Here is a 46,833-nt window from a genome sequence, read left to right as displayed (position 1 = left end):
GCGGGCGCGCGCCAGCGACGCCATTCCGGGCGGCCGTCCGCCCAAACACGAAGACAAGCCGGACGCCGCCAAGGCCGCCGAAACCAGTTGCACGGGGATCAAATGACCAAAGCACAAGCCGAAAAATTTCTCACGCCGATGCCTCGCGTATCGAAGAGTCCCGCGATCATCCTGCCTGCCCTGGCCGGCGCCCTGATATGCGGACTTGCCGCCGTCTGGTCCATGGAGGCTCGCGCCCAGGCCAGCGACAAGGGCGCACTCGAACTTGTCGACCCCGACGTCTTTCGCGCCTGTGGCGATCCGCGCAATCTGCCGTTCTCCAACGAAAAGGGCGAGGGATTCGAAAACAAGCTTGCCGAACTCTTTGCCGCCAAGCTTGGCAAGAAGCTCAGTTACACCTACTTCCCGCAGGCAACCGGTTTCGTCCGGATGACGCTGGGCTCGTTCCGATGCGATATCATCATGGGATTTCCCCAAGGCGACGACCAGGCGCAGGTCACTGTCCCCTACTACCGGACGACCTATGCGCTGGTCGTCAAGCCAGGCAGCGGTCTCGAAGATGTGACCGCGATCAGCGATCCCAAACTCAAGGACAAGCGGATCGGCATTGTTGCGAGGACTCCTCCCAGCACCAACATGGCGATGAACGGCCTTCTGGCCCGCGCCAAATCCTACCCGCTGTTCATCGATACCCGCGCGGATTCCTCGGCGCAGGCCATGATGGACGACCTCGCCCACGGCGATATCGATTGCGGCATATTATGGGGACCGATGGCGGGCTATTACGCAAAGCAGGCCAACCCGCCCATGACCGTCGTGCCATTGACCAAGGAAACGACGGGTCCGCAAATGACCTATCGGATCGGCATGGCGGTCCGCGCAACGGACCAGGAGTGGAAACGCACGCTCAATCGCCTCATCATGGAAAACCAGCCTGAGATCAACAAGCTGCTGATCAGCTATAATATCCCCATATTGGACGAGACCAATATGCCCATCACGCCAGAGACACTCTCCAAGCGGCCATGATCAAGGCCGCCGCCCGTCTCGCGCTGATCGCGTTGCTGTTTGCCGCCGTGGAGGCCGCAGCCGCCGAGGTAACCGAGCCGGAGGGTTATCGCCTCCAGGATTATCGCTCGCCGACGCCGGCTACTTTGCGTGGCGCCAGGGTCATCGGCACTGACGAGGCGGAAACGATCTGGCGCAGCCATTCGGCTGCCTTTGTCGATGTGCTGCCAAGGCCGCCGCGACCGCGGAACCTGCCCGAGGGAACGCTGTGGCGCGACCAGCCGCGGCCCAATATTCCGGGCAGCATCTGGTTGCCTGACACCGGCTACGGCGAACTCGCGCCCAGTATGGCCGACTATTTCCTAAAGGGCCTGGAGAAAGCGACAAACGGCGATCACGCCAGAGCGGTGGTCTTATATTGTCTCGCCGATTGCTGGATGTCGTGGAACGCGGCCAGGCGCGCGCTGTTGCTCGGCTATTCCGAGGTGGTGTGGTATCCCGAGGGCACCGACGGGTGGCGCGTGGCCGGCCTTCCGCTGCAGGATGCCACGCCAGAACCGCGTCCGGGCGAGTAAACCGGTCTAAGAGCCTCCGCTCCGATTGAACCGAAACGGAGGCTCTAGCTTTTTGATTTGACGCGTTTTCCTTACGCGAACCGGCACCCACCTCCGGATCAAGTCCGAGAGCATGCTTCGCTGGAAAACGCTCTTTCCGGAAATTCCCTAATTCGCCGGCGCGTCGGCTTGCAGGCCGTCCTGGACCGCCCTGCCCAGATCAAACAACCGCTTTTCGATCAGCACGGGCACATCGCACACATACGAAGCCGATTTTCGTCGGTCTTCAAAAATCCGCGTCTGCCAGGACAACTGACTGGCGAGGTCATCGCTCTGGGCTTGATCGGCGTTTTGCGCATCCTGGATCCGGCGCATCCTCTGGGCCTTTTCGCGGATGTCCTCCGCCATGGCCTTCTGCTTGCGTGAAAAGCGCTCGATCCCGTTCATCACCTGATCGCGTTGCGCATTGAGCGTCGAATACAATGCGGCAAACAGTGGCTTCGCCTTTTCCTGCTTTTGCTCGGGGGTACCGACGATATAGTCCGCGATCAGTTTCCGCGCATCCTCGATGGAGGTGCGGCGAGCAGCGAGACGCGCGACAAGTTCTGCCTGCTTCGGGTCCGAAGAGATGGCCTTGTCGGTTGGATCAATCGGGGGGCCGTTCCAGACATTGGCGATCGCAATTCCCGGCACCTTCAATTGCTGGCACGGCCAGTCCGGATAACGCGGGTCGAGCGCGGAGGCCGGCCGCATCCAGCAGGTGGCCATCGCCACCAGGGCGCAGCAAAAAAACCCACGCGTCAAAACAGCCACGACGTGCCTCCCTGAGAGCCACCAACCGCCTTCTTGCTTTACGGCCCGCCGGCGCCTGCCGGGCCGGATTCGCCGCTGCCCCGCGGACGACCAAGCGTGGAGGAAATATATTCGAACTGCCTGGGCCTGTCGTAAGCTAAATTCAGGCAAATTGGGAATGTTCCTTGCCTTCAACTGGACGATACGGAGCGAGCCGCTCCGCCGGCGTATCGCCGGAAACAAGCGAGCATCGCCGCGTGCGCCATGGTATCGGCGCGGGGCTGTGCGGCTTGCTGGCATCCGCCCTGCTGCTCGCGCAGGCCGGTGCGGGAACCCCGACCGACGCACCGTCCGTCACCCCTTCGAGCCTGGCTCGCATCGGCACGATCAGCGAGCGCTTCCAGTCCTATAACATCGAGATGATCGAAGTCACCGGCGGAAAATTCTGGCGCCCTTATCGATCGAAACTGGAGGTGCCGCCCACACAGCCGCCGCGATCCGGATCGGACACACCGCCGGGAATGGATTCCAACCTGTATCAATACCGGCCGCCGATTGATCTGGCCAATGCCCGGTTGCGAAAGCTCGCGGCGGCGCTGGCGCCCGCCTATCTGCGCGTCAGCGGCACCTGGGCCAACAGCACCTACTTTGCGGATTCGGACGACGCGCCGTCGGCACCTGCAACGGGATTCAACGGCGTTTTGACCCGGCGGCAATGGCGCGGCGTGGTCGATTTCTCGCGTTCGGTGGACGCGCCGATTATGACGTCGTTCGCCGTAAGCCCGGGCGCCCGCGACGCCGTCGGCGTCTGGAAGCCGGACCAGGCCGACCGCCTCATCGGCTTCACCCGCTCGATCGGGGGCAGCATCGCCGCCGCCGAATTCATGAACGAACCCAACCTCGCCGAGATGGGCGGCGCACCCGCAGGTTACGACGCCACCGCCTATCGGCGGGACTTCAGCTTGTTCCGCGCGTTCATGCGGCGGGCGGCGCCCGAGACGATGATCGCCGGCCCCGGCACGATCGGCGAGCCTGCAATGGCATCCGACCTGCTCGCCGCTTCCGGCGTCGATGTCGTTTCCTACCACTACTATGGGACGTTGTCGGAACGATGCAGCGGCGGAAGCAAGCCGGAAGCGGCGCTTTCCGAAGACTGGCTTTCGCGCACCGGGCAGACCCTGGCCTTCTATCAGGCGCTTCGCGGCAGCCTCGCACCCGGCAAGCCGATCTGGCTCACCGAAACCGCGGAGGCTGCCTGCGGCGGAAACCCCTGGGCCTCGAGTTTCCTGGATACGTTCCGGTATCTCGATCAGCTCGGCCGACTGGCGAGAGCGGGCGTTCAAATCGTCATGCACAACACGCTCGCGGCAAGCGATTATGGCTTGCTTGATGAAACAACGCTGGCGCCGCGGCCGAATTACTGGGGCGCATTATTATGGCGGCAATTGATGGGCACCGTCGTGCTCGAGGCCGGCCTGCCGGTCCCATCCGGACTTCACGTCTACGCCCATTGTCAAAGAGGCAAGCCCGGCGGCGTGGCGCTTCTGGTGATCAACAACGACCGCGACGCGCCGCACACGCTCAGGCTTGCGGCGGCGTCGCTACGCTACACGCTCGACGCCGCGAACCTGCTCGACCAACGCGTCCGGCTGAACGGCAACCCGCTGGCACTTTCCGCCGGCGATGAACTGCCGGCCATCGAAGGCGTTCCAACCACCGCCGCCACCGTGACGTTCGCACCAGCCACGATCACCTTTCTGGCGATTCCGGAAGCCGGAAACAATGCATGCCGATAACGGGCATTCAACCGGCGGCGAGCTGCGTTGCCGTGGCGCGATACGGAATCCATTTTTCCGTCTGAAATCCTGCCGCTTCTTGGCATCGGCGGGCGGCCGTGCCACCCTGATGGTTTCGGTCGCCATGCAAAGGAAACAAACTTGCCCCCGGGAAAGGCCGCTGTGTATCGCCATCTCGTTGCATGGTGCCTGGTCGTCACCGGCGCGATGGTCGCCGCTTCAGCCGCGCGCGCCGCGGAGCCCGAGCGCTGCCAGGGGCTCTCCCGCCGATTTGAGATTGCCAAACCGCAGATTACCGCGATGGAAGTGTCGTTGACGCTGTTTTCCGCGGTCGACGCCAATTGCATCGACCTGGCGACGAAACTGCTCGACCAGGGCGCGTCGGTCGACGCGCGTGACCGGCTTGGTGCCCGACCGCTTAGTCACGCCGCGAAGTCCGGCCATCCCAGGATGGTCGATCTTCTGCTGGCGCACGGCGCACCGATCGATGCCCGCAATCTCGCCGGGGCCACCGCGTTATATTTTGCCGCCGAAGGCAGTCATATCTCGATCGCGCAACGGCTGATCGAGCGCGGAGCCGACGTCAAACTCACCGGACGCAGCGGGATCTCCCCGATCGCCGCGGCCGCCTTTGCCGGCAACGACGTGATCGTCGAAGCATTGCTGGCCCACGGAGCCGACGATTGCGCGCCCGACGAAACCGGCAAGCCGCCGATCGTCTATGCGGCAGCCGGCGCGCGGCTCGACATCGTGAAGCGGTTGCTGGCGCGAAATATCGATATCAACGCCCGCTACCCGAATGACCTGACCTTGCTGATGTGGGCGTCGGGCCCGGATGAACACGCCCCGGAAGCGCAAGCGGTCGAGGTCGTCGGCTTTCTCCTGGACCATGGCGCGCCTATCGACGACAGGGATGACCGCGGCCGGACCGCCCTGATGATTGCCGCCGAAGGCGGTTACGCGGAAATCGCCAATCTGTTGCTGGCACGCGGCGCCGATCCGGAGCTGAAGGACAAGGCCGGGAAACGCGCCGCGGACCTGACCGTGCTGTCTTCGCTGCGCGAACGCCTGACCCCGCGCTGATACGACGGGTCTGATTTGGCTGGACTGCATCGGGCCGCTACAGACCCGACAGATATTCCTCCAGCGCCGCAAGGTCGTCGGGCGCGGTGGCGAGCATCAAATCCGTCATGCCCGGATTGTTGCCGCGGGCGCGGCTGCGGAAGTCGGCGATGGTCTTTGTGAGGTATTCCCTGCTCTGGCCCGCCAGCCTGGGAATCGTTCCGTCGCCCTGAAACTGATCGAGATGGCAGCCGGTGCAGCCAATCGAGCGGTTGGCGTTCGAAGCGCGGTCCGCAACGTCCTTTGACGCGCGCGGCTGGCCCAGATCGGGCCACGGCTTTTGCGCGAGATATTCGGCGATCGCCTGCATCTCGTCGCGCTCCATCGATGAAGCGATCGGTTGCATGATGTCGCTCTTGCGGTCACCCCGCTTGAAATCGCGCAGCTGGATATAGAGGTAGCCAGCCTGCTGTCCCCAAATGACGGGAATCGTCTTGTCGGCCGGTTTGCCATCCGCGCCGTGGCAGGCGGCGCAGACCTGGGTCTTTTGTTCGATGCTTTGGGCGCTTTGAGCGCGCAGCGGCGTGATGCAGGCGATCGATAGGGCAGCGAGGGCAGCGATGCCGCAAACGCCGAAACTGAATTTCCCGCGCATTGATCCGATCCGGTGGAGGGCATGACGACACTAATCGAAAAGAGCGGGACCGCAAGCGGCCCCGCTCCATCGTTCGAGGATCGCCTGTTCGCTCAGTTGAGCGAGAAGGCGATGATGTTGTTGCCGCGGTGAAAGTCGACCTGGGTGTTGCCGCCCGCGCCGACCACGATGTATTGCTTGCCGCCCACCATGTAGGACGAGGGCGGCGCATTGACGCCCGCACCGGCGCGGAAATTCCACAATTCCTTGCCGTTGGACGAATTGTAGGCCGCGAACTTGCCGTTGCCTTCACCGGTGAAAACAAGACCGCCAGCGGTGGCGAGAATGCCGCCGATCATCGGCTCCGGCGTCTTGACCTGCCATTTGATCTTGCCGGTGTTGTAATCAACCGCGGTGATGTTGCCCGCCTGCGCCTCGCCCGGGATCGCCTTGAAGGCGCCACCAAGCCACAACTTGCCGTTCGGGTACGGCGAGTTCTCGACCTGGTAGGTCATCGGCTGGTGCAGGTTGATGGCATAGGCAAGCCCCTGCCCCGGGTCGGTGGCGATCGGCGACCATTCGACGCCGCCATTGGCGCCCGGCAGCATGCGCGCGCCTTCCTTGGTCGGCAGCACCCACATGTTCTCCTGCGGCACCATCGCCTCGGAGAAGCGGATCAGGCTGCAATCCTTGCGGTCATGAACGTAGATGTGACCGGTCTTGCCGGCATGAAGCACGCCGGGGATGGTCTTGCCATCCTTGCCCTTGACGTCCACCAGCACCGTCGGGCTAACGGCATCGAGATCCCACACGTCGTGGGCGATGTATTGAAGGTGGCAGACATATTTTCCGGTATCGAGATCGAGCGACACCAGCGAGTTCGTATAGAGATTGTCGCCTGGCCGAACCGAACCGTCGAGATCGGGCGACGGATTGCCGACCACGAAATAGATCCGGTTGGTCGCCAGATCGATCGCCGGATTCTGCCATACGCCGCCGCCCAGCTTCTGGTAGGGATCGCCGGTCTTGGCGAGCTGGTCCTTTTCAGCCTGGATATTGCGGTGCATGTCGCGGCCGGTCGCGTCCTTGGTCGCCCAGACGCCGACGCTATTCTCCGGTATCGTATTGAACGTCCAGATCAATTTTCCGGTCTTCGCATCGTAGGCCTTGACGAAGCCGCGGATGCCGTATTCGCCGCCATTGGTTCCGATCAGAACCTTGTCCTTGATGACGGTCGGAGCCATGGTCTCGCTGTAACCGAGCTCGGGATCGGCGATATCGGTCTTCCAGACGACATCGCCTGTCTTGGCATTCAGCGCCACCAGCTTGGCATCGAGCGTGGCCAGGTAGACGAGGTCGCCGAGAACCTGGACGCCGCGATTGTTCGGACCGCAGCAGTAGGTCGTTACCAGGCCCATCTTGTGATTATAGTGCCAGAGCTGCACGCCGGTTTTGGCGTCGAGCGCATAGACATGGCTGAACGACGTGGTGACGTACATGACGCCATCGACGACGATCGGCGAGGTTTCCAGCGATTCCTTGACGTCGGTCTGGAATATCCATGCGACGTGCAGGTTCTTGACGTTATCGCGGTCGATTTGCTTGGCCGGATAAAAGCGCGTCTGGGCATAGTTGCCATTGGTCAGCAGAAAGTTGGTGGTGCTCTTGTCGGCTGCATTGAGCTGAGCTTGAGTAACCGGCGAAACTTTCGCCTGCCCCGATGTCGACTTGGCCTCCTGTTTGACTTCCTGCTGCGCAAAACTTGGCCCAGCCAGCAAGCCGGTCGCGCCGAGCAATGCGGCGCACGCAATCGAAAATTTATTCATGTTTCCGCCCCAAATTATTCTTGTTGACTTCGACCGGCGTATTTGAAGCCACGCCGATACCGCTCAATCTGGCCCGATCGGACTGGCTTTGACAAGGAAAAAACGAGAAAGCGCACGAGCGCCGTCGCTTGCGCTTTCTTCCACACGCCCGGCTGATGCCGCATGCATGGCCGCCATGCGGGTCTGCCCACTCCGCTGCGCGCTCCCGTTCGACGGCGGCGCTCGTGGGCCTTCGCGCCGCAACACGCGCTTCATGAGTCACCGCCCGCAGTCAATTGCGGCCGGTCACAATCGCCGCGCGCGAGACGCAAGTCGATTGCAATGGGAATGCTATGTAAGGATGGCTGACCAAACCCAACGGCGTTCCGAACGGGGCCCAGCTTTCGCCAAATAAATTTGCCAACAATGCGTCTCAGAAAAAGGCAATGACCGCCGACACAGATTATCTGCGGCTTCTCGGCAAGGCTCGTTTTACGCGACAGGATGCCAGCAAAAGCAACGGCGTTGAGCGGTTTTGGGAAACATGTTCTGGCTCACGCCGAAAACATCATCAGCTTATGAAGAGCGAGGATTGATCATGATCAAGTTGAAAATCAACGGCCAGGAACGAAACTGGGACGGCGACCCGGACCTTCCATTACTCTGGTTTCTACGTGACGAAATCGGACTGACGGGCACGAAATATGGCTGCGGTCAGGCTCTCTGTGGTTCATGCACCGTCATCGTGGACAAGGAGGCGGTGCGGTCCTGCATCACCTCGGTCTCCGACGTCGTCAACCGCGAGGTCACGACGATCGAAGGCCTTCACCCCACGGGCGACCACGCGGTTCAGAAAGCCTGGCGCCAGGTCAACGTGCCGCAATGCGGCTATTGCCAGGCCGGGCAGATCATGCAGGCGGCGGCCCTGCTTTTGGACAATTCAAAGCCAACCCACGATCAGATACGCGAAGCCATGTCGGGCAATATCTGCCGCTGCGGCTGTTATCAGCGTATCGAAAACGCGGTCCATCTCGCTTCGACGGGGGTCTGACCATGAACATCATCACACGCCCGCATAAACTTCGCGGCATCGAGGGCCGCATCGGAATCGAAAAAATCTCCCGTCGCAGCGTTCTCACGGGCCTCGGCATCGCCGGCGGCCTGGTACTGGCCGCGCCTGTGACTTCACGCCAGGCTTTTGCCGCTTATGAGACCGGTGCCGGAAAGATGCCACACGGCACGGTGGTCGACCCGCGCGTCTTCGTTGCGATCGCATCCGATGGGACGGTTACGATCGTTGCGCACCGTTCCGAAATGGGAACGGGTGTGCGCACCAGCCTGCCGCTGGTTGTCGCCGAGGAAATGGAAGCCGACTGGTCGCGCGTCAAGGTCGCGCAGGCGCATGGCGACGAGGTCAAATTCGGCAATCAGGATACCGATGGATCGCGTAGCACACGGCACTATCTGATGCCGATGCGCGAGATCGGCGCGTCGGCACGCGTCATGCTCGAGGCTGCGGCCGCCAAACGCCTTGGCGTGCCGGTGACCGAGGTCAAGGCGGTAAACCATGAGGTGGTTCATTCCGCCAGCGGCCGCCGTCTCGGATTCGGCGAGCTGGCTGCCGATGCCGCCAAGGAACCGGTGCCGAGCATCGGGAGCCTGAAGTTAAAGGACCCGAAGGACTTTCGGTATCTCGGCAAGGGTCAGGTCAGCATCGTCGACCTTCGCGATATTACCGTCGGCACGGCGCAATATGGCAGCGATACCCGCCTGCCCGGCATGAAGTATGCCGTGATCGCGCGGCCGCCCGTCACGGGCGGCAAGCTGGTATCGTTCGATGCAACCGATGCGATGAAGGTCTCCGGCGTCGAGAAGGTCATGGAGGTGCAGGGTTGGCCGTGGCCGTCCAAGTTCCAGCCGCTCGGCGGCGTCGCGGTGATCGCGCGCAATACCGGCGCGGCCATCAAGGGACGCGACGCGCTGAAGATCGTCTGGGACGACGGAGCCAACGGCAAGTACGACTCGGTGGCCTATCGGAGCGAACTCGAGCAAGCCGCGCGCAAGCCGGGCCTGGTGGTGCGCAAGGAGGGCGACGTCGACGGCGCGCTGAAGGGCGCCGACAAGGTGATCGTCGGCGAATACTACCTGCCGCATTTGGCGCATGTGAGCATGGAAACCCCGGTCGCGGTCGCCAATGTCAGGGACGGCAAGGCCGAGATCTGGGCGCCCGTGCAGAGTCCCGGCGGAACACGGGAAGACGCCGCAAAAACCCTGGGAATCCCCGAGGATAACGTGACCGTCAATGTCACGCTGCTGGGAGGCGGTTTCGGGCGCAAATCGAAGTGCGACTTTGCGCTCGAGGCAGCCTTGATTTCAAAGGCGATCGGCGCGCCGGTGAAGGTGCAGTGGACGCGCGAGGATGACCTTCGCCACGACTTCCTGCACACGGTTTCGGTGGAACGCATCGAGGCCGGTCTCGACAAGAGCGGCAAGGTGATCGCCTGGCGGCACCGCAGCGTCGCGCCGACCATTGCCTCGACTTTCGCAGCCAATGCGGTGCACGCGGCTCCCTTCGAACTCGGCATGGGGCTCATCGACATGCCGTTCGAGATTGCCAATATTCAATGCGAAAATCCCGAAGCCGCCGCGCATGCCCGCATCGGCTGGTTCCGCTCGGTGTCGAACATCCCGCGCGCTTTTGCGGTCCAGTCCATGGTGGGCGAACTTGCCCACGCCACCAATCGCGACCAAAAGGACATGCTGCTCGAGCTCATCGGCTCTCCGCGTCTGGTCAAGCTCGATTCCGTCAAGGACCCGTGGAACTATGGCGAGCCGTTCGATAGCTATCCGATCGATACCGGGCGTCTGCGCCGTGTCGTTGAGCTCGTCGCGGACAAGGGCGGCTGGGGACGATCGGTACCGAAGGGACACGGCCTCGGGATTGCCGTCCATCGCAGCTTCGTCAGCTACATCGCGACCATCGTCGAAGTAGCCGTCGACGACAAGGGCAAGCTCAGCATCCCCCGGGTCGATACCGCCATCGACTGCGGCACGTTCGTCAACCCCGAACGAATCCAGTCGCAAATCGAGGGCGCCGCGATCATGGGGCTCAGTCTCGCCAAATACGGCGAGATCACCTTCAAGGACGGCAAGGTGCAACAGGGCAATTTCGACAATTTCCCGGTGGTCCGGATGGACGAGGCTCCCCTCATCACCAACGTGCATATCGTTCCCGTCGCCGCCGACACGCCGCCAAGCGGGGTCGGGGAACCGGGCGTGCCGCCGTTTGCTCCAGCGCTGGTCAACGCCATCTTCGCGGCGACCGGCAAACGCATCCGGGCGTTGCCAATCGGCAAGCAGCTTGAAACCTGAGAGGGGGGTTGCGCGTTCAAGTGGTTTGACGAGGAAGCCATGATGCACAGCAAGGTGACAGCGTTGGCGGTGTTGGTCCCGGGCCTGCTTCTTTCAGGCCTCCAGCAAGCGGCTGCCCAGGCAGGTCAGCCGCCCGACACCACGGCCACGCGACCCGCGAAAACGCCGCCGGGGCAATCGTCGGTGCCCAACGACAGTCCGGCGGCCACGCGGACCGAGACCACCGGCGCGACCAACCAGGACGCCGGCGTCAAGAAGATGAACGAAGACGAGAAACAGAAGGTCGATACCAAGGGCAAGTAGTTCGCCTGAACGATCGGCGGACCAGAGGAAAGGGCGGCGGACATCGGTCCGCCGCCCTTTCCCGAAGCTTGAACTACCTATCCGCCGATCACTTCTTGACGGCGAACACCCAGACGACGCCGCCCTGCGGCACGTTATTCTCGACACCGACATTATTGCCGGTCGCCAAGGCGTCCTGGATGCGCTGCGCGTCGACGCCCCAGCCCGACTGGACGGCGATGTATTCCGTCCCGTCGACTTCATAGGCGATCGGCATGCCCATGATGCCGGAGTTGGTCTTTTGCTGCCAAAGCAGTTCGCCGGTCTTCGCATCGAAGGCGCGGAACATGCGGTCATTGGTCCCCCCCACCAGCACGAGATCGCCGGCGGTCGCCGTCACCGAGCCAAACAGCTGCGATTTCGGGAAGTTATGCGACCAGACCTTCTTTCCGGTGGCGGGATCCCATGCCTGCAGTTCACCGAAATGATCGGCCCCGGGACGAGCCTTCAGGCCGATATCTTCGGGCTTGGTCCCGAGCCAGAGCTGACCGGGAACCAGCGGCACCTTCTCGCCGGTAAAGCCGCCGCAGAAATTCTCGTTGGCCGGAACGTAGACGAAGTGGGTCCTCTGACTATACGCCGCCGACGGCCAATCCTTGCCGCCCCACAATGACGGACAGAACTCGACCCGCTTGCCGACGACCGGCTTGTGATCCGGGTCGACAATCGGCCTGCCGGTCTCGGCCTCGATGCCTTTCCAGACATCGGTCTGAACAAAGGGCCAGCCGGCTACATAGTTGATCTTGTTCGGTTGGCGCTCGAGTATCCAGAAGATCGCGTCGCGCCCGGGATGGATCAGGCTCTTGAACGAGCGACCCTCCCTTTGCAGGTCGATCAGCATCGGAGCATCGACCTCGTCCCAATCCCAGGAATCGTTTTGATGGTACTGGTGGAACGCCTTGATCTTGCCGCTGTCGGGATCGAGCCCGAGCACTGAGCTGGTGTAGAGATTGTCGCCGGGGTGAGTGGCGCCCGGCCAGGGCGCCGCGTTGCCGATGCCCCAATAGATCGTCTTGGTGTCGACGTCGTAGTTGCCTGTCATCCAGGCCGATCCGCCGCCCGATTTCCAGTCGTCGCCACTCCAGGTCTCGTGACCCGGCTCACCCTCACCCGGGATGGTGAACGTCCGCCACAATTCCTTGCCACTATTGCCGTCGAACGCGACGATGTAACCACGCACGCCGAATTCACCGCCGGAGCCGCCGACGATCACCTTTCCATCGACGACCAGCGGCATCAGGGTCAGATACTGGCCCTTCTTGTAGTCCTGAACCTTGGTATCCCAGACCACTTTGCCGGTTTTGGCATCGAGCGCGACCACATGGTCGTCGGTGGTGGCCAGATAGAGCTTGTCCTGCCACAAGCCGACGCCACGGCTGGTCGGATGCAATTGAAAGAGATCGTCGGGAAGCTGGCGTTTATATCGCCAGTACTCATCGCCGGTCTTGGCGTTGAGGGCGATCACCTGCCCCATCGGCGTTGCCACGAACATCACCCCGTTGTTGATGATCGGCGGCGCCTCGTGCCCCTCAACAACACCGGTCGAGAAGGTCCACACCGGCGTCAGGCTTTTCACGTTGGAGGTGTTGATTTGATCGAGCGGGCTATAGCCCTGCCCATCATAGGTACGGCGATAGAGCATCCAGTTGCCGGGTTCGGGATTGTTCAGGCGGTCGGCGGTCACCGGGCTGTAATTCTCGATCGGGCCGGCGCCGGCACTGATTGAGATTAGGCACGTGGACGCGACCAGGCCCGACAATAGCCATTGCTTCTTGGTCATAGACGTTACCTCCCTGTTTGTTTTTTGCAGCCGATTATGGTTATGCGGAATCCGATGCGGGCCGGCTTCACCCTGCTTGCTGTGCGCCCACCTTTCCAACGAATGTTCCAGCTACCGTGAGCGAACCGCCGGCGGTCGCCAGCGGAAGCGCCGCCAGACGCCGCGGCGCCGGTCCGAACACGACTTGAGCACCCTGCCGGGGGTCGTATTCGGAATTATGGCAAACGCATTTGCAGACGTCCTTGTCGCCCGCTGTCTCCTTCACCCAGGCCGTCACCGGACAGCCAGCGTGGGTACATATGGCCGAATAGGCCACGAAGCCGTCCGCGAAACGCGCGCGCGTCTCGTCGTCAAGTTCGGCTGGATCGAGTTTGACGACCAGTATCTCGTTCAACCGTGAACCCTTGCGGATCACCGAGGTTGTCGGATCCTTAGGCCACGCCCGCACCGGCGGCCCGCCCAGCCTTAGATCCTGCGGCTTGATGACTTCACCTGTATGCTCACCTTCGGAGAAGACGAGAACGTCACCCTTTTGAGGGCGCTCGTCGCTGCCCGGCTGATCGTCGTCGGCGGCGGCAGGCGTCGACGCCGCGACGCCCGTCGCCAGAGCTGCCAGGATGAGCGTGCGCCGCGTTTGATCTGAAGACGATGACATGGTCGTCTCGGGTTTGATACGGTGACTGATTCAGATACGGCGCATACTGAACGGCGGAACTCGGCCGAAAAAGAGGCAACAGATAATCTTTATCATGCGCCCTCCTCCATTTTTCACCCAGACAGGGATCCGCGCTCCCAAAGGGTCATCGTTTGATCTGAACACAGCTATAGAAAAACATGTCATGCGCATTTCGCATGTCAGCTCAAACGGCTTCGAGTTTGTGCAGCGCGTTATGGAAAGGCCTTGAAGCTTCCGGACCGGCGGCGCCTCACCTTCACGCCAACAGTTCGATATCGGTTGCAACCGATTCGAGAGCAGCCTCTCATCGCATTCTCGACTTCAACTTGATCGTCGTGCCATCCACCGCGAACTTGCCGTAACCGTGATGGTGAATGGTCTTCAGATTGCGTTGCCTGGGATCGGTCCAGGCCTGCACCACTTCGAGAACGAACAGATTGTACTTGTTCACCAGATGGCCATCGACCACCTTGCATTCCAAATTGGCGAAGCACTCGGCGACCAAAGGCGCCGCCACGCGCCTGGCCTTCAGCGGCGTCAGGCCGAACTTTTCGAACTTCGCCACTTCGCGGCCCGAGCAATTTCCGACGTCCACGACTTTTTGTGCAAGGTGCGCCGCCGGAATGGCGATGACGCATTCTTTTGTCGCCCGCAGCGCCGCGAAGCTGTAATCGGCGTTGCTGACCACGCAGGCCACCAGCGGCGGCTCAAACTCGACCATCATGTGCCAGGACATCGTCATGACGTTGGCGCGGCCACGGCGGGCGGTCGTCAGCAGAACGACAGGGCCCGGCTCAAGCAACTGATAGACCTTCGCCAAAGCCAGTTCTTTCATCAGTGCATCCTCTCGGGCAAGCGTTATGAAACGGCGATGTCCGCGTTGCTTTCAATGGCGAAATCTTGCCAAATGTGACGGAGAGTGCTCAAAGAAGGCCACGCCTAGCTTGATCTCTGTCAACTGCTTCCTCCCTTAACCGGCGGATGCTGCAAGCCAATAAACTGCCTACGGGGAAACATCATGACCGCGCCAGCCCGGGCCAAGCCCGGTTCGCAACCTTTCGATTCACCGCGCGGCATGGCGCTATTGCGCGACCCGCTGCTCAACAAGGGGACGGCTTTCACGGAAGCCGAGCGCGACGCGCTGGGATTGCGCGGCTTCCTGCCCGCGCACGTGCTCTCGATGGAGGAACAGGTCGCGCGTGTTCTGGTCAATCTGCGCAGCCTGCCCAATGATCTGGAAAAATACATCGCGCTCAACTCGCTGCACGATCGCAACGAGGCGCTGTTCTTCCGCGTCGTGTGCGACAACATCGATGAAATCCAGCCGCTGATCTACACCCCGACGGTGGGCCTCGCCTGCCAGCGTTTCGGCCTGATCTTCCAGCGGCCGCGCGGCATGTTCATCAGCGCCAACGACCGCGGGCGGATCGCGGAGCTCTTGGCCAACTGGCCGTATCCGGCCAGGCTGATCGTCGTCACCGATGGAGAACGTATCCTGGGCCTCGGCGATCTCGGCGCTCACGGCATGGGCATTCCGGTCGGCAAGCTCTCGCTCTATTCGGCCTGCGCCGGCATCCACCCGGAGCATTGCCTGCCGGTGATGCTGGACGTCGGCACCAACAACGAGGAGTTCCTCAACGATCCCTATTACATCGGCCTGCGCCGCAAGCGCCTGACCGGCGCCGCCTACGACGAATTCGTCGATGAATTCATCAACGCTGCGCGCGCCGCCTTCCCCGGGGTGCTGATCCAGTTCGAGGATTTCGCCAATCATTCGGCGTTTCGGCTTCTGCACAAATACCGCGACAAGATAAATGTCTTCAACGACGACATCCAGGGAACGGCCGCGGTGGCGCTGGCGGGCCTGTTTTCGGCGTTGCGCGTGACCGGCGGCAAACTGACCGAGCAGAGAGTGCTGTTCCTTGGCGCAGGCGAAGCAGCGACCGGCATCGCCGACCTCGTGGTCTCCGCCATGATGGCGGAGGGTGCATCCGAGGCCGAGGCTCTGAAGCGGACCTGGCTCGTGGATTCGCGCGGCCTGGTCGTGAAGAATCGCGCGGGCCTCACCGATCACAAGCTGCGCTACGCCCACGATCATCCGCCGATCGGCGACTTCCTGACCGCGATCCGGACCCTCGGGCCCACCGCGATCATCGGCGTTGCCGCCGTCGGCGGCGCCTTTACCCCCGACGTGCTGAAGACCATGGCCGAGATCAACGATCGGCCGATTATATTTGCGCTCTCCAATCCGACATCGAAGGCGGAATGCTCCGCCGAGGAAGCCTATCGCCATACCGGGGGGCGCGCGCTGTTCGCGTGTGGCAGCCCCTACGATCCGGTGAACCTCGGCGGCAAGACGTTCGTGCCGCGCCAGGGCAATAATTCCTACATCTTCCCGGGCGTCGGTCTCGGCGCGATCGCCAGCGGATCAAGGCTGGTGACCGACGAGATGTTCATGGCGGCGGCGCACACGCTGGCCTATCTCGTCAACCCCGACGACATCGAGCAGGGCAGCCTCTATCCGGCGCTGCCGCGGATCCGTGAGGTCTCGGCGCACATCGCGATGGCGGTGGCCGAAGTCGCCTACAGGCGCGGACTTGCGACCGCGCCGGCGCCGAACAACCTGATGGCGTTCATTGAGTCGCAAATGTACCACCCCCGCTATTGAGCGCACATTCGACCTGATTTTGTGGGCTTGGTGACGAGCGCTCGCGCGATCACGATCCGCCGGTGCTGTCTGGCGACAGCCGCGCTCCGCGCTCGCCGACGGCGGCATCGCATCCGTCCGGCGGCCAGGGATGAACTCGTGGGCGCCGTTCGGCCGCGGCGATCACCCGCCCGGCCAGCCGAAGCCCGCGCCTTTCCGGTCGGCCATTCACCAAAAGCAAACAGGCCCTGGAAAAGGGCCTGTTACTATCACACCGCGTCCTTGGCCGCCTTGACCGGGCGTGCTCTGACAATTTTGCGCGCCGGTTTGGCCTTGAACATCATGGGCTCGCCGGTAAACGGGTTGGTACCCTTGCGCGCCTTGGTGGCCGGCTTCTTGACGACCACAAATTTCGCAAATCCCGGAACCAGAAACACACCAGATTTCTTGAGTTCTTTGTAGCCAACCGTCGCCAGCGTCTCCAGAACGCCCTTTACGTCCTTCTTTGCAACTTCGTTCTCCGCAGCGATCTTCTCGATCAGTTGCGACTTTGTCATCTGTACTGCCATTTTGACTCCCACATGTTGATTCGCGTCCCGAACACTATTTCGGAATCCGCCTGAAAAGCAGGGCATTTCGCGATCTGCACAGCTTTGTTGAAGGGCCCAGTCGGCTCAAACACCTTCCCGGCCAGCAGCAAACGCCACTTCCCGGCCTCTATATTGACTGGCGATCTTGCTGGCCAGTCCCAGACTGACCGGTTTTGTGTCAATTAATGACTCCCTCCGCGATTGTGTCGTACCCTTAGGCAAGGCCCCCCAGCCCCCCAACAGGGGTGGCCGCCAATGGCTGCGCTGAGGAGATTTTCGATGGGTTTCACGCGTCTGGAGATCAATCGCCGTACCGCGCTGATGACGTCGGCTGCGATTGCCGCTGATATCATCAACCCCATGCGGGCCTTTGCACAGGAGACGCCGCGCAAAGGCGGTGTGTTCAACGTTCACTATGGCGCCGAACAGCGCCAGCTCAACCCCAGTATTCAAGCCTCCACCGGAGTCTACATTATAGGCGGAAAAATCCAGGAAAATCTGGTCGATCTGGACGGCAACGGCCAGCCCGTCGGCGTTCTCGCGGAGAGCTGGGAGGCTTCGCCCGATGGCAAGACCGTCACCTTCAGGCTTCGCAAGGGCATCACCTGGCACGATGGCAAGCCTTTCACATCGGCGGACGTCGAATTTACCGCCATGGCGATGTGGAAGAAGATCCTGAACTACGGCTCGACGCTGCAGCTTTTTCTGACCGGCGTTGACACACCCGATCCGCTGACAGCGATCTTCCGTTACGAGCGGCCGATGCCGCTCAGCCTGTTGCTGCGTGCGTTGCCGGACCTCGGCTATATCTCGGCAAAGCACCTATATGAAACCGGCGACATCAGGCAGAACCCGACCAATCTCGCCCCCGTCGGCACGGGTCCGTTCAAGTTCGTCAAATACGAACGCGGCCAGTACATCATCGCCGACCGCAATGCGGATTACTGGCGCCCAAACGCACCCTATCTCGATCGCATCGTCTGGCGCGTCATTACCGATCGCGCGGCGGCGGCGGCGCAGATGGAAGCCGGCGAATTGCACTACAGTCCGTTCTCGGGCCTGACGATTGCCGACATGGCGCGACTTGGCAACGACAAGCGCTTCATCGTCTCGACCAAAGGCAACGAGGGCAATGCCCGGACCAACACCATCGAATTCAATTTCCGCCGCAAGGAGCTGTCGGATATCCGCGTTCGCCGCGCCATTGCGCACGCCATCAACGTGCCGTTCTTCATCGACAATTTTCTCGGCAATTTCGCCAAACTCGGAACCGGGCCGATTCCATCAACCTCGACGAATTTCTATCCGGGCCCGAACACGCCGCAATATCCCTACGACAAGGCAAAGGCGGTCGCCCTTCTTGATGAAGCCGGCTTCAAACCCGGCGCCGGAGGCACCCGCTTCTCGTTGCGCCTGCTTCCGGCGCCATGGGGGGAGGACATCTCCCTTTGGTCGACCTTCATCCAGCAATCGCTGTCGGAAGTCGGCATCCCCGTCGACATCGTGCGCAACGACGGCGGCGGCTTCCTCAAGCAGGTCTATGACGACCACGCCTTCGATCTCGCCACCGGCTGGCACCAATACCGCAACGACCCCGCGATCTCGACCACGGTGTGGTACCGTTCCGGCCAGCCCAAGGGGGCACCCTGGACCAACCAGTGGGGGTGGCAGGATCCGGCCGTCGACAAGACGATCGATGACGCGGCCACCGAAATCGACCCCGTGAAGCGAAAGGCGCTGTACGCCGATTTCGTCAAGGAGGTGAACTCCGAGCTTCCGGTCTGGATGCCGATCGAGCAGATCTTCGTGACCGTGATCAGCGCCAAGGCGCGCAATCATTCGAATACGCCCCGCTGGGGGTCGGCCAGCTGGCATGATCTTTGGCTTTCCGCGTGAGATAATATCCGCCAAGATGTCCCGATGCGTATCTTGAGACTCGCGGGACGGCGTCTCGCCACTTCGATTCCGACATTGATCCTGATTCTGATCGGCATCTTTTTGCTGCTGCAATTTGCGCCGGGCGATACGGTCGATGCGATGATGGCGCAGATGGGCGGCGGCGACGCCGCCACCGCACGGGAACTGCGCAGGTTCTACGGTCTCGATCTTTCAATTCCGGTGCAGCTCGGCAATTATCTCTGGCGTCTCGTCCGGCTCGATCTCGGCTTCTCCTCGATCTACGGCAAGCCGGTCTCCGTCGTCATTGTGGAACGGCTTCCCCCGACCCTGCTTCTCATGACGGCGTCGCTGTCGTTCGCCTTTTTCTTCGGGCTCGTGTTCGGCGTCATTGCCGCGCGCGGCGTCAACAAATGGCCCGACACGGTGATTTCAATCGCCGGCCTGATTTTTTACGCCACTCCGTCATTCTGGTTCGGGTTGATGGCGATCGTGGTGTTTTCGGTCTATCTGCAGTGGCTGCCGGCCGGCGGCTTCGAGGACATCGGAGCGGTTCAGACCGGCATCGGGCGTACCTTCGACATCGCGCGCCACCTCGTTCTGCCTACCTTGACACTCGGCCTGATCTTTCTGGCGATCTATCTGCGCATCATGCGCGCCTCGATGCTTGAAGTGCTCAATCTCGACTATGTGCGAACCGCGCGCGCCAAGGGGCTCGACGAGACGCGGGTGATAACCCGCCACGTCCTGCGCAATGCACTGCTGCCGATGGTGACCCTGATCGGACTGCAGGCTGGAACGATGCTGGGCGGCTCGGTTGTGGTCGAGAGCGTCTTTTCGCTGCCGGGTCTGGGGCGTCTTGCCTATGAATCCGTGGTCCAGCGCGACCTCAACACGCTTCTGGGAATTGTTTTCGTCTCCGCCCTGCTGGTTATCACCGTGAATTTCATCGTCGACTTGATCTACGCGCGGCTCGATCCACGCATTGTGGCCGAGGGTTGAGGCATGGACACGGCCAGACGCTACTTTCGAAGTCCTGCCGCCGTCACCGGGCTGGTGCTGCTGCTGGTCGTGGTGGCGATGGCGATCAGCGCCGGCTGGATCTTTCCGCGCGAGCCGCTTGCGCTGGCCGGACGGCCGCTGATCTGGCCGTTTTCAAATCCGCGTTTCCTGCTGGGCACCGACAATTCCGGTCGCGATATCGCGGCGCAAATCTTCCATGGCGCGCGCATTTCACTGCTGATCGGCGGCGTCGCCACCGTCATCGCCATCGGCATCGGCATCCTGATCGGCGCCTTCGCGGGCTTCTATGGCGGCTGGATCGACAACGTTCTGATGCGCATCACCGAGGCGTTCCAGACATTACCCAATTTCGTTCTGCTGCTGGTGCTGGTCGCGGTGTTCGGCTCGACGCTCACCACCGTCACCATCGCCGTCGGCGTGGTATCGTGGCCGGCGCCGGCCCGGCTGACGCGCGCCGAGTTCCTGTCGCTGCGAAATCGCGAGTTTGTGCAGGCCGCGCGGACCCTGGGCATGCGGGATATTCAGCTCATTGTCGGCGAGATCTTGCCCAATGCGTTGCCGCCGGTCATCGTCTATGCCAGCGTGGTCATGGCGGTCGCCATCCTGCTCGAAAGCGCACTCGCCTTTCTCCACCTGTCCGACCCGAACGTTGCATCCTGGGGTAACTTGATTGGCCTCGGCCGCGATGTGCTGCGGGTTCAGTGGTATGTCTCGGCGATTCCGGGCATCGCGATCCTGGTGACGGTCCTCGCGGTATCGCTGGTAGGACAGGGATTGAACGACGCGCTCAATCCGAGGCTCAGAGGGCGATGAGCGAGCCGTCGAGCGCCATCCTGACCCTCGACGGACTCAGCGTGCGACTGCCTTCCGGCGCCGACCGACCGCATGCGCTGTCCGGCGTTTCGCTCTCGATCGCTGCGAACGAGATTCTCTGCGTGGTTGGCGAGTCCGGGTCCGGCAAGTCGATCATGGCCAACGCCATCATGCAGCTATTGCCGGGCGGGGTAACCATCGATGGCGGCCGGGTGATGTTTGAAGGCCGCGATCTGGCGGCGGCCACTGGCGCTGAAATGCGGCGCGTTCGCGGCGCCGGCATCGCGATGATCTTCCAGGAGCCGATGACCGCGCTTAATCCGTTGCGTAGCATCGGCGGTCAGATCGGCGAGATGTTTTCGATCCATACCGACCTGTCCAGCGCCGCGATCCGCGCCAGGGTGCTGGCGCTGCTCGAAGACGTGCGCATCCCCGATCCGAAAGGCGCCGCGCGCGCCTATCCGCACGAATTGTCAGGTGGCCAGCGCCAGCGCGCCATGATCGCCATGGCGCTTGCGCTCGATCCCAGACTCCTGATCGCGGACGAGCCCACGACCGCGCTCGACGTTACCACGCAGGCGCAGATCCTGACCCTGATCCGGGATCTGCAGAAGCGCAAGAAGACGGCGGTTCTGTTCATCACGCACGATTTCGGCGTGGTGGCAGAGATTGCGGACCGTGTCGCCGTCATGCAGCACGGTTCGATTGTGGAACAGGGCGACGCCGCCTCGGTTCTCCACGACCCGCAGCATCCCTACACCAGACAGTTGATGGCCGCCGTCCCGCCCCTCACTTCGCCGCCGCCGCGCCAATTATCCGACGACACCATCCTGACCATCGACAACATCTCGAAGACATACCGGACCGGCGGATTTCTCGGTCGAGGCGCCCGCGTCACGCCGGCGGTGAAAAACGTTTCGCTCAGGCTGCCGCGGGGCGCGACGCTCGGCATCGTCGGCGAATCCGGATCCGGAAAATCAACACTTGCCCGCTGTATCGTTCGCCTGATCGATCCCGACACGGGTGCCATCATCCTTGAAGGCAAGGACTGGGCGAAAATGTCGCGCAAGGACGTTCGCTCCGAAACCCGGAATATTCAGATGGTGTTTCAGGATCCGTTTGCGTCGCTGAACCCTCGCCGCAAGGCGGCGGATCTGGTCGCGCAGGGCCCGATCGTGCACGGCACCCCGCCGGCCAAGGCCATCGCCGGTGCAAAGGAGCTGTTCGAGCTGGTCGGGCTCGATCCATCGGCCAGCGACCGCTTTCCGCACGAATTTTCCGGTGGCCAGCGTCAGCGTATCGGTCTCGCCCGTGCGCTCGCGCTCCGCCCGCAGGTCCTGGTCGCGGACGAAGCCGTTTCAGCCCTCGACGTGTCCGTGCAGGCGCAGGTTCTGAAGCTTCTCGCCGCATTGCGCCAGCGCCTCGGCCTCTCCATCATCTTCATTACCCACGATCTCAGGGTGGCCGCGCAGATTTGCGATCTCGTCGCTGTCATGAAAGATGGCGAGGTGGTGGAACAAGGGCTGGCCGGCGATGTCTTTGACCGTCCTCAGCACGCCTACACGCGCGCGCTGCTGGATTCGGTACCCGGCGCCGATCTCGCTAGGCGACGCAAGGCAGCGTTGCCGCCGTCCGATTGAACCTTCAGGCGATTTCGCGCGCGTCGCGCCGCCGGTAGACCATCAGCATCAAAGGCGCAATTCGACGCAAAAAACCATGCGCGGGGATCGGCGCCGGATCGGAGAACGGCAGCGCCAGATCCTGTTCCGGAACGCCACGCACGGCCCTGGAAAGCTGATCGCCGAGCGCGATCGAAAGCGCGACCGCGCGACCGTTGCAACCGGTCCAGCCATAGGCGTCGGGCCCGAGCCGATGAATGCGCGGAAGGAAATCGGTGGTCATTCCGACATAGCCGTTCCAGACATAATCGAATTCGACCGGCCCGATCTGCGGCCACAGCCGCTGCAGGCGCTCCGTCACGCGATGCTTGATCCGTTCCGCCTTGTTGCCCGGACCGATCACGGCGCCGCCGGTGACAAGGCGATTCCGCGCGTCGTAGCGTGCAAAGTAGAGTTCGCCGTGGGTGTCGGACATCGCCTGCCGGCCAGGAATGATCGTCGCCCGCGCTATTTCAGACAGCGGCTGCGTCGCCATTTGCCAGGACAGTATCGGCATGACTTCATGCGCGATATCGGGCGCCAGCGATTTCGAGAATTCGCCGCCATAGGCGTTGGTCGCCAAAATCAAGGCGCGGCCGCTGATCTCGCCCTTTTGCGTCCTGACGATCCAGCGGCTGTTTTGCCGTTCGAAACCGGTCGCGGGCGAACGCGCGTAAATCCGGCCGCCGCGCTCCAGCACGACGCGGGCAAGACCCCGCGACAACGCCAGCGGATTGATGTGGCCTCCGGTCTTGTTCCAGAAGCCGCCGAACCAGGCATCCGATCCCAGCATCTGACGGGTCTGGTCGCGGGACAGCAGTTCGACCGCGGCACCGAATTTCGACCATTGCCGCACCCGCCGTTCCGCGATCCTGATGCGGCCGGGCGAGTGCACCGGCTGAACCCAGCCGGTTTGTTCCTGCTCGGCCTGAATTTGATAGCGCCGCGCGACATCAAACAGCGTCGAGGCGCTGTCACGCAACAGTCCAACAAAACGCTCCCCGGCCGCGCCGTGCTTCGCCACGATGTCGTCCGGGTCGGGTCGTGACAATGTCGGGATCACCTGTCCATTGTTGCGGCCGGAGGCGCCCCAGCCCGGCTCCATGGCTTCGACGATCGCGACATCAACGCCTGCTTCGCGCAAATGCAGCGCCGTCGACAGGCCGGTGAAGCCGCCACCGATCACGATGACATCGGCTTCGGCCATGCCAACGAGTTCAGGCAGCGCGGGACCGGCCGAAGTCACCGCCTCCCACAGCGAGTCGGGCGCGCGGACCTTTGCGGTATCCATCATGATCCTTTCTTGTTCGATCGACGCCAGCCAACCGAAGCTCACTTGAATTGGTTGCCTTGCAGACCCCGGATCGATCTGGTTAGCTTAGTACGCCAATTCATGCCGGGGAAATAAAAGCGTGGCGCTCAGGAATGTCATCGGAATCGATCACGCCGTCGTCGTGGTCAGGGATCTCGACAACGCTGCCGAAAACTGGAAGCGGCTTGGTTTTACCGTGTCGCCGCGCGGCACGCATAGCGCCAAGATGGGATCAGGCAATTACACCATCATGCTCGACCCGGACTATATAGAATTGCTCGGCGTGCTGGTTGAAACGGAACACAATGCTCCGACACGCGCAATGCTTGCGAAACGCGGCGAAGGGATCGAACGCGTCGCATTCACGGCGGTCGATTCGGCCGCCGGCGCCGAGGAGATTCGCGCGCGCGGCTATGAACCCGTTGGCCCGACCGATTTCGAACGGCCGGTAACGATGCCGGACGGCCAGCTGTCGGCGGCCAGATTCCGGACCTTTCAGTGGCCCATTGCCGAAGCTCCGGGTGGGTTGCGCATCTTTGCCTGTCAGCACAAGACGCGCGACACCGTCTGGATTCCGGAACTGATGCAGCACGCCAATGGCGCGAAACGGCTCAGGCGGGTGCTGGTCGTATCAACGGAGCCCGCCAGTGATGCCGCGCATCTGGCTCGCATGATCGATCGAGAGGTCAGGCCGGAGCCGGATGGCGCCGTCGCGGTACCGTCCGGTTCAGACCGCGCCGATTTCATGTTCCTCAGCAAGGACCAGTTGGGCCGCCGATATCCCGAAGTCCCGCTGGCTGGATTGCCGGAGCGCGGCGGTGCGGGCCTTGTGCTGGCAACGTCCGATCTCGCCGCCGCGGCCAAGGCGGTCGGCAGCTCCGGCGTCCGCAGCGCGGGCGCTGTTTGCGTCGCACCTGCTAGAGCCAATGGTACGCTGTTGATCTTCGTCGGGGCATAACAGCGGGCCTACCGCTGACGGGCCTCGCCGGCGACCGCCTGACCGGCCTCCCGCCTGCGCGGCAACCTCCAGTCCGGCCGTATGAAGTGACAGGTGTAACCGTCCGGATAGCGTTCCAGGTAATCCTGATGCTCCGGCTCGGCTTCCCAGAACGGTCCAACCGGCGCAACCTCGGTGGTGACCTTGCCCGGCCAAAGGCCGGAAGCATCGACATCCGCGATGGTGTCTTCGGCGATCCGCTTCTGCTCGTCGCTGGTATAGAAGATCGCCGAGCGGTAGCTCGCTCCCCTGTCGTTGCCCTGACGGTTCAGCGTGCTTGGATCGTGAATCTGGAAAAAGAATTCCAGCAGCTGACGATAGCTGATGACCTGCGGATCAAAGCTGATCTCGATGGCCTCGGCATGGTTGCCGTGGTTGCGATAGGTCGCGTTCGGCACCTCGCCGCCGGTGTACCCCACCCTGGTTGAAACCACGCCGGGATACCGGCGCAGCAGATCCTGCACACCCCAGAAGCAGCCCCCGGCAAGGACTGCGCGTTCGGTCGAAACTGTCATAGCTGTCCTCCTCCGGTTCACCGCGGGCGTCGCTCCCGAAGCTCCATCAAAGAAGCATAATGAGCCCGAACGATGCAGAAGTGCAAATATTCACGAACGGCCGCTTTGCGCCAGAGGCGGTCGGTCATCGGAAGACGCTCACGCCTTCAGGCGCTGCCTGTTTTGACAGACGGCTGTCTCAGAAATTGATGTTCGCGGCCTTGATGATCGGGCCCCACTTCTCGATCTCGGCCTGCGTAAAGGCCTTCAAATCGGCCGGGCTTCCCCCCGCGGTTTCGGCGCCGAAATTGGCAAGGAACTCCTGCGTCTTCGGCTCTTTCAGCCACGCATTGGTGGTCGCATTCAACCTGGCCACGATCTCGGCCGGAACCTTGGCCGGCAGCAGCAAGGCGTACCAGACGCTTGCCTCGAAGCCGGGGAGCCCTGATTCCGCTACCGTCGGCACGTCCGGGAGCTTCGACCAGCGTTGCGAAGACGCGATCGCCAGTGCCTTGATCTTGCCTTGCTGGACGAAGGGAACGTAGGCCGCCATCGAATCCATCCCGATATCGATATGGCCGCCGATCAGATCCGTCAGTATCGCGGCACTGCCGCGATACTGGGCCTTGCCGAACTCGATCCCCGCCGTGCGGCCCAACAGCTCGCCGGTGATGTGGCCCAAAGTGCCATTGCCCGGAAACCCGGCTATGGCCTTGTTCGGGTTGGCCTTCGCATAGGCGATGAAATCCTCAAGCGACCCATAGGGCGCGCCCGGCCGGGCGGTGATGATGACCGGAGCCTTGCCTACCAGCACGACTGGCGCAAAGTCGCGCTGCGGATCGAACTCCATTGCCTTGTACATCAACTTGTTGGTCGCGGCCTGCCCGGTCGTCGCAAACAGAATGATGTAACCGTCGGCCGCGCCGCGCGCGACGGTAGCTGCGCCGATATTTCCGCCGGCGCCGCCCTTGTTTTCCACCACAAAGGGCTGGCCGAGCTTCCCGCTCAGTTCCTGCGCAAGACTGCGGGCGATCACATCCGAAGTGGTGCCGGCCGCGAACGGAACAACCATCGTCACTGGGCGCGACGGCCACGTTTCGGCATGACTCGGCGCGGCCTGCGTGAACCACAATACCGTCGCCAGCAGTCCCGCTGCAGCAGCACGCCGATCGATCGATCGCATTTCGTTACTACTCCCTTGCGCCCTCTTCAGGATCAGCAACATATTTTTTCCAATTGTTCGTACGCAAGGGCATATCGGCGAACGTCTTGCGCTGGTCTGCCGCCACACCGACAAGCTCGGCTGCGGTCATTCCCTTGCGTTGCAGGTAGACGTGGAGTTCTTCCAATGCGGACGCGAGCACCGGCGCCCCGCGCAGCATCACTGCCGACGCCATCTCCACCGCGCTGGCGCCGGCGAGCATCATCCGCACGACATCGAGACCGCTGCGCGCGCCGTTGGTCGCGATCAGCGGCTTGTTCTCGCCAAGCTGCCGCCGAGACACGGCCAGCCAATGACAGGTGAGAGGCAGGTTCCAGTATCCGCCGACGCCCAGAGTTGTGCCTAGAAAAGGCTGCATGGTCTCGACGTCCGGTATGAATCCGAGCAGGCGCCCCGCCATGACTACCGCTTCACCGCCCGAGCGAAATGCCGCGGCGGCCAAATCCGGAACACGCTCGCTCTGGCCGGTGATCTTGACCCACAACGGAATGTCGATGGCCTGCCGCACTGCGGAGACAATCACCGCCAGCCGCTCAGGATCAAGTTCGGTGGAGACCACGCCTTTCGCCTGGCTGGCATAGGGGGTACCGATGTTCAGCTCAAGTACCCGTAAGCCGGCCTGCTCGACCTGCTTTGCCATCGCGATGGTCTGGGCGAGATCCGCAACGATGAGACTCGCGATCGCGTAAGCGTCTGACGCCTTGGCCTCACGATCAAGTTGCGCCGTCTGGTCGAGCCAAGCCTCGAAGCTTTGCGGGGTCAGACCGGAGCGGCACGCAATAAACGCCGTTGAGGGCGCATCTGGCGTCCATGGAATTTCGCGCCACTCGTCATCAAGCAGCATGTATTCGGCCCGCTGCAACTGATCTCGACCGCGCTCCGATTCGTTGACGGACTTGACGACCACTGCGGCTGCGCCCGCGTGTAGCGCGCGTCGAACGCCGCCGGCCTCGATAAGGTGCTCAGCCGATCCCGCGATCAGCGGGTTCTTCAAGACGATCTTGCCGACGCTAACCTCTGACTGTCTCATCCCTCGGTCCTTTGCTCAGGCGGCGTATTCTGGCCGCTTGGGCGTAAAGACGTCGAGGTTCAACACCGGCTCATCGCCGAGCACCTCGCCCCAGTGCATGACGTTCGGGGGAATAAGAACCAACCCGCCGGGACCAACGTCTCGCACCTCGTCGCCAATATGGAAGCGAAGACGTCCCGACATGATGTAGGCGATCTGCTCGTGGGGATGGCTGTGCGGCTTCGGCTCATGGCCGGGCATCAGCCGATGCAGCGCGACCGTCGCCCCATCGCCGGAGAACGCCTTCTGCTCGACGCCTTGGCGAATCTGCTTCCACTGCATCTTGCTCCAATCGATCTCATGGATATCCATGGTATTCCTCACTTGGCTATTTGGCGGAACCGAGAAGCCCCGTCGGGCGGACGAAGAGAAAGAGCAGCAATATCGAGAGCGCGGCGACGTTCTTGAACGCTGCGCCAAGCAACACGATGGCAAGCGCCTGCGCGACGCCGAGCAGAATGCCGCCGGCGAAAGCCCCGAGCGGGCGGCCGAAGCCACCGACGATCGCTGCGATGAAGCCGCTGATGGCAAACGGCACACCGACGTTGAAGGCGGTGTATTGCGTGGGCGTAATGAGAATGCCGGCGAAGGCGCCGAGCGCCGCGCTGAGCGCGAAGGCGAGCGCCAGCATGCGCGATACCGGTATGCCCTGCAGCGCGGCGGCGTCGCGGTTGATGGAGCAGGCCCGCATCGCCTTGCCGGTCCTGGTCGACGAAAAGAACAACCCCAACAAGACAATGACCAGCGCCGAGCAGCCGAGTATCCACAGGAACTGGAAATTGATGGCGAAACCGAATAACCGCAGCGGCGGCAGATCGGTGAAGACCGGTAGCGTCCGCGGCTGATCGCCGGCCAGGATTTGGGTGATGCGCTCCACCACGATCTGCGCGGCAAGCGTCGCAAGGATCATCACGAACATGGTCGAACCGCGATTCCAGAGCGGCCGCACCACGATGCGTTCCAGCACCACACCGGAAATGGCGACAATCAAGATGGCGCCGATGGCGGCGAGCGGCAACGGCAGGCCGAGTTTGGTCATGCCGGCATTGGTGAGCATGCCGCCGAGCATGACGAAGGCGCCCTGGGCGAAGTTCACGATGCCGCTCGCATTATAGATGACGCAAAAGCCGATACCGATCAGGCCATAGACAGCGCCGATGCCGATGCCGCTGAGAACCGATTGCGCGACGAGGTTAAACATGCGCGGCCTCTTCGGTACCGAGGTAAGCGGCAATCACGTCTGGATTGCGCCGGATTTCATCCGGCTTGCCCTTGGCGATCAGGCGACCGAAGTCGAGCACAGCAATCTCGTCGGCAATATTCATCACCAAATTCATGTCGTGCTCGATAAGCAGGATGGCGGTGCCGGTCTTGACGATACGGCGCAACAGCGCGGCGAGCGCATCGGTTTCCGACCGGTTGAGGCCCGCGGCCGGCTCATCAAGCAGCAGGAGTTTCGGCCGCGCGGCCAGCGCACGGGTAATTTCAAGCAGCCGCTTCTGCCCGTAAGGAAGTACGGCGGCGAAGCTGTGCGCATGCGCGGTGAGCCCGGTTTCCGCCAGAAGACGCCAGGCCTCGGCTTCCACCGCGGCTTCTTCCGCCCGCGCGGCACGGCTCGGTACAAGCGCGGCCCAGAGGCCGCCGCGCGTGTGCAAGTGGCAGCCAACCTTGACGTTCTCCAGCACCGTGAGGTCTTCAAAGAGCTGTACGAGCTGGAACGTGCGGATCAGGCCACGGCGCGCGATCGTCTCCGGCGGCTGACCGGTGATTTCCGCCCCGTCAAAATGCACGCGGCCGTCGCTCGGCGGCATGAAGCCGGAGATCATGTTGAACAACGTGGTCTTGCCGGCGCCGTTCGGGCCGATCACCGCCGACAGGCCCTGCCCCGGGATTTCCAGCGAGACATTCTCGAGCGCGACCAGACCGCCGAAGCGGCGCGTGATGCTGTCGAGGCGCAAGAGGCTCATGCGCTCCTCCGCCGCCATCTGGCCGACAGTTCGGGCAGGGACGCGAGCCCGCGCGGCGCATAGATCAGGATGACGATCAGCGCGGCACCGTAAGCGAGGTCCTGATAGTCCTTGAAGGTACGGAAACTTTCCGGCAGCACCGAGATGATGATGGCACCGAGCGCGGGGCCCGCGATGGTACCGATGCCGCCTACATAGAGCATGGTAAAGGACATCACGACCATCGGCAGGCCGAACACTTCCGGACTGACGAAGCCGACGGCATGCACAAATAGCGAGCCGGCGATGGCCGCGTAGGCCGCGGAGATCATGAAGGCGGTCAGCTTGTAGCGCGCGACATCGATGCCAAGCGCGCGCGCGGCATCTTCACTGCCCGCCGCGGCGACGAAGGCGCGACCGAGCCGGGAACGACGGATGCCCGCGGCCGACAGCATTGCCAGCGCGGCGACGATCATCAGAAACACCAGCAAGGCGCGGTCAGATGCAATCGTAAAGCTGCCAATGCCGATCGGCGGGATGCCGGAAATGCCCATATAGCCCTGCGTCACCGACTGCCATTGCACGGCGACCTCGTAGACAATCAGTCCAATCGCCAGGGTCGCCATCGCGAGATAGTGGCCGCGCAGCCGCAGCACCGGATAGCCGACGACGAGCGCGCAGGCCAGTGCGCCGGCAAGCCCGAGCAGGCAGGCCGGCAGCGGCTCCCAGCCGTAGGTCGTGGTCAGCACGGCAGAACTGTAGCCACCGATCGCGGCAAAGGCATTGTGACCGAACGATACTTGTCCGGTGAATCCCATGAAAATGTTCAGCCCGGTGACCAGAACAGTATAGATCAAGGCGAACTGCAGCACGGCGATGAGATAGCCGCCGGTCGCGAAGGTATAGGCAACGAACGCCGCCGCGAGGCCCCACAGGAGCCACGTCGCCCGGTCGCCGCGGCCCTTAGCCCAAATAGTATTGAACGAGTTCATCGTGTGACTTGATTGTGCGCGGGTCTATTTCCGCGGCGATGGAGCCGACCGAGAGCAGATAGGCGCGCTGGGCGAGCTTGAGCACCAGCGGCGCCTTCTGCTCGACGAGAATGATGGACAGGCCCTGGCGGTTGAGCTCACCGAGCTTCTGGAGGATTTCTTCGATGATGCGCGGGGCGAGGCCGAGCGAGGGCTCATCGAGCAGGAGAATCTTCGGTTCGGACATCAGCGCGCGGCCGACCGCGAGCATTTGCTGCTCACCGCCGGACAGGGAGCCTGCTGTCTGCGAGAGGCGCTCCTTGAGGCGTGGAAACATGGCCAACACGCGCGCGTGGCGGCGGGCATATTCGTGCCTGTCGTTGAGCAGGTAGGCGCCGAGCTCGAGATTTTCGGCGACCGTCATCGGCGCGAATATGCCGCGGCCTTCCGGCACCAGCACAATGCCGAGCGCCGCGGCCGCGGCCGGGGCACGGCGTGGCACCTCGCGGCCGCGGAATCGCACCCGGCCCTGCGTCGGTACCAACCCCATGATCGCGTTCATAAGCGTGGATTTGCCGGCGCCGTTTGGTCCCAGTACCGCGACAAGTTCGCCTTCGTCGACATGCAGATCGACCGGCCGAAGGGCCTCGACGTGCCCATAGCGGGCCGAAAGCCCTTCGACCTCGAGGATCCGCGTGGTGGTCGCCGTGCTTATCACTTCACCACTTTGATTTGGCCGCCGGTGATGGTGGCGAGCAGCAAGGGATTTTCGGTGATCCCCTGATGGTTGGTCGCTGACATGTGATAGAGGCCGGTGGTGCCCTGAAAATTGTCCATCGATTCAAGTGCGTCACGCATGTTCGGGCCTTCGACGGATTTTGCCTTTCTGGCCGCCGCGGCGATCAGCATCACCGCGTCCCAGCCGCGCCCGGCCCAATTTGGATCGCGGTCCTTATACTTCGCGCGCCAGGGTTTCAGGAACTTACCGATCTCGGTCTTGAGGGGGCTATCCTCAAGCCCATCATAGACCTGCGAGGGAGAGGCTACGAAGAAGAACTTGTCGCCCAGTACTTCCGCCACCGGGCGGAACACGGCGATGTCCTCGAGGCTGGTCAACATGATCATGTCGAGGTCGAGCTGCTTGATGTTCTTGGCGGCGGTCAGCGTGGTGCCGCCAAGGCCGATCTTGATGATCGCGCGCGCGCCGGCGGCGTACATCTTCTGGATCTGCACGCTGAGATCGGCGTCGTCGGTCTTGTATTGCTCGACCCCGACGATCTCGAGTCCATAGTCCTTGGCCTCCTTCTCGGCCGCTGCCTTCTGCGCGTTGGCGTAGGGCGACGGATCATGCAGCACGCCGATTTTCCTGATCTGGGTTCTCTTCTGGATATATTCGAGGCGCGTCTCGACCTCGAAGCGCGGCGGTGGAATCGTGGTGAAGGCCCATTTCACCTGATCCGGCTGCTGCGGCAGAATCGAGCACAGCACCATCGGCGTTTCCGCGCGCGCGACCAGGGGCGCGGCCGCGAAATTGCCGGCTGATACGCAGCCGCTGGCAAAAACCCGGACCTTGTCGGAAGAGATCATCTTGCGATAAGCGGTCACCGCGTCCTGCGGCTCCGAGCGATTGTCCTCGACGACCAGTTCGACCTTGCGGCCATCAATGCCGCCCTCGGCGTTCAGCGCCGCGATCGCGACCTCGACGCCGTCGCGCCAGGCGCGATCGACGGTCGCGGCATAACCGGTCAATCCCGCCGACATTCCGATCTTGTAGGCGTCCTGCGCCCGTGCATCCGACATGCCGGACAGCGCGACCGTGCCTCCCAGCAGGAGCCCGGATATCCACCGGAACTGATACATATTCCCCCCGTATTTTTTCGTCGTTATGGTTGCGAGACTTGCAGAGATCGATCAGTCGAAAATGAACTCCCGCAAGTTTGGAATGCCGAGCCCTTCATAGGCGGTCGAGTTCAGCCTCAGCGAGATGGCCTTGGTGCAGGCACGGAGCAGCTTGAGCTGCTCGGGATCGACCGGCTCGTGCACATCTTGCGTGGTCCCGACGATCGCGATGGCGCCGACAAGCTCGTTGTCATAATTGAGGATCGGCGCGGCCACGGCGGAAATCCCCAACAGCGTCTCATCCATGGAGACATCGAACAGCTGTTGGCGGATTTGCGTCAGCCGCTCCCGCAGCTTCGCCGGATCGACCATCGTGCGCGGAGTGAAGGCCTGGAGCTTGCGCGCGAGAATGCGCTGTTGCACCGCCAGCGGCGCGAAAGCCAGGTTCAGGCGCCCTTGCGCCGAAGCATGTGCCGGCAGGCGATAGCCGAGCCGCACCGAGATCGTCACCAGATTGGGGCTCTCGACGACGGCATTGATGATGGCATCACCACTGGCCGGGGTGCTCAGCACGACTGTCTGGCGCGTAAGATCGCGCAGCCGCGACATGTAAGGCTCCGCCAGACGCCGCAAATCGAATTGGTCGATCGCGGACTGGCCGATATACACAAGTTTGAGGCCGAGCCGGTAGGTTTCGGTCTTGGCGTCCTGATCGACGAAGCCGAGATGCTTCAGTGTCGATAGATGGCGATGCATCTTCGCCTTCGGCTCGCCGAGTTGGCCGGCGAGCGCGGTGAGCCGCATTGGCTGCCCGGCCGCGGCCAGCGCCTCGATGATCTGCCCGGTGATCACGACAGACTGGATGAGCTCGGAATTGCCCGAGCGCTCTTCGTCCTCGGCACCATCGAGCGCTTCGGCTTTCATGCATGAGCCTCCGGCCGCGCCCGCGAATCCGGCCCGACGCGCCAGTCCGTCAGACCACCACGCCGGGTGCTTTCCACGATCTTGCGCGCCGGCCGACCCATCACTTGCTCCCAGCCCTTATCTCGATATGAGAGACAACGTTATGATTTTCGGAACAAGCTACAGATTGGTTCACCAAACTGTCAATTCAAAATTACGATTTGACAGCAAAAACGAAATTCCTGTAGTCTAATAATGGAACACAGTATCGTAATAAGAAACTAAACGCTCCACCTGAGGAAACCTGAAGGCGTCTTTCCATGTCGAACTATGCCTTGGCCGTCGATATCGGCGGGACTTTCACCGATGTCGTTCTGAGAAGCGGTTCCGGCCAGACCTGGGTCGACAAGACGCTTACCACCCCCGAAAGTCTCGATATCGGCTTCTTCCGCGCCGTCGATTCCGCGTTGGCGAAAGCCGGGATCGAGGCAGCCGCCGTGACCGACGTGGTCGTGCACGCTACGACCGTCGTCACCAACGCGGTGATCGAGCGTAAAGGGCCGTTGACGGCACTGCTGGTCACCGAGGGCTTCCGCGACATCCTCACCATCAAGGACGAACATCGCTACGAGATGTTCGATCCGCAGATCGAATTCCCGGAGCAACTCGTCACCCGCGAGATGACCTTCGGCGTGCAGGAGCGCGTGCTGGCGAGCGGCGAAGTGCTCACCCCGCTCGATACCACCCAGGCGGCCGCGGTCGTCGATAGCCTGAAAGCGAAAGGCGTCGTTTCCGTCGCCATCTCATTCCTCAACTCCTATCTCAACCCAGCCAACGAACGCGCGATGCGCGAGGTGGTGCAGGCGCGCGCGCCGGGCATGTATGTGTCGATCTCGTCGGATGTCGCGCCGCAGATCCGTGAATATCCGCGCACCTCCACGGTGGTGATGAACGCCTACACCACCCCGATCACGGGCCCCTATCTGGACGCGCTGCGCGACGGCCTGAAGAAGCGCGGTTTCGTCAACGATCCGCTCATCATGCTGAGCAATGGCGGCGTCATCGGCATCGACATCGCCAAGAAGTTCCCGGTACGCATGGTGGAATCCGGCCCGGCCGCCGGCGCGCTTGCCGCGGCCTATTATGCCGAGGTGCTCGGTCTCGACCGCCTGCTGTCGTTCGACATGGGCGGTACCACGGCAAAAGCCTGCATCATCGAGGACCGTCATCCCCTCATCAGCGGCAATTTCGAGGTCGACCGCATCTATCGCTTCAAGACCGGCAGCGGCCTGCCGATTCTGATTCCCTCGGTCGATATGATCGAAATCGGGGCCGGCGGCGGCAGCATCGCCTCGGTGAGCAATCTCGGCCTGTTGAAGGTCGGACCGCGCAGCGCCGGCTCTACGCCAGGCCCGGTAGCCTATGGCCGGGGCGGCCAGGACGCCACGGTCACCGACGCTGACCTCGTGCTCGGCTATCTCAGCGCCGACAACTTCCTCGGCGGCGACATGAAGCTCGATCTGGCCGGCGCCGAGAAACAGCTTGCGAAACTGGGCAAGAGCCTTGGCACATCGGTACGCGACGTCGCCGCCGGCATTTACCGCGTCGTCGGCGAGTCCATGACCGCCGCCGCACGCGCCCACGCCGTCGATCGCGGCATCGATTATCGCGGCGTGCCGCTGTTTGCGTTCGGTGGCGCCGGGCCGGTCCACGCCTGTTACGTCGCCGACTTGCTCGAGAGCCCGACGGTGATCTATCCGCCGCTGGCGAGCGTGCTGTCGGCGTTCGGCACGCTGGTGACGCCGCCGCGGCTCGATCTCAGCCAGGGCGCACTGTCGCGGCTTTCCGCGCTGAAATGGGACGATGTCGACCGCATCGTCGCCAGGCTGGTCGCGGATGCCACCAGCGGATTGGCCAGCGCCGGCTGCAAGTCATCCGACATCAAGTTCCAGTTCGGCGCCGATCTGCGCTATTTCGGCCAGCAGAACGAAGTGACCGCCTGGTTCGATACCGACCCGCGCAAAAAGCACGATGCGACCTCGGTGCGCGCCATCTTCGAAGACGCCTATGAAAAGCTGTACAGCTTGAGGCTACCCGAGGTGGACGTGGAAATCGTAAGCTGGCGCCTGGTTGCGACCGGCCCGGTGGCGTCGCGCGACAGCAAGGTCGCGCTGCAGTCGGCTCCCGCCAAGCCGCACGGCAAACGCAACGCGCGCTTCGGCGCCAACGATATCGAAACGCCGGTCTATGCGCGCAAGGATCTGGCGATGGGTCAGACCCTCGAGGGGCCAGCCATTATCGAAGAACGCGAAACTACGATCATCATCCTGCCGGGCTGGCGCGCGCGAGTCGACGCGACCGGCTGCATCATGGCATCGAAGGAGTAGCCGACATGGACGGCATCGAACTCGAGATCGTCTGGAGCAATCTCATCAGCATCGTCAGCGAACAGGCCAAGGCGTTGCAGCGCATCGCCTTCAGCCCGATCGTCCGCGAGGCCGGCGACCTCGCCAATGCCCTGTTCGACCGGCAGGGCCGCATGGTGGCGCAGGCGGTGACCGGTACGCCAGGTCACATCAATTCACTGGCCGCGGCCGGCAGACATTTCGTCGACGCCTTTCCGACCCAAACGCTGCAGCCCGGCGACGTACTCATCACCAACGATCCCTGGCTGTCGGCCGGCCACTTTTTCGACATCACCGTCATGCTGCCCGCGTTTCACAAGGGCAAGCTGATCGGCTTTTTCGGCTCGACCATCCATCACACCGACATCGGCGGGTATGGCGTCGGCGCGGGCGCCCGCGACGTGCATGAGGAGGGTCTCTGGATACCCATGCTCAAGCTCTACGAAGCGGGCGAACCGAACAAGGTGCTGCACGCGATGATCCGCGCCAATGTGCGAACGCCCGATCATGTGTTCGGCGATCTCGCCGCACAGGTGTCGAGCGGGCGCCTCGCCTGCAAGCGGCTGTCCACCCTGCTCGACCGCCAGGGCTACGATGATATTGACGAATTATCCGAAGAGATCATCTCGCGGTCGGAAAAAGCCACCCGCGACTCGATCCGCAAGCTGAAAGCCGGCACCTATCACGGCGAAAGCTCGTTCGACGTGCCTGGCGGCGACGTGATTACCCTCAAGACCGCCGTTACCGTCGACACCGAGGACGGCACCATCACGATCGATTTCGCCGGCAGTTCGGGCCCGAGCCCCTACGGCATCAACGTGGTGATGAATTACACCCACGCCTATTCCACCTTCGCGATACGCTCCTGCCTCGATCCCGAACTGCCTAACAATTTTGGCAGCCTTGCGCCGATCAAGGTGACTGCACCGGAGGGCTGTATCGTCAATTGCAAATATCCCGCGCCGGTAAACGCGCGCCATGTCGTCGGCATGTATGTCCCGATGCCGATTCTCAAGGCGCTTTATCACATCATGCCTGAGCGCGTTCTGGCGGAAGGCTCCGGCGCGGTCTGGACGATACAGATCCAGGGCAAGAACGCTGCCGGTGATCCCTTCACAAGTTCGATGTTCAATTATTCCGGCGGCATGGGCGCACGGATGACCAAGAGCGGCCCATCGGCGACCTGCTACCCGACCGGTGTCGCCGCCGTACCGATCGAGGTATTGGAAGCATCGATGCCGATCCTATTCACAAAGAAGGAATTGCGCGAGGGCTCCGGCGGAGCCGGCGCGTCATCCGGTGGCGATGGACAGGTGATCCAGTGGCGCATGCGAACCAAAAGCAGCTGGCTGCTTAATGCCGTGGCCAGCCGCATAAACCTCGCGCCGGAAGGCCTCGGCGGCGGCATGCCCGGGGCGGCAGGCCGGTTCCTCGTCAACGGAAAGAACGCGAGCGAGGCGCGCAAGATGGTGATGAAGCCGGATGACGAAGTCACGCTCGAAACCCCGGGCGGTGGCGGCTACGGGGCGCCAAACTCCTGAAGACGGCTATGCCGGCGTACCCGTTGACGCCGGCGTAATTTCCCCACGGCACCGCATAGCGACGCCCGCCCCGCAGTGAACCTCGGAACACCTGAACGGGGTTGCGGAATTTCCGATATACGCTTTAGGCGGAATGGACTATGGCCGGCTCGCGAGCTGCCAAACAACATGTGCGAGCACCTTGGTACCGGCAACGATATGTTCTGGTTCGGCCCACTCGGCCGGATTATGCGAAATGCCGCCGCGGCAGGGTATGAAAATCATCCCGGTCGGACAGACATAGTGGAGCTGGCGCGCGTCGTGTCCGGCGGCTGAATATATTTCCATTGACGGGATTTTCTCAGCCGATGCGGCTGCAGCAATCAAGGACCGGATCTCGGTTGAGAAAGCCAGAGACGGTGCGTGGGCAATCTGCTTGATCTCAACCGTGCAGGGACCATGTTCGGCTTCGACAAAGTGGCGTATTTTACGGTCCATCTCGTCAACGATTGAATTGTCGGGGTGGCGCAGGTCGATCGAAAACAAAACCTCCGCTGGCACCACTGAAGGCGCATTTGGGGTAACCTGAAACAGGCCCACCGTAAGTTTGATATCATCCGGACTAATCGCCGCGCGATCGATCTCGGCGATCATGCGAACAGCGGCCATCAGCGCATCGCGTCGCTCGGCTCGGAGCGCCGTGCCGGCGTGAGCCGCCTCCCCGCTGACACGAACGCGGTAACGCCGCGTGCCCTGAATACCCGTAACCACGCCAAATGGGATTCCGGCCGCCTCGAGCAAGGGACCTTGCTCGATATGCGGCTCGACAAAAGCGGCCACCGGAAATCCAAAGCCGCGAACCGGGATATCGACGTCGCGGGAAAGAACCTCACTGACAGCGGCCCCCAGCGAAACCCCGGCCTGGTCTCGAATGGCGAGGACCTCATCCAGCGTCTTGCGCCCGGTAAAGACCTCGGAACCCGACATACCCGGAGCAAATCGCGAGCCCTCCTCGTTGGTCCAGGCCACGACCTCGATCGAGCGAAGCGGTTGCTCGCCCCGGGCTATAATCGCCTGGACGGCTTCCAGTGCGGCCAATACACCGAAAGCGCCGTCGAATTTTCCGCCCGTCGGCTGCGAGTCGATATGCGAGCCGGCAAGCACCGGCGGGAGAGACGGATTGCGACCCTCGTAGCGCAGGAAAAGATTCGCGATCCCATCGGTAAATGGAACAAGGCCGATCTCGCGCGCCCATGATACGAGCTGCGCACGCGCCTCGCTCTCGACGGACGACAGCGCCGGCCGATCGACGCCATCATCCTCGCGCGCCCCGAACTTGGCGAGCGCCATATGCCTCGCCCAGAGGCGATCGCCATCGATGAGGTTCGCAAAGGACGTCGCCGGCATGATCGCGTCTCAGTCGGTGCGCATGACTTGCGCCGGATTGGCGCGCGGATCACGTGGTCCCCACCTTCCGGCTTCCACTTGCGCAATGAATTCGGAAAGCAACCGATTGAACAATTCCGGCTCTTCAAGATTCAGCGTATGACCCGATTTCGGAAAGACTGCGAGTCCGGACCGCGCAATCGTGCGTTTGAGAAACAGGCCCGGCTGAATACAGTGGTCGTCCTCGTCACCGACCATCACCAATACCGGTGTTTCAAGCGCGCGAAACTCAGCTTCCAGATCATAAAGTGAGGGCCGACGCATCTGGACGCCACGCATGGTATTGGCGGCACCTCGGGAATCGTGCTGCGCCAACCGATCCGCGAACAAACGCCATCCGCGCGGATCCTTTTCCTGAAACTGCACCCGAGATGCGCCCTCGGCATAGATCGGAGCGAAGCTTTTGGCACCCCGCTCCAGGAAATTGTTCGCAACTTGCTCGGAAACCCCCTTGAAATAGTCCTCATGGGCTTTTTCGGCGCCATATCCGGTGCCGGCGGCCACAACGGACAGGACGCGCTCGGGGTGACGAAGCGCGGCGTGGAGGCTGGCAAAGCCGCCCATCGAGAGACCGACGACATGCGCCTTGTCAATTCCCGCCGCACTCAACACGTCAACAATGTCGGCGGCGGCGCGGCCCTGCGAATAGGCCTCTGCGGATTCAGGGATATCCGAGGGCGGATAGCCCCGCGCCGCGAACGTGATGCAACGGTGACGCCGCGCGAAGAAATTGAGCTGCGGCTCCCAGCTCCAATGGCTACCGCCGAATTCGTGCACGAAAATGATCGGGGTGCCCGATCCAGCGCTTTCGTAAAACAGCCGCACCCCATCGCTCGTCTTGGCAAAGCTCATCACAAACTCCTCAGATCACCGAGCGACGGGAAGCAATGCCCCCATCGACGGTAAATATCGTGCCCGATGTGTAACCGGAGCGATAGGACGCGAGAAATACAATGAGATCGGTGATCTCGTGGATGTGGGCGGGCCTCCCGAGAGGATAGCGCTCCTGCAATTCCTTGTAGCGGTCTTCGGTGCCAAACAAATCCTTGGAACGCTTCTTCAGCATGTTGTAGATCCGGTCGGTATCCACTGGGCCGGGATTGACTCCGACAATCCGGATGTTGTCGTCGAGCGAATGTCCACCCATGGCGCGGGTAAACGCCATCAGGCTCGCGTTTCCGGTCGTCCCGGCAACGTATTTTGGGTCGAATACTTCTCCCCCATTGCCGATGTTGTTGATGATCACGCCGCCGCCATGCGCTTTGAGGCGCGGATAAATTGCGCGCGTCAGATTGATGTAACCGAATACTTTCAGCTCCCAACCGGCACGCCATTTGGCTTCATCGACATCCCAAAGGCTTCCGCTTGGAATCACCCCCGCATTGTTGACCAGTATGTCGATATCACCGACGGCTTCGACCAGCGGATCGATCACGCCGGCAGCTGTCAGGTCCTTGGCGTGGATCGTGACTTTGACGTCATGGGAACCCTCGATCTCCGACTTGATGGCCGACAGCCGGTCACCGGAACGGGCGACCAGGTGAAGGTTGCATCCTTCCTCGGCGAAGGACCGCGCCACGCCCTCGCCAATTCCCTGGGAGGCGCCGGTTACCAGGACCGATTTCCCTTTAAGCCGCAAATCCATATCAATCGTCTCCTGTTTGCTTCGGACTCCGGGCGCTCAGAACAGCTTCACCGGTTCGTTGCGACCGCGGGCGCGCTCGACCATTGCCGGCAGCAGTGCTACGAACTCCTCAACCCACAACGACGGCACGCTGGTGCTCACCTTGATGAAGCGGTCACCGAAGGTTGGCGTGTGATAGGCCCCCTGACGGATCATGATCTTGCGCTCCTGGAACGCCGCAACGAGAGCCTCAGGTTTCACGCCGGCTTTTTCACATTCGATGATGATGAAGTTGCCGTTTGACGGATAAACCGGCATTTCGAGACCGGGGATTCTCGTCACGGCGTCGTTGATCAGTTTCTGATTTGCGCGCTGCTGCGTCAGTACCCCCGGAAACCATTCCGATTTGATCTTGAGCCCGGCGAGAGCAGCACGCTGCGACAGGATGCTGGATCCGAGATTGTTCGGCGGCGAACCCGCCAGCCGTTCGATCAGATCGGGATCGGCAACAACGGCACCCACGCGCAGACCCGCGAGGCCGAGCCACTTCGAGAAACTATAGATCGTAAGCGTGCGGTCAGGATAATGCTTTGCAGCCAGTTCGTGCGAATGCGCGAAATGCCGGTAGGTGCAGTCGTGGATCAGGTAAGCCCCTGCCGCCTTGGCGATGGCGGCGATACTTTCGATCTCCGCGGACGTGCAAGCCGTCCCCAATGGATTATTTGGATCCACAAGGTAGACAATCCTGGTTTTTGGCGTGATGGCTGCAGCGAGCCGCTCGGGCGCAAGCCGGTATCCGTACTCCGCGCCATAAATCGGGATTTGCTTGACGGTCGCGCCCACCGAGCGGGCAAAGGCCATCGGCCAATTCCATGTCGGATCGGTGGTGATGAACTCGTCGCCTGGCTGCAACAGCGTATGGCAAACGTGATAAAGTGAAGAGACCGCACCGTCCGAGACAAGTGCGGCGTGGTCTTTGAGATCCAGATCGCTGACGATGCCTTGCCGCAGTTCTTCCAGCCCGGCCGGCGGTGCATAAACGTGGAACTCCTCATCGCGAATACAACGTTCCATTGCCTCGATGACCGCAGCATGGGGCTTGGCGTGATTGGTGTTTTGCCCCATCCAGCGCAAGTCGGGCGTGTTGACCAGGCGATCGAAATGGGCGTTCCGAACCTCAAACGGCTTCATCAGGGCTCCAATCTTGAATCCAGTCCTGTATGCAGGATCTGTATATTTCGACGATTATTAATCGATCCTCACGGCATATATATGCAGAACCGCCGTATTTGCCGCTGATCATGACCAATCCCTAGCTCATTGGCAATATAATATGCAATCTTGAATTTTTGGCATAATGAGGCTTGCGCCGAAACGCAATCAATATGATTGTGGTGATCGCTGATCACGGAGGGAGAAGGTCGATGCTGATTTCACGTCGGAAAGTCTTAAAGGGCATGAGCGTCGCTGGCCTCGGCGCCGCCGGCCTGCCGCTCGCCGCACCGGCCATTTCGCAAGGCGCGACCAAAGTCAGCTTCACCACCTCGTGGATTCCCGAAGGCCCCAATCTGTTCGCCTATATCGCGCGCGATAAAGGTTTCTGGAAAAAGGCCGGTCTCGACGTCAGCGTGGCGCGCGGCTCTGGATCCGGAGCTGCGGCTCAGGCGGTCAGTGCCGGCACCTTCGATTTCGGCATGGCTGCAACGCCGACGGTCATTGTCCAGGCAGCCAAGAAGCTGCCGATCACCTGCATCGGCCAGATCAACTACGATGCGCTGATGGGTATCGGGCTGTTGTCCGGTTCACCGATCAAAAAACCGAAGGACCTGGAGGGAAAGAAGCTCGGCTCCAGCGTGACATCCGGCGAATATCCGTTCCTGCCGTTATATGCGGAGAAAGCGGGCTTTGATCTTGCCAAGGTGCAGATGGTGCAACTCGACGGCAAGGTGCGCGAGCGCTCGCTGATGGAGAAGCAGGTCGATGCGGTTTCCGCGTTTGCCACCAGCACCATTCCCTCGCTGTCGCCGCTCGGTACCGAAGTGCGTTTCATGCTGTTCCGCGACGCCGGGATCGAATTTTATGGCCAGTCGCTCACGACGCAGCCCCAACGACTGGAGAAGGATCCCGGCCTGTGTGCCGCTTTCGTCGAGGGGGCGATGGAGGCCATTCGCTTTACCATGACGAATTCCGATGAGGCGGTCGACATTTTCCTGAAGGCGAACAGCGAAGTCGCGATGTCCTCAACAGGCAAGGACTATGCCCGCATTGGACTTGGATTGACCAACTTGACCAACCTCGTTCCTGAAATAAAGCAGCACGGTTTCGGCTTCGCCGATCCAAAGAAAGTCGCGACGATGGCCGATCTCGTTGTGAAGTATGCAGCCGGTGATGGCGCGACGCGTCCCGATGTTGACGCACTTTTCACCAACAAATTCGTCGGCAAGGTCACGTTGAGCGCAGACGAACTGGCGGCAGCCGAAAAGAATACCGCGGCTTTCCGCAAATACATCAGCTGATTTGTCAGGACCGGCGCGATGGAAAAATTCGATGCTCGCGGCTGAAAGTGCTGTGGACGCCGTGGCTGCACCGCCGCCGCTGGTGTCCGTCACCAACGTGCAGAAAACCTATTTCACGCGGCAGGCGCCGGTGCATGCGGTCGCATCGGCTTCTGTCAACGTTGCACGCGGTGAATTCGTCTCGCTGCTCGGCCCGAGCGGCTGCGGCAAAAGCACCCTCTTGATGATGATCGCCGGGCTTGAACGGCCGACCGGCGGATCAATCCTGCTCGGCGGATCCGAGGTAAAGCAGCCGCGTCGCGATATCGGCGTCATTTTTCAGGATGCAACGCTCTTGCCGTGGAAGAGCGCCCTCGAAAACGTGCTCTTTCCAATTCGCATTCTCAAATTGCCGATTGAAGCCTACCGCCAGCGAGCCGGCGAATTGCTGAACATGGTGGGGCTTTCCGGCTTTGAGCATAAGAAGCCGTCGCAGCTCTCGGGCGGAATGCGGCAGCGGGTAGCCATCTGCCGGGCGCTGATCCATGATCCGGATATCCTGCTGATGGACGAGCCATTCAGCGCGCTCGATGCGATCACGCGCGACCAGATGAACGTCGCGCTGTCCGAAATTCTTGAGACCTATAAGAAGACCGTGATCTTCGTTACCCACTCAATTCGCGAGGCGGCATTCCTGTCCGACCGCGTGGTTGTCATGGGCGGCCGTCCGTCGACGATCATGCTCGATATGCAGATGCCGTTTCGGCGTCCGCGACGTTTCGAAATCGAAGAAACTCCCGAATTCGCCGCAGTATGCCGAAAGCTCAGGCTGACAATCGAACAAGCGCATGGCAGCCCGCAACCGGCTCAAAGCCCTGCCGTGGAAACACGCACCCTAACCTTCGAGTGAGGCCCGACATGGCATCTACAGGCATGGGAACGGAAACAGGCGCGATCATCGCCGTTCCGACAGCATCCAAAGAAGCCGGCCTTTCCAATCTGCGAAGCACTGCCCTGCCGCTGGGACTGGCGGCCATCGTAATCGCCGGCTGGCAGCTCGCGGTCATGCTTGGCAACATTCCGACGGTGATTTTGCCGTCACCCATCTCAATCGCCAAATACATCTTCGAACGGTATGATCTTCTGCTGATGCATGCGGTTCCGACGACACTGGAATCCGCGGCAGGCTTTGTTCTCGCAACCTTGCTTGGAATCGCCCTGGCCATCATCATCAGTTACTCGCAGATCGCGCGTGAAGCGCTGTATCCCAATCTGGTGTTTTTCCAGCTGATCCCAAAAATCGCACTGGCTCCCCTTTTCATCATCTGGCTGGGGATTGGTTCGCAGTCGCGCATCGCATTCGCCGTTTTCATCGCGTTCTTCCCGGTTGTGATTTCGACGACCGCCGGCTTCGCGAGCGTTGACAAGGGCATGCTTCGGCTGTGCCACGCGCTCACAGCAAGCGAATGGCAAATATTCACCAGTGTGCGGTTTCCGGCAGCGCTCCCCTTTATTTTCAGCGGCATGAAAATCGCCATCACGCTGGCGATCATCGGGGTGATTATTGGTGAATTCATCACCGCTCAGGCCGGGCTCGGTTATCTGATCATCTTTGCAACCGCCCGAGCGGACACGGAGATATCGATGGCTGCGATCGTGGTGCTGTGCATTTGCGGCCTGTTGCTCTATGGACTGGTGGCACTCGGTGAAGCGATCGCAAACCGGTTTTACTCGGCGGACAACACATGAAGACAAATTCTGGAGCATTGCCGGCCGCAGGATCGGCGATTTTGCACGATGAGCCGGAATCGCTTTCGGCAAATGTGGTTCACCGGCTGGAACTTGAAATCCTGAAAGGCCAGCGAAAGCCCGGCGACCGCCTTGACGAGCGCCTGCTGGCCGAGCAGTTCGGCGTGTCGCGCACACCTGTTCGCGAGGCACTGCAGCGGCTTGCAGCCAGCGGACTCGTGGTCTCACGCGGACGCCAGGGGCTTCAGGTAGCCCAGCTTTCGATCGCCGACCTTCTCGATGCCTTCAGCGTTGCCGCCGAGATGGAGGCCTTGGCATCGGCGCACGCGGCCCGGCGCATTCGACCCGAACAGCGGCGCCGTCTTGAAACCGCGCATCAGGCCTGCTCTGTTGCAGCGCGAGCTCACGATGCGGATGGCTTCTACGAAGCCAATCTTGAGTTTCACGAGACCATTTCGGCAGCCAGTCACAATCGGATCTTGCAGGAGGAACTGCGCCGGCTGACTGTCAAGATCTCACCCTATCGCAGAACCATCACCTTTCAGCCTGGGCGCATGGAATCATCGATCCCCGAACACGAACAGATTATGGTGTCGATCTTTCGCGGCGACGCGGCGCAGGCCGGCCAGGTCATGCGCGCCCATGTCACGCTGCTTGGCGAGGGACTTTCCGACCTGCTGCAATTTTTGCGGCAATATGGCGATCAGAATTTGCTCGCCGAACTCGCCTGATGCCACGCGCAAGGGGTAACCAACGTTACTTAACTTTGCACGCGCGAGAATTGCAGCCTTCGGCAGGTCAACATAGGGATCTCGATCGCCTTCCTCGCACCCAACCTTGTCAAAGCAACCGTAGAAGGTCGCCTGCCCCGCGGCATCGGCATTGAGCGGCACCGCGATCCGCCGACGGAATGGAGCCCGCAGTTCGAGGCGCTCGGGCTCAATCCGGAATAGGTCTAATGCCGAATAATCACCGCGCCATCGATGGTGATCTTCGCGGTGCGTGGCCCGAGCCTGTCCGCGAACGGCGCACCATTCCGCATGAAACCGAAATCCCGTTTGCAATCGAAATTGCAACATAATGCTGCAATAATATTTTGGTCACCCTTGATTGATCAGCGCCCGCCCACAACGAAACGCTAGCTAGAGAGGTTCTGATGGCTTTAGGCGTCGAAAGTGATGTTGCTCGCGACTTCGGTGCCAAACCGATCGATGTGATTTCGACCAAAGCCGCGCTCGGTGCTGAGGTCCGCGACGTCGATCTCAAAGAACTCAATGAATTCGAATTCGCGGCGCTCAAACGCGCCTGGCACGATCATCAGGTCATTTTGGTGCGTGGCCAGACGCTTAGCGACCAGGACCTTATCGCGTTCAGCCGGCGCTTCGGTGACCTCGACTGGGCACCGATACAGGAGACCGGCCGGCGCTTCGTCGAGGGGCTGCCCGAAATCTACGTAGTTTCAAACGTGACCGTAAACGGTCAGCCTATCGGTAGCCTCGGCGCCGGCGAAGCCGTATGGCACACTGACATGTCGTATCTCGATGTTCCGCCAATGGCCAGTATGCTTTTCGCTCTCGAGGTGCCACCTGCCGGCGGCAACACCTCGTTTTGCAGCATGTACTCGATCTACGAGGCGTTGCCGGACGAATTGAAAGGCCGGATCGCGAACCTGAAGATCAAGCACGACGGCACCTACAACAGCGGAGGCTATCTACGCCAGGGTGTCACACCAACCGACGACCCGCGGGCGTCGCCGGGTGCAGTGCACCCGCTGGTCTGCACACATCCTGACACCGGCCGGCGCATGCTCTATCTCGGCCGCAGACGCAACGCCTATCTGATGGGGCTCGAACTTGCAGACTCCGAGGCGCTTCTGGACGAGTTGTGGAGTTTCGTGGAGCGGCCGGAATTCACCTGGGAGCACGTCTGGCGGGTCGGCGATCTCGTGCTGTGGGACAACCGCTGCACCATGCATCGGCGCGACCCATTTGACTCGTCAGCCCGGCGCATCATGCATCGCACACAAATCAAGGGCGGCGCGGCACCGGTCTGATGGGCGGCTGCAGCCCAAGAACCCGAAAATGCAGAGCCCGGCTCGGCAGACGCGTCGCCAAAACGCGGGAGCTCGGAAACAGGTTGTTGCGCTCAAACTGATGACCCACCAGCCAGTCATCGAACCAGTCTCCGTTCCCGCGCCGGGAACGAAAATTTCCTACGCAGAGACAGGCCGACAAAAGTCGGCTCATCACCTAGCAAAGACGGCTTCAGAGACGTGTGGGAAGCGAGAAAGCCCCCATTTCCGCGCAATAACTGCGAGAAGACTTGCGAAAGTTTGATCCCTACCACTGGGTGGTGGGCGCACCAGGGCTCGAACCTGGGACCCGATGATTAAG

Annotated in this window: 43 protein-coding genes; 21 read left to right on the top strand and 22 right to left on the bottom strand. The window is 61.8% G+C overall.

The window, feature by feature from the left end; genetic code table 11:
• The first annotated feature begins 102 nt into the window (after window positions 1–102).
• Together E8A46_RS00990 and E8A46_RS00985 are read left to right on the top strand one after the other, a co-directional pair.
• Window positions 103–1,029, top strand: coding sequence for a substrate-binding domain-containing protein (locus E8A46_RS00990; protein ID WP_363250821.1), 927 nt, complete (start codon window positions 103–105; stop codon window positions 1,027–1,029).
• Window positions 1,026–1,583: a PQQ-dependent catabolism-associated CXXCW motif protein gene (locus E8A46_RS00985; RefSeq protein ID WP_291556245.1), complete on the top strand. Its 558-nt coding sequence runs from the start codon at window positions 1,026–1,028 to the stop codon at window positions 1,581–1,583. The genes E8A46_RS00990 and E8A46_RS00985 overlap by 4 nt, the downstream gene beginning before the upstream one ends.
• Before the next feature lie 147 nt (window positions 1,584–1,730).
• On the opposite strand, the gene E8A46_RS00980 is transcribed toward E8A46_RS00985, so the two are convergent.
• A complete protein-coding gene (locus E8A46_RS00980) occupies window positions 1,731–2,654 on the bottom strand; it encodes a hypothetical protein (RefSeq protein ID WP_291556243.1) in 924 nt (307 codons plus the stop codon).
• Between E8A46_RS00980 and E8A46_RS00975 the strand changes: the two genes are divergently transcribed.
• Complete coding sequence (locus E8A46_RS00975) at window positions 2,612–4,150, top strand: hypothetical protein (protein WP_291556241.1); 1,539 nt, start codon at window positions 2,612–2,614, stop codon at window positions 4,148–4,150. The genes E8A46_RS00980 and E8A46_RS00975 overlap by 43 nt on opposite strands.
• 141 nt (window positions 4,151–4,291) lie before the next feature.
• Complete coding sequence (locus E8A46_RS00970; protein WP_291556239.1) at window positions 4,292–5,233, top strand: ankyrin repeat domain-containing protein; 942 nt, start codon at window positions 4,292–4,294, stop codon at window positions 5,231–5,233.
• A gap of 37 nt (window positions 5,234–5,270) precedes the next feature.
• On the opposite strand, the gene E8A46_RS00965 is transcribed toward E8A46_RS00970, so the two are convergent.
• Both E8A46_RS00965 and E8A46_RS00960 read right to left on the bottom strand, forming a co-directional pair.
• Window positions 5,271–5,867 carry a c-type cytochrome gene (locus E8A46_RS00965; RefSeq protein WP_291556237.1) on the bottom strand — a complete coding sequence of 199 codons (597 nt, stop codon included), beginning with the start codon at window positions 5,865–5,867 and terminating at the stop codon, window positions 5,271–5,273.
• Window positions 5,868–5,959: 92 nt separating this feature from the next.
• The gene (locus E8A46_RS00960) at window positions 5,960–7,672 is read right to left on the bottom strand and encodes a PQQ-binding-like beta-propeller repeat protein (protein WP_291556235.1); all 1,713 of its coding nucleotides are present in this window, start codon (window positions 7,670–7,672) and stop codon (window positions 5,960–5,962) included.
• 425 nt (window positions 7,673–8,097) lie between these two features.
• Between E8A46_RS00960 and E8A46_RS00955 the strand changes: the two genes are divergently transcribed.
• From E8A46_RS00955 to E8A46_RS00940, 4 genes are read left to right on the top strand one after another with little or no spacing between them, the layout of a single operon-like run.
• Window positions 8,098–8,247 carry a hypothetical protein gene (locus tag E8A46_RS00955; RefSeq protein WP_291556233.1) on the top strand — a complete coding sequence of 50 codons (150 nt, stop codon included), beginning with the start codon at window positions 8,098–8,100 and terminating at the stop codon, window positions 8,245–8,247.
• A gap of 2 nt (window positions 8,248–8,249) precedes the next feature.
• Window positions 8,250–8,702 carry a (2Fe-2S)-binding protein gene (locus E8A46_RS00950; protein WP_291556231.1) on the top strand — a complete coding sequence of 151 codons (453 nt, stop codon included), beginning with the start codon at window positions 8,250–8,252 and terminating at the stop codon, window positions 8,700–8,702.
• Between the two features lie 2 nt (window positions 8,703–8,704).
• Window positions 8,705–11,023, top strand: coding sequence for a molybdopterin cofactor-binding domain-containing protein (locus tag E8A46_RS00945; protein WP_291556229.1), 2,319 nt, complete (start codon window positions 8,705–8,707; stop codon window positions 11,021–11,023).
• Between the two features lie 39 nt (window positions 11,024–11,062).
• Window positions 11,063–11,326, top strand: a complete 264-nt coding sequence (locus E8A46_RS00940; RefSeq protein WP_291556227.1) for a hypothetical protein — start codon at window positions 11,063–11,065, stop codon at window positions 11,324–11,326.
• 88 nt (window positions 11,327–11,414) lie between these two features.
• Here the strand turns inward: E8A46_RS00940 and E8A46_RS00935 are convergent, their stop codons facing one another.
• From E8A46_RS00935 to E8A46_RS00925, 3 genes are all read right to left on the bottom strand, one after another.
• Window positions 11,415–13,145, bottom strand: coding sequence for a methanol/ethanol family PQQ-dependent dehydrogenase (locus tag E8A46_RS00935; protein ID WP_291556225.1), 1,731 nt, complete (start codon window positions 13,143–13,145; stop codon window positions 11,415–11,417).
• A 67-nt stretch (window positions 13,146–13,212) separates the two neighbouring features.
• Window positions 13,213–13,800 carry a Rieske 2Fe-2S domain-containing protein gene (locus tag E8A46_RS00930; RefSeq protein ID WP_291556223.1) on the bottom strand — a complete coding sequence of 196 codons (588 nt, stop codon included), beginning with the start codon at window positions 13,798–13,800 and terminating at the stop codon, window positions 13,213–13,215.
• A 325-nt stretch (window positions 13,801–14,125) separates the two neighbouring features.
• Window positions 14,126–14,656, bottom strand: coding sequence for a flavin reductase family protein (locus E8A46_RS00925; RefSeq protein ID WP_291556222.1), 531 nt, complete (start codon window positions 14,654–14,656; stop codon window positions 14,126–14,128).
• Between the two features lie 240 nt (window positions 14,657–14,896).
• On the opposite strand from E8A46_RS00925, the gene E8A46_RS00920 reads away from it, so the two are divergent.
• Window positions 14,897–16,489, top strand: coding sequence for an NAD-dependent malic enzyme (locus E8A46_RS00920; protein ID WP_291556249.1), 1,593 nt, complete (start codon window positions 14,897–14,899; stop codon window positions 16,487–16,489).
• A 248-nt stretch (window positions 16,490–16,737) separates the two neighbouring features.
• Here E8A46_RS00920 and E8A46_RS00915 read toward each other — a convergent pair whose 3' ends face one another.
• Window positions 16,738–17,037, bottom strand: a complete 300-nt coding sequence (locus tag E8A46_RS00915; protein WP_291556220.1) for an HU family DNA-binding protein — start codon at window positions 17,035–17,037, stop codon at window positions 16,738–16,740.
• A gap of 300 nt (window positions 17,038–17,337) precedes the next feature.
• On the opposite strand from E8A46_RS00915, the gene E8A46_RS00910 reads away from it, so the two are divergent.
• From E8A46_RS00910 to E8A46_RS00895, 4 genes are read left to right on the top strand one after another with little or no spacing between them, the layout of a single operon-like run.
• Window positions 17,338–18,954 (top strand): ABC transporter substrate-binding protein, encoded by a 1,617-nt coding sequence (locus E8A46_RS00910; protein WP_291556218.1) that lies wholly within the window; start codon window positions 17,338–17,340, stop codon window positions 18,952–18,954.
• A gap of 24 nt (window positions 18,955–18,978) precedes the next feature.
• Window positions 18,979–19,956: an ABC transporter permease gene (locus tag E8A46_RS00905; RefSeq protein WP_291556216.1), complete on the top strand. Its 978-nt coding sequence runs from the start codon at window positions 18,979–18,981 to the stop codon at window positions 19,954–19,956.
• Window positions 19,957–19,959: 3 nt separating this feature from the next.
• Window positions 19,960–20,790, top strand: coding sequence for an ABC transporter permease (locus E8A46_RS00900; protein ID WP_291556214.1), 831 nt, complete (start codon window positions 19,960–19,962; stop codon window positions 20,788–20,790).
• Window positions 20,787–22,430 carry an ABC transporter ATP-binding protein gene (locus tag E8A46_RS00895; protein ID WP_291556212.1) on the top strand — a complete coding sequence of 548 codons (1,644 nt, stop codon included), beginning with the start codon at window positions 20,787–20,789 and terminating at the stop codon, window positions 22,428–22,430. Before E8A46_RS00900 ends, E8A46_RS00895 begins: the two co-directional genes overlap by 4 nt.
• A 4-nt stretch (window positions 22,431–22,434) precedes the next feature.
• Here the strand turns inward: E8A46_RS00895 and E8A46_RS00890 are convergent, their stop codons facing one another.
• Window positions 22,435–23,739, bottom strand: a complete 1,305-nt coding sequence (locus E8A46_RS00890) for an FAD-dependent oxidoreductase (RefSeq protein WP_291556247.1) — start codon at window positions 23,737–23,739, stop codon at window positions 22,435–22,437.
• A gap of 121 nt (window positions 23,740–23,860) precedes the next feature.
• Here E8A46_RS00890 and E8A46_RS00885 point away from each other — a divergent pair, with 121 nt between their 5' ends.
• On the top strand, window positions 23,861–24,718 hold the full coding sequence (locus E8A46_RS00885; RefSeq protein WP_291556211.1) for a VOC family protein: 858 nt from the start codon (window positions 23,861–23,863) through the stop codon (window positions 24,716–24,718).
• A gap of 8 nt (window positions 24,719–24,726) precedes the next feature.
• Here E8A46_RS00885 and msrA read toward each other — a convergent pair whose 3' ends face one another.
• The 10 genes from msrA to E8A46_RS00835 form a co-directional block, all read right to left on the bottom strand.
• Window positions 24,727–25,272, bottom strand: coding sequence for a peptide-methionine (S)-S-oxide reductase MsrA (gene msrA, locus E8A46_RS00880; protein WP_291556208.1), 546 nt, complete (start codon window positions 25,270–25,272; stop codon window positions 24,727–24,729).
• A gap of 178 nt (window positions 25,273–25,450) precedes the next feature.
• Window positions 25,451–26,434, bottom strand: coding sequence for a tripartite tricarboxylate transporter substrate binding protein (locus E8A46_RS00875; RefSeq protein WP_291556206.1), 984 nt, complete (start codon window positions 26,432–26,434; stop codon window positions 25,451–25,453).
• Between the two features lie 7 nt (window positions 26,435–26,441).
• Window positions 26,442–27,503 carry a tRNA-dihydrouridine synthase gene (locus E8A46_RS00870; protein ID WP_291556204.1) on the bottom strand — a complete coding sequence of 354 codons (1,062 nt, stop codon included), beginning with the start codon at window positions 27,501–27,503 and terminating at the stop codon, window positions 26,442–26,444.
• 15 nt (window positions 27,504–27,518) lie between these two features.
• Window positions 27,519–27,854 carry a cupin domain-containing protein gene (locus tag E8A46_RS00865; protein ID WP_291556202.1) on the bottom strand — a complete coding sequence of 112 codons (336 nt, stop codon included), beginning with the start codon at window positions 27,852–27,854 and terminating at the stop codon, window positions 27,519–27,521.
• A gap of 16 nt (window positions 27,855–27,870) precedes the next feature.
• Complete coding sequence (locus E8A46_RS00860; RefSeq protein WP_291556200.1) at window positions 27,871–28,743, bottom strand: branched-chain amino acid ABC transporter permease; 873 nt, start codon at window positions 28,741–28,743, stop codon at window positions 27,871–27,873.
• Complete coding sequence (locus tag E8A46_RS00855; protein WP_291556198.1) at window positions 28,736–29,527, bottom strand: ABC transporter ATP-binding protein; 792 nt, start codon at window positions 29,525–29,527, stop codon at window positions 28,736–28,738. Before E8A46_RS00855 ends, E8A46_RS00860 begins: the two co-directional genes overlap by 8 nt.
• Entirely contained in the window at window positions 29,506–30,480 is a 975-nt protein-coding gene (locus E8A46_RS00850) for a branched-chain amino acid ABC transporter permease (protein WP_291556196.1), read from the bottom strand. Before E8A46_RS00850 ends, E8A46_RS00855 begins: the two co-directional genes overlap by 22 nt.
• A complete protein-coding gene (locus tag E8A46_RS00845; RefSeq protein WP_291556194.1) occupies window positions 30,452–31,177 on the bottom strand; it encodes an ABC transporter ATP-binding protein in 726 nt (241 codons plus the stop codon). Before E8A46_RS00845 ends, E8A46_RS00850 begins: the two co-directional genes overlap by 29 nt.
• On the bottom strand, window positions 31,174–32,319 hold the full coding sequence (locus E8A46_RS00840) for an ABC transporter substrate-binding protein (protein ID WP_291556192.1): 1,146 nt from the start codon (window positions 32,317–32,319) through the stop codon (window positions 31,174–31,176). Before E8A46_RS00840 ends, E8A46_RS00845 begins: the two co-directional genes overlap by 4 nt.
• A 51-nt stretch (window positions 32,320–32,370) precedes the next feature.
• Window positions 32,371–33,222 (bottom strand): IclR family transcriptional regulator, encoded by an 852-nt coding sequence (locus tag E8A46_RS00835; RefSeq protein ID WP_291556191.1) that lies wholly within the window; start codon window positions 33,220–33,222, stop codon window positions 32,371–32,373.
• A gap of 299 nt (window positions 33,223–33,521) precedes the next feature.
• On the opposite strand from E8A46_RS00835, the gene E8A46_RS00830 reads away from it, so the two are divergent.
• Window positions 33,522–35,588, top strand: a complete 2,067-nt coding sequence (locus E8A46_RS00830) for a hydantoinase/oxoprolinase family protein (RefSeq protein ID WP_291556189.1) — start codon at window positions 33,522–33,524, stop codon at window positions 35,586–35,588.
• A 5-nt stretch (window positions 35,589–35,593) separates the two neighbouring features.
• Window positions 35,594–37,147 (top strand): hydantoinase B/oxoprolinase family protein, encoded by a 1,554-nt coding sequence (locus E8A46_RS00825; RefSeq protein ID WP_291556187.1) that lies wholly within the window; start codon window positions 35,594–35,596, stop codon window positions 37,145–37,147.
• 138 nt (window positions 37,148–37,285) lie between these two features.
• Here the strand turns inward: E8A46_RS00825 and E8A46_RS00820 are convergent, their stop codons facing one another.
• The 4 genes from E8A46_RS00820 to E8A46_RS00805 are packed head-to-tail and all read right to left on the bottom strand — an operon-like array spanning window position 37,286 to window position 41,387.
• Entirely contained in the window at window positions 37,286–38,533 is a 1,248-nt protein-coding gene (locus E8A46_RS00820; protein ID WP_291556185.1) for a Zn-dependent hydrolase, read from the bottom strand.
• Window positions 38,534–38,542: 9 nt separating this feature from the next.
• Window positions 38,543–39,424 (bottom strand): alpha/beta hydrolase, encoded by an 882-nt coding sequence (locus tag E8A46_RS00815; RefSeq protein ID WP_291556183.1) that lies wholly within the window; start codon window positions 39,422–39,424, stop codon window positions 38,543–38,545.
• 10 nt (window positions 39,425–39,434) lie between these two features.
• Complete coding sequence (locus E8A46_RS00810) at window positions 39,435–40,217, bottom strand: SDR family oxidoreductase (protein ID WP_291556181.1); 783 nt, start codon at window positions 40,215–40,217, stop codon at window positions 39,435–39,437.
• Window positions 40,218–40,253: 36 nt separating this feature from the next.
• Window positions 40,254–41,387 carry a pyridoxal phosphate-dependent aminotransferase gene (locus tag E8A46_RS00805; RefSeq protein ID WP_291556179.1) on the bottom strand — a complete coding sequence of 378 codons (1,134 nt, stop codon included), beginning with the start codon at window positions 41,385–41,387 and terminating at the stop codon, window positions 40,254–40,256.
• 233 nt (window positions 41,388–41,620) lie between these two features.
• On the opposite strand from E8A46_RS00805, the gene E8A46_RS00800 reads away from it, so the two are divergent.
• The 5 genes from E8A46_RS00800 (at window position 41,621) to E8A46_RS00775 (ending at window position 46,493) form a co-directional block, all read left to right on the top strand.
• A complete protein-coding gene (locus tag E8A46_RS00800) occupies window positions 41,621–42,712 on the top strand; it encodes an ABC transporter substrate-binding protein (RefSeq protein ID WP_291556177.1) in 1,092 nt (363 codons plus the stop codon).
• A 31-nt stretch (window positions 42,713–42,743) separates the two neighbouring features.
• Window positions 42,744–43,601, top strand: a complete 858-nt coding sequence (locus tag E8A46_RS00795; RefSeq protein WP_291556175.1) for an ABC transporter ATP-binding protein — start codon at window positions 42,744–42,746, stop codon at window positions 43,599–43,601.
• Between the two features lie 8 nt (window positions 43,602–43,609).
• Entirely contained in the window at window positions 43,610–44,440 is an 831-nt protein-coding gene (locus E8A46_RS00790) for an ABC transporter permease (protein ID WP_291556173.1), read from the top strand.
• Entirely contained in the window at window positions 44,437–45,171 is a 735-nt protein-coding gene (locus E8A46_RS00785) for a GntR family transcriptional regulator (RefSeq protein WP_291556171.1), read from the top strand. The genes E8A46_RS00790 and E8A46_RS00785 overlap by 4 nt, the downstream gene beginning before the upstream one ends.
• A 425-nt stretch (window positions 45,172–45,596) precedes the next feature.
• Window positions 45,597–46,493 carry a TauD/TfdA family dioxygenase gene (locus tag E8A46_RS00775; protein WP_291556169.1) on the top strand — a complete coding sequence of 299 codons (897 nt, stop codon included), beginning with the start codon at window positions 45,597–45,599 and terminating at the stop codon, window positions 46,491–46,493.
• Window positions 46,494–46,833 lie beyond the last annotated feature (340 nt).

Origin of the sequence: Bradyrhizobium sp. (genome assembly GCF_004799445.1) — a bacterium.
GTDB lineage: Bacteria > Pseudomonadota > Alphaproteobacteria > Rhizobiales > Xanthobacteraceae > Bradyrhizobium.
The sequence above is the reverse complement of the archived record's forward strand: the minus strand, read 5'-3'. Positions and strand labels throughout refer to the sequence as shown.

Bases quoted from the DNA above. Each gene is read 5' to 3' on its own strand.
- E8A46_RS00820 (WP_291556185.1), bottom strand. From the start codon at position 38,533: ATGCCGGCGACGTCCTTTGCGAACCTCATCGATGGCGATCGCCTCTGG.
- E8A46_RS00855 (WP_291556198.1), bottom strand. From the start codon at position 29,527: ATGGCGGCGGAGGAGCGCATGAGCCTCTTGCGCCTCGACAGCATCACG.
- E8A46_RS00870 (WP_291556204.1), bottom strand. From the start codon at position 27,503: ATGAGACAGTCAGAGGTTAGCGTCGGCAAGATCGTCTTGAAGAACCCG.
- E8A46_RS00940 (WP_291556227.1), top strand. From the start codon at position 11,063: ATGATGCACAGCAAGGTGACAGCGTTGGCGGTGTTGGTCCCGGGCCTG.
- E8A46_RS00920 (WP_291556249.1), top strand. From the start codon at position 14,897: ATGGCGCTATTGCGCGACCCGCTGCTCAACAAGGGGACGGCTTTCACG.
- E8A46_RS00805 (WP_291556179.1), bottom strand. From the start codon at position 41,387: ATGAAGCCGTTTGAGGTTCGGAACGCCCATTTCGATCGCCTGGTCAAC.
- E8A46_RS00930 (WP_291556223.1), bottom strand. From the start codon at position 13,800: ATGTCATCGTCTTCAGATCAAACGCGGCGCACGCTCATCCTGGCAGCT.
- E8A46_RS00825 (WP_291556187.1), top strand. From the start codon at position 35,594: ATGGACGGCATCGAACTCGAGATCGTCTGGAGCAATCTCATCAGCATC.
- E8A46_RS00935 (WP_291556225.1), bottom strand. From the start codon at position 13,145: ATGACCAAGAAGCAATGGCTATTGTCGGGCCTGGTCGCGTCCACGTGC.
- E8A46_RS00965 (WP_291556237.1), bottom strand. From the start codon at position 5,867: ATGCGCGGGAAATTCAGTTTCGGCGTTTGCGGCATCGCTGCCCTCGCT.
- E8A46_RS00915 (WP_291556220.1), bottom strand. From the start codon at position 17,037: ATGGCAGTACAGATGACAAAGTCGCAACTGATCGAGAAGATCGCTGCG.
- E8A46_RS00865 (WP_291556202.1), bottom strand. From the start codon at position 27,854: ATGGATATCCATGAGATCGATTGGAGCAAGATGCAGTGGAAGCAGATT.
- E8A46_RS00775 (WP_291556169.1), top strand. From the start codon at position 45,597: ATGGCTTTAGGCGTCGAAAGTGATGTTGCTCGCGACTTCGGTGCCAAA.
- msrA (WP_291556208.1), bottom strand. From the start codon at position 25,272: ATGACAGTTTCGACCGAACGCGCAGTCCTTGCCGGGGGCTGCTTCTGG.
- E8A46_RS00810 (WP_291556181.1), bottom strand. From the start codon at position 40,217: ATGGATTTGCGGCTTAAAGGGAAATCGGTCCTGGTAACCGGCGCCTCC.
- E8A46_RS00890 (WP_291556247.1), bottom strand. From the start codon at position 23,739: ATGGATACCGCAAAGGTCCGCGCGCCCGACTCGCTGTGGGAGGCGGTG.
- E8A46_RS00895 (WP_291556212.1), top strand. From the start codon at position 20,787: ATGAGCGAGCCGTCGAGCGCCATCCTGACCCTCGACGGACTCAGCGTG.
- E8A46_RS00830 (WP_291556189.1), top strand. From the start codon at position 33,522: ATGTCGAACTATGCCTTGGCCGTCGATATCGGCGGGACTTTCACCGAT.
- E8A46_RS00905 (WP_291556216.1), top strand. From the start codon at position 18,979: ATGCGTATCTTGAGACTCGCGGGACGGCGTCTCGCCACTTCGATTCCG.
- E8A46_RS00800 (WP_291556177.1), top strand. From the start codon at position 41,621: ATGCTGATTTCACGTCGGAAAGTCTTAAAGGGCATGAGCGTCGCTGGC.
- E8A46_RS00925 (WP_291556222.1), bottom strand. From the start codon at position 14,656: ATGAAAGAACTGGCTTTGGCGAAGGTCTATCAGTTGCTTGAGCCGGGC.
- E8A46_RS00955 (WP_291556233.1), top strand. From the start codon at position 8,098: ATGACCGCCGACACAGATTATCTGCGGCTTCTCGGCAAGGCTCGTTTT.
- E8A46_RS00875 (WP_291556206.1), bottom strand. From the start codon at position 26,434: ATGCGATCGATCGATCGGCGTGCTGCTGCAGCGGGACTGCTGGCGACG.
- E8A46_RS00910 (WP_291556218.1), top strand. From the start codon at position 17,338: ATGGGTTTCACGCGTCTGGAGATCAATCGCCGTACCGCGCTGATGACG.
- E8A46_RS00850 (WP_291556196.1), bottom strand. From the start codon at position 30,480: ATGAACTCGTTCAATACTATTTGGGCTAAGGGCCGCGGCGACCGGGCG.
- E8A46_RS00815 (WP_291556183.1), bottom strand. From the start codon at position 39,424: ATGAGCTTTGCCAAGACGAGCGATGGGGTGCGGCTGTTTTACGAAAGC.
- E8A46_RS00960 (WP_291556235.1), bottom strand. From the start codon at position 7,672: ATGAATAAATTTTCGATTGCGTGCGCCGCATTGCTCGGCGCGACCGGC.
- E8A46_RS00990 (WP_363250821.1), top strand. From the start codon at position 103: ATGACCAAAGCACAAGCCGAAAAATTTCTCACGCCGATGCCTCGCGTA.
- E8A46_RS00790 (WP_291556173.1), top strand. From the start codon at position 43,610: ATGGCATCTACAGGCATGGGAACGGAAACAGGCGCGATCATCGCCGTT.
- E8A46_RS00985 (WP_291556245.1), top strand. From the start codon at position 1,026: ATGATCAAGGCCGCCGCCCGTCTCGCGCTGATCGCGTTGCTGTTTGCC.
- E8A46_RS00945 (WP_291556229.1), top strand. From the start codon at position 8,705: ATGAACATCATCACACGCCCGCATAAACTTCGCGGCATCGAGGGCCGC.
- E8A46_RS00840 (WP_291556192.1), bottom strand. From the start codon at position 32,319: ATGTATCAGTTCCGGTGGATATCCGGGCTCCTGCTGGGAGGCACGGTC.
- E8A46_RS00795 (WP_291556175.1), top strand. From the start codon at position 42,744: ATGCTCGCGGCTGAAAGTGCTGTGGACGCCGTGGCTGCACCGCCGCCG.
- E8A46_RS00980 (WP_291556243.1), bottom strand. From the start codon at position 2,654: ATGCCAGCAAGCCGCACAGCCCCGCGCCGATACCATGGCGCACGCGGC.
- E8A46_RS00900 (WP_291556214.1), top strand. From the start codon at position 19,960: ATGGACACGGCCAGACGCTACTTTCGAAGTCCTGCCGCCGTCACCGGG.
- E8A46_RS00835 (WP_291556191.1), bottom strand. From the start codon at position 33,222: ATGAAAGCCGAAGCGCTCGATGGTGCCGAGGACGAAGAGCGCTCGGGC.
- E8A46_RS00950 (WP_291556231.1), top strand. From the start codon at position 8,250: ATGATCAAGTTGAAAATCAACGGCCAGGAACGAAACTGGGACGGCGAC.
- E8A46_RS00860 (WP_291556200.1), bottom strand. From the start codon at position 28,743: ATGTTTAACCTCGTCGCGCAATCGGTTCTCAGCGGCATCGGCATCGGC.
- E8A46_RS00785 (WP_291556171.1), top strand. From the start codon at position 44,437: ATGAAGACAAATTCTGGAGCATTGCCGGCCGCAGGATCGGCGATTTTG.